The sequence below is a fragment of the Burkholderia sp. 9779_493 genome (assembly GCF_015712215.1).
In the GTDB taxonomy this organism is placed as follows: domain Bacteria; phylum Pseudomonadota; class Gammaproteobacteria; order Burkholderiales; family Burkholderiaceae; genus Burkholderia; species Burkholderia cenocepacia.
The window spans coordinates 114,940-171,674 of sequence record NZ_JACCQA010000011.1 but is presented as its reverse complement, the minus strand read 5'-3'; the positions used below and the strand labels follow the sequence as shown (position 1 = coordinate 171,674).

Annotated in this window: 50 protein-coding genes (1 of these 50 running past the window's edge); 23 read left to right on the top strand and 27 right to left on the bottom strand. The window is 69.0% G+C overall.

What is annotated here, in order from left to right; all coding sequences use genetic code 11:
* On the bottom strand, window positions 1-749 hold the 5' portion of the coding sequence (locus H0X95_RS13865; protein ID WP_006494947.1) for a porin. 451 nt of this gene lie to the left of the window's left edge; only the first 749 of its 1,200 coding nucleotides appear in the window; the start codon lies at window positions 747-749; its stop codon lies off the left edge, out of view.
* A gap of 479 nt (window positions 750-1,228) precedes the next feature.
* Window positions 1,229-2,296 (bottom strand): phytoene/squalene synthase family protein, encoded by a 1,068-nt coding sequence (locus H0X95_RS13860; protein WP_059723358.1) that lies wholly within the window; start codon window positions 2,294-2,296, stop codon window positions 1,229-1,231.
* Between the two features lie 370 nt (window positions 2,297-2,666).
* Here H0X95_RS13860 and H0X95_RS13855 point away from each other — a divergent pair, with 370 nt between their 5' ends.
* Window positions 2,667-3,812, top strand: a complete 1,146-nt coding sequence (locus H0X95_RS13855) for a glycerophosphodiester phosphodiesterase (RefSeq protein ID WP_080322725.1) — start codon at window positions 2,667-2,669, stop codon at window positions 3,810-3,812.
* 70 nt (window positions 3,813-3,882) lie between these two features.
* Here the strand turns inward: H0X95_RS13855 and H0X95_RS13850 are convergent, their stop codons facing one another.
* Entirely contained in the window at window positions 3,883-5,508 is a 1,626-nt protein-coding gene (locus tag H0X95_RS13850) for a rhodanese-related sulfurtransferase (protein ID WP_080322724.1), read from the bottom strand.
* 105 nt (window positions 5,509-5,613) lie between these two features.
* Window positions 5,614-6,180 carry a cysteine dioxygenase gene (locus H0X95_RS13845; protein WP_125331928.1) on the bottom strand — a complete coding sequence of 189 codons (567 nt, stop codon included), beginning with the start codon at window positions 6,178-6,180 and terminating at the stop codon, window positions 5,614-5,616.
* Between the two features lie 17 nt (window positions 6,181-6,197).
* Here H0X95_RS13845 and H0X95_RS13840 point away from each other — a divergent pair, with 17 nt between their 5' ends.
* Window positions 6,198-7,172: a LysR family transcriptional regulator gene (locus H0X95_RS13840; protein WP_179148648.1), complete on the top strand. Its 975-nt coding sequence runs from the start codon at window positions 6,198-6,200 to the stop codon at window positions 7,170-7,172.
* A 61-nt stretch (window positions 7,173-7,233) separates the two neighbouring features.
* On the opposite strand, the gene H0X95_RS13835 is transcribed toward H0X95_RS13840, so the two are convergent.
* Window positions 7,234-8,598: an acyl-CoA dehydrogenase family protein gene (locus H0X95_RS13835; protein WP_196446083.1), complete on the bottom strand. Its 1,365-nt coding sequence runs from the start codon at window positions 8,596-8,598 to the stop codon at window positions 7,234-7,236.
* Window positions 8,599-8,824: 226 nt separating this feature from the next.
* Between H0X95_RS13835 and H0X95_RS13830 the strand changes: the two genes are divergently transcribed.
* The 8 genes from H0X95_RS13830 (at window position 8,825) to H0X95_RS13795 (ending at window position 16,937) form a co-directional block, all read left to right on the top strand.
* Window positions 8,825-9,910, top strand: a complete 1,086-nt coding sequence (locus H0X95_RS13830; protein WP_034202405.1) for an LLM class flavin-dependent oxidoreductase — start codon at window positions 8,825-8,827, stop codon at window positions 9,908-9,910.
* Between the two features lie 23 nt (window positions 9,911-9,933).
* On the top strand, window positions 9,934-10,773 hold the full coding sequence (locus H0X95_RS13825; RefSeq protein ID WP_006482666.1) for a class II aldolase/adducin family protein: 840 nt from the start codon (window positions 9,934-9,936) through the stop codon (window positions 10,771-10,773).
* A 31-nt stretch (window positions 10,774-10,804) separates the two neighbouring features.
* Complete coding sequence (locus H0X95_RS13820; RefSeq protein WP_006494956.1) at window positions 10,805-11,839, top strand: ABC transporter substrate-binding protein; 1,035 nt, start codon at window positions 10,805-10,807, stop codon at window positions 11,837-11,839.
* A 4-nt stretch (window positions 11,840-11,843) separates the two neighbouring features.
* Window positions 11,844-12,941: an ABC transporter permease gene (locus H0X95_RS13815; protein WP_080322722.1), complete on the top strand. Its 1,098-nt coding sequence runs from the start codon at window positions 11,844-11,846 to the stop codon at window positions 12,939-12,941.
* The gene (locus H0X95_RS13810) at window positions 12,935-13,756 is read left to right on the top strand and encodes an ABC transporter ATP-binding protein (RefSeq protein WP_006488658.1); all 822 of its coding nucleotides are present in this window, start codon (window positions 12,935-12,937) and stop codon (window positions 13,754-13,756) included. The genes H0X95_RS13815 and H0X95_RS13810 overlap by 7 nt, the downstream gene beginning before the upstream one ends.
* A gap of 50 nt (window positions 13,757-13,806) precedes the next feature.
* The gene (locus tag H0X95_RS13805; RefSeq protein WP_196446082.1) at window positions 13,807-14,988 is read left to right on the top strand and encodes a c-type cytochrome; all 1,182 of its coding nucleotides are present in this window, start codon (window positions 13,807-13,809) and stop codon (window positions 14,986-14,988) included.
* 33 nt (window positions 14,989-15,021) lie between these two features.
* A complete protein-coding gene (locus H0X95_RS13800) occupies window positions 15,022-15,975 on the top strand; it encodes an ABC transporter substrate-binding protein (protein WP_196446081.1) in 954 nt (317 codons plus the stop codon).
* A 95-nt stretch (window positions 15,976-16,070) separates the two neighbouring features.
* Window positions 16,071-16,937, top strand: a complete 867-nt coding sequence (locus tag H0X95_RS13795; RefSeq protein ID WP_060265929.1) for an MOSC domain-containing protein — start codon at window positions 16,071-16,073, stop codon at window positions 16,935-16,937.
* A 24-nt stretch (window positions 16,938-16,961) separates the two neighbouring features.
* Here the strand turns inward: H0X95_RS13795 and H0X95_RS13790 are convergent, their stop codons facing one another.
* The 3 genes from H0X95_RS13790 to H0X95_RS13780 form a co-directional block, all read right to left on the bottom strand.
* Complete coding sequence (locus H0X95_RS13790; RefSeq protein ID WP_034203352.1) at window positions 16,962-18,383, bottom strand: sensor histidine kinase; 1,422 nt, start codon at window positions 18,381-18,383, stop codon at window positions 16,962-16,964.
* 79 nt (window positions 18,384-18,462) lie between these two features.
* Window positions 18,463-19,143: a response regulator gene (locus tag H0X95_RS13785; RefSeq protein WP_006484260.1), complete on the bottom strand. Its 681-nt coding sequence runs from the start codon at window positions 19,141-19,143 to the stop codon at window positions 18,463-18,465.
* A gap of 126 nt (window positions 19,144-19,269) precedes the next feature.
* Complete coding sequence (locus tag H0X95_RS13780; protein ID WP_058903059.1) at window positions 19,270-20,505, bottom strand: multidrug effflux MFS transporter; 1,236 nt, start codon at window positions 20,503-20,505, stop codon at window positions 19,270-19,272.
* Window positions 20,506-20,606: 101 nt separating this feature from the next.
* On the opposite strand from H0X95_RS13780, the gene pdxR reads away from it, so the two are divergent.
* From pdxR to H0X95_RS13755, 5 genes are all read left to right on the top strand, one after another.
* Complete coding sequence (gene pdxR, locus H0X95_RS13775; RefSeq protein ID WP_059723335.1) at window positions 20,607-22,085, top strand: MocR-like pyridoxine biosynthesis transcription factor PdxR; 1,479 nt, start codon at window positions 20,607-20,609, stop codon at window positions 22,083-22,085.
* 196 nt (window positions 22,086-22,281) lie between these two features.
* On the top strand, window positions 22,282-23,382 hold the full coding sequence (locus tag H0X95_RS13770; protein WP_006490712.1) for an ABC transporter substrate-binding protein: 1,101 nt from the start codon (window positions 22,282-22,284) through the stop codon (window positions 23,380-23,382).
* Between the two features lie 107 nt (window positions 23,383-23,489).
* Window positions 23,490-25,262 (top strand): ABC transporter permease, encoded by a 1,773-nt coding sequence (locus tag H0X95_RS13765; RefSeq protein ID WP_059723332.1) that lies wholly within the window; start codon window positions 23,490-23,492, stop codon window positions 25,260-25,262.
* The gene (locus H0X95_RS13760) at window positions 25,255-26,322 is read left to right on the top strand and encodes an ABC transporter ATP-binding protein (protein WP_060212360.1); all 1,068 of its coding nucleotides are present in this window, start codon (window positions 25,255-25,257) and stop codon (window positions 26,320-26,322) included. The genes H0X95_RS13765 and H0X95_RS13760 overlap by 8 nt, the downstream gene beginning before the upstream one ends.
* A 154-nt stretch (window positions 26,323-26,476) precedes the next feature.
* A complete protein-coding gene (locus H0X95_RS13755) occupies window positions 26,477-27,568 on the top strand; it encodes a porin (protein WP_080330957.1) in 1,092 nt (363 codons plus the stop codon).
* Window positions 27,569-27,712: 144 nt separating this feature from the next.
* Here H0X95_RS13755 and H0X95_RS13750 read toward each other — a convergent pair whose 3' ends face one another.
* Window positions 27,713-28,675 carry a quinone oxidoreductase family protein gene (locus tag H0X95_RS13750; RefSeq protein ID WP_060265921.1) on the bottom strand — a complete coding sequence of 321 codons (963 nt, stop codon included), beginning with the start codon at window positions 28,673-28,675 and terminating at the stop codon, window positions 27,713-27,715.
* Window positions 28,676-28,705: 30 nt separating this feature from the next.
* Window positions 28,706-28,957, bottom strand: coding sequence for a hypothetical protein (locus tag H0X95_RS13745; protein WP_006479165.1), 252 nt, complete (start codon window positions 28,955-28,957; stop codon window positions 28,706-28,708).
* Window positions 28,958-29,052: 95 nt separating this feature from the next.
* Between H0X95_RS13745 and H0X95_RS13740 the strand changes: the two genes are divergently transcribed.
* Window positions 29,053-29,844: an AraC family transcriptional regulator gene (locus H0X95_RS13740; RefSeq protein ID WP_060265917.1), complete on the top strand. Its 792-nt coding sequence runs from the start codon at window positions 29,053-29,055 to the stop codon at window positions 29,842-29,844.
* Between the two features lie 78 nt (window positions 29,845-29,922).
* On the opposite strand, the gene hpaI is transcribed toward H0X95_RS13740, so the two are convergent.
* The 7 genes from hpaI to H0X95_RS13705 are packed head-to-tail and all read right to left on the bottom strand — an operon-like array spanning window position 29,923 to window position 35,838.
* Window positions 29,923-30,729 (bottom strand): 4-hydroxy-2-oxoheptanedioate aldolase, encoded by an 807-nt coding sequence (hpaI, locus tag H0X95_RS13735; protein ID WP_048985563.1) that lies wholly within the window; start codon window positions 30,727-30,729, stop codon window positions 29,923-29,925.
* Window positions 30,730-30,741: 12 nt separating this feature from the next.
* Window positions 30,742-31,545 (bottom strand): 2-oxo-hept-4-ene-1,7-dioate hydratase, encoded by an 804-nt coding sequence (hpaH, locus tag H0X95_RS13730; RefSeq protein ID WP_006490710.1) that lies wholly within the window; start codon window positions 31,543-31,545, stop codon window positions 30,742-30,744.
* Between the two features lie 20 nt (window positions 31,546-31,565).
* Window positions 31,566-31,958: a 5-carboxymethyl-2-hydroxymuconate Delta-isomerase gene (locus tag H0X95_RS13725; protein ID WP_006494969.1), complete on the bottom strand. Its 393-nt coding sequence runs from the start codon at window positions 31,956-31,958 to the stop codon at window positions 31,566-31,568.
* 44 nt (window positions 31,959-32,002) lie between these two features.
* Window positions 32,003-32,851: a 3,4-dihydroxyphenylacetate 2,3-dioxygenase gene (gene hpaD / locus H0X95_RS13720; RefSeq protein ID WP_006494970.1), complete on the bottom strand. Its 849-nt coding sequence runs from the start codon at window positions 32,849-32,851 to the stop codon at window positions 32,003-32,005.
* A gap of 46 nt (window positions 32,852-32,897) precedes the next feature.
* Window positions 32,898-34,361, bottom strand: a complete 1,464-nt coding sequence (gene hpaE, locus H0X95_RS13715; protein WP_124674731.1) for a 5-carboxymethyl-2-hydroxymuconate semialdehyde dehydrogenase — start codon at window positions 34,359-34,361, stop codon at window positions 32,898-32,900.
* 26 nt (window positions 34,362-34,387) lie between these two features.
* Complete coding sequence (locus H0X95_RS13710) at window positions 34,388-35,152, bottom strand: fumarylacetoacetate hydrolase family protein (protein ID WP_034202418.1); 765 nt, start codon at window positions 35,150-35,152, stop codon at window positions 34,388-34,390.
* Window positions 35,149-35,838, bottom strand: a complete 690-nt coding sequence (locus tag H0X95_RS13705; RefSeq protein ID WP_048985568.1) for a fumarylacetoacetate hydrolase family protein — start codon at window positions 35,836-35,838, stop codon at window positions 35,149-35,151. Before H0X95_RS13705 ends, H0X95_RS13710 begins: the two co-directional genes overlap by 4 nt.
* Before the next feature lie 153 nt (window positions 35,839-35,991).
* On the opposite strand from H0X95_RS13705, the gene hpaR reads away from it, so the two are divergent.
* Complete coding sequence (gene hpaR / locus H0X95_RS13700) at window positions 35,992-36,432, top strand: homoprotocatechuate degradation operon regulator HpaR (RefSeq protein WP_006490704.1); 441 nt, start codon at window positions 35,992-35,994, stop codon at window positions 36,430-36,432.
* A 129-nt stretch (window positions 36,433-36,561) separates the two neighbouring features.
* Here the strand turns inward: hpaR and H0X95_RS13695 are convergent, their stop codons facing one another.
* The gene (locus H0X95_RS13695) at window positions 36,562-37,773 is read right to left on the bottom strand and encodes an SDR family oxidoreductase (protein ID WP_059723320.1); all 1,212 of its coding nucleotides are present in this window, start codon (window positions 37,771-37,773) and stop codon (window positions 36,562-36,564) included.
* A 649-nt stretch (window positions 37,774-38,422) separates the two neighbouring features.
* On the opposite strand from H0X95_RS13695, the gene H0X95_RS13690 reads away from it, so the two are divergent.
* The 4 genes from H0X95_RS13690 (at window position 38,423) to H0X95_RS13675 (ending at window position 43,019) form a co-directional block, all read left to right on the top strand.
* Entirely contained in the window at window positions 38,423-38,770 is a 348-nt protein-coding gene (locus H0X95_RS13690; protein ID WP_006483554.1) for a DUF3564 family protein, read from the top strand.
* Between the two features lie 414 nt (window positions 38,771-39,184).
* Complete coding sequence (locus H0X95_RS13685) at window positions 39,185-41,080, top strand: peptidoglycan D,D-transpeptidase FtsI family protein (RefSeq protein ID WP_048985571.1); 1,896 nt, start codon at window positions 39,185-39,187, stop codon at window positions 41,078-41,080.
* A gap of 159 nt (window positions 41,081-41,239) precedes the next feature.
* Window positions 41,240-42,235 carry an arabinose ABC transporter substrate-binding protein gene (locus tag H0X95_RS13680; RefSeq protein ID WP_080322713.1) on the top strand — a complete coding sequence of 332 codons (996 nt, stop codon included), beginning with the start codon at window positions 41,240-41,242 and terminating at the stop codon, window positions 42,233-42,235.
* Window positions 42,236-42,254: 19 nt separating this feature from the next.
* On the top strand, window positions 42,255-43,019 hold the full coding sequence (locus H0X95_RS13675) for an SDR family oxidoreductase (protein ID WP_080322712.1): 765 nt from the start codon (window positions 42,255-42,257) through the stop codon (window positions 43,017-43,019).
* Window positions 43,020-43,085: 66 nt separating this feature from the next.
* Here the strand turns inward: H0X95_RS13675 and H0X95_RS13670 are convergent, their stop codons facing one another.
* From H0X95_RS13670 to H0X95_RS13655, 4 genes are all read right to left on the bottom strand, one after another.
* Window positions 43,086-44,801, bottom strand: a complete 1,716-nt coding sequence (locus H0X95_RS13670; RefSeq protein WP_006493088.1) for a cation:proton antiporter domain-containing protein — start codon at window positions 44,799-44,801, stop codon at window positions 43,086-43,088.
* Between the two features lie 209 nt (window positions 44,802-45,010).
* Window positions 45,011-46,438: a cytochrome c gene (locus H0X95_RS13665; protein ID WP_059723313.1), complete on the bottom strand. Its 1,428-nt coding sequence runs from the start codon at window positions 46,436-46,438 to the stop codon at window positions 45,011-45,013.
* Window positions 46,435-48,213: a GMC family oxidoreductase gene (locus tag H0X95_RS13660; protein WP_080322710.1), complete on the bottom strand. Its 1,779-nt coding sequence runs from the start codon at window positions 48,211-48,213 to the stop codon at window positions 46,435-46,437. Before H0X95_RS13660 ends, H0X95_RS13665 begins: the two co-directional genes overlap by 4 nt.
* Window positions 48,213-48,953, bottom strand: a complete 741-nt coding sequence (locus H0X95_RS13655; RefSeq protein WP_006494978.1) for a gluconate 2-dehydrogenase subunit 3 family protein — start codon at window positions 48,951-48,953, stop codon at window positions 48,213-48,215. The genes H0X95_RS13660 and H0X95_RS13655 overlap by 1 nt, the downstream gene beginning before the upstream one ends.
* Before the next feature lie 522 nt (window positions 48,954-49,475).
* On the opposite strand from H0X95_RS13655, the gene H0X95_RS13650 reads away from it, so the two are divergent.
* The gene (locus tag H0X95_RS13650) at window positions 49,476-49,667 is read left to right on the top strand and encodes a 2'-phosphotransferase (protein WP_230204639.1); all 192 of its coding nucleotides are present in this window, start codon (window positions 49,476-49,478) and stop codon (window positions 49,665-49,667) included.
* 19 nt (window positions 49,668-49,686) lie between these two features.
* Here the strand turns inward: H0X95_RS13650 and H0X95_RS13645 are convergent, their stop codons facing one another.
* Complete coding sequence (locus tag H0X95_RS13645; RefSeq protein ID WP_012493298.1) at window positions 49,687-50,103, bottom strand: DUF3995 domain-containing protein; 417 nt, start codon at window positions 50,101-50,103, stop codon at window positions 49,687-49,689.
* Window positions 50,104-50,399: 296 nt separating this feature from the next.
* Here H0X95_RS13645 and ald point away from each other — a divergent pair, with 296 nt between their 5' ends.
* Complete coding sequence (gene ald, locus H0X95_RS13640; RefSeq protein ID WP_006493090.1) at window positions 50,400-51,515, top strand: alanine dehydrogenase; 1,116 nt, start codon at window positions 50,400-50,402, stop codon at window positions 51,513-51,515.
* 40 nt (window positions 51,516-51,555) lie between these two features.
* Here the strand turns inward: ald and polX are convergent, their stop codons facing one another.
* The 4 genes from polX to H0X95_RS13620 all read right to left on the bottom strand — a co-directional run bounded on the left by polX (window position 51,556) and on the right by H0X95_RS13620 (window position 56,442).
* Window positions 51,556-53,313, bottom strand: coding sequence for a DNA polymerase/3'-5' exonuclease PolX (gene polX, locus H0X95_RS13635; protein WP_059723310.1), 1,758 nt, complete (start codon window positions 53,311-53,313; stop codon window positions 51,556-51,558).
* A 149-nt stretch (window positions 53,314-53,462) separates the two neighbouring features.
* On the bottom strand, window positions 53,463-53,855 hold the full coding sequence (locus tag H0X95_RS13630; protein ID WP_012493297.1) for a TraR/DksA family transcriptional regulator: 393 nt from the start codon (window positions 53,853-53,855) through the stop codon (window positions 53,463-53,465).
* Between the two features lie 386 nt (window positions 53,856-54,241).
* Window positions 54,242-55,648: an undecaprenyl-phosphate glucose phosphotransferase gene (locus H0X95_RS13625; RefSeq protein WP_048985618.1), complete on the bottom strand. Its 1,407-nt coding sequence runs from the start codon at window positions 55,646-55,648 to the stop codon at window positions 54,242-54,244.
* A gap of 11 nt (window positions 55,649-55,659) precedes the next feature.
* Window positions 55,660-56,442 carry a Crp/Fnr family transcriptional regulator gene (locus H0X95_RS13620; RefSeq protein WP_006494985.1) on the bottom strand — a complete coding sequence of 261 codons (783 nt, stop codon included), beginning with the start codon at window positions 56,440-56,442 and terminating at the stop codon, window positions 55,660-55,662.
* Window positions 56,443-56,735: the final 293 nt, after the last annotated feature.

Genomic DNA, 56,735 nt, shown 5'->3' with positions numbered 1-56,735 from the left:
GTCTGGTAACCGTTGTTGATCGCGGACACCGCCGGCTGGCCGCCGCTCGTGACCGTCGAGTTGTCGCCCCACGCGCCGCCGCCGAGCGTCGAGTTGTTGACCTTCTGGTAGCCGACCGCGATGCCTGCCGGGCCATTCAGGTACTGGACCGCCGCGCTCCACGTCGAGCCGCGATTCACGCTGCCCGGCACGCCGCCGAACGAGTACGAACCGCCGACCGTGAAGCCGTAGAACTTCGGCGACATGTAGACGAGCGAGTTGTTCGCGCGGTAGCTGGTATCCAGCGAATCGATATCGCCCGGGTGCGCGCCGTATGCGCCCGTCAGCCACGTCGTCGGGCTATACGGCGACAGCAGCGTGTAGTACGCCGTGTACTGACGGCCGGCCGTCAGCGTACCGTACGCCTGGTTCGTCATACCGACCCATGCCTGGCGGGTGAAGATACCGCCCGTCCATTGCGATGCACCGGTCGCGGAGTTCACACCCGCTTCCAACTGGAAGATCGCCTTCGTGCCGCCACCGAGATCTTCGCTGCCCTTCAGGCCGAAGCGGCTGCCCGCCCATACGCCGCTGGACATCGACACCTTCGAGTGACCGCCGGTCGTCGCGCCCGTCGACGGGGCTGCGTTGTTCTGGTATGCCAGACCGTTGTCGACGATACCGTACAGGGTCACGCTGCTCTGGGCGTGGGCGGCGGTAGCGGCTGCAAGGCCCACTGCCGTCATGGCGAAAGCGACGCGCTTTTTCATTGATTCTCCGTCCTCAAAGAATGATTTCTTTTCTGGTGTGGTTTTATGACTGACACATGTGCGAGTACATGCCGACGCGATTCTGACGGATTACCAATTGTTTCCCAATACGAGCAGTCGGTCATCGTATGATCGACGCAACGCGCGGGTTCACCAAACGGTTACATAACACCTCGAAATGCTTGTGCGGCGGGCCTTTCCGGCATTTCCCGGTGAAAACCCTAGCTTTACATTTTTACGGGTGCAACACGACCGTCCGATGTCGTCAGACGCCTTCGGCAAAAAATCATCTTACAAATGCGCGATCGAAGCTGACGCCGCGATTCACGCCGCCGCGCAGGATCGCTGACGTTCGTGACACCCACATTTCGAGACACGAAATCATGAAAACGTTTTAGTCGGCGTGCCGGAGACTGGACGGGAACGGCCCGGCGAACGCGGGCCGGAAGCGATGCCGGCGCCTGTCGCGCCGGCGCGCTTCAGTGCTGCGCTGCGGGGCGCGCGAGCCGCGCGGACACCGCATCGGCGAGCGCGGTCAGACGCGCGCGGATCGCCGTGTTCGAACCGACCAGCGCAAGCGACGCCGCCATGATCCGGTAGATGCGCTTTCTCGGCACCTTGGCCGGCTTCGCCGGGTCGAGCCACGCATCGTGGCCGGCCAGCAGTTCGAGCGTTTCGAGGCCGATCATGATCGGCCACAGGCACGCGAGCCGCAGCCGCACGAAGCGGCGCGGGATCGCGAGCGTATACAGGCAGGCGTCACGATACTGGTCGAGTGCGACGCGCAGCAGGTCGACCAGCACGCCGCGCGCACGTTCCGATGCTTCTGGCTGCATCAGGTCGGCCACGACGAGCCCGTGTGCGCGCAGCACGTCGTCGGGCAGGTAGCAGCGACCGATGCGCAAGTCCTTCGCGCAGTCGCGCAGGATGTTGGTCATCTGCAGCGCCTTGCCGAAACGAATGCCCTTCTCGCGCATGTCCGGCAGATCCCAGCCGCGCGCGGCGCGCGTGTGCGCACCCGTCATGTCGGTCCAGAACTCGCCGACGCAGCCCGCGACGAGATACGTGTAGCGGTCGAGCACGTCGCGGGTCGGCAGCGACGCGACCTGCCCCGACTGCTCGTCCGGAAACGTGCGCAGGTCGAATTCCATCCCCGCGGTGAGCGTCGCGACGACCTTGCGGATCGACGCGCGATCGGCCTCCGGTTGCGCGCGCAGCAGCGCGAGCATCGGCTCCATCGAGCCGAGCAGCACGTGCTCGTGCGAATCGGTCTGCATCCGCGTCACGTCCTCGAGCGAACGCGACAGCGCCACGCCGTCGCCGAGCCGCTCGATGTCGTCGCGCAGGTCGGTCAGCAGCGCCGCGCGGCGGTCGGGCGCGACGAGCGCCGTGTCGGCGATCGTGTCGGCCGCGCGCGCGAGCAGATACGCGAGGCCGACGGGGTCGCGCATGCCGTCGGGCAGCACGCGCAGCGTCAGGTAGAAGGAGCGGGAAACGTTCTTCAGCAGCTCGCCGAGCAGATAGGCGGGATCGGTATGGGTCGTCATGGGTCGGAAAAAATCGGCCGGCGCGGGCCCGGACGCACACGGGCGCCGGGCGCCCGCGCCGGCCCGCGAGTCGCCGCATCGTCGCGCCAGGCGGGCGTCGGCCCCGCGGCGGCGATGCAAAATTCCCGCAAGTTTAGTGCATCCGGCGCGCGGGCAGCCCGAGGCGGCCGGAATGCGGGGCGGGCAAGCCCCGGATCAACCGCCTGGCGCGTGCCTCGCCGCCGAAAAACGAACGGAAAGGTCGAAGTAATACATATGTAATCATTCGGTGCGACGATCGCGCACCGTTCGATTCCGCGTAGCCCGGCGCCCTGCCCGGCCACCGGCGCGAGCGCCCTCTTTTCCGACTCCGTTTCGAAGGTTCATCGACATGCTCCTCAAGCGCCCGACCTCCCTGCGCTACCTCCCGTTCGCCTGCGCCGCCACGTTCCTGCTCGCCGCGTGCGGCGGCGACGACGATCTGACGCGCGATCCCACGCAGCCGATTTCCGCGAAGGTCCAGGTGGTCGGCCATCGCGGCGCGAGCGCGCTGCGCCCCGAACACACGCTGGCGTCGTACCGCAAGGCGATCGAGGACGGCGCGGACGTGATCGAGCCCGACCTCGTGTCGACCCGCGACGGCGTGCTGGTCGCGCGCCACGAGAACGAGATCTCGGGCACGACGAACGTGTCGACGCTGCCGCAGTTCGCGAGCCGCAAGGCGACCAAGACGATCGACGGCGCGCAGTTGACCGGCTGGTTCACCGAGGATTTCACGCTCGCCGAGCTGAAGACGCTGCGGGCGCGCGAGCGGATTCCGCAGGTGCGCCCCGCCAACACCGCGTACAACGACCAGTTCGAGATTCCGACGTTCGACGAGATCGTCGCGCTCGCGAAGCAGATGTCCGCGCAGACCGGCCGCACGATCCACCTGTATCCGGAGACCAAGCATCCGACCTACTTCCAGTCGATCGGCCTGCCGCTCGAGGACCGCCTCGTCGACGCGCTGCTGAAGGATGCGTACACGTCGCGCACGGCGACCGTCTACATCCAGTCGTTCGAAGTCGCGAACCTGAAGGCGATCCGCAACCGGATCAAGTCGAGCCAGCCGAACTGGAAGCTCGTGCAGCTGATGGACGAAGCGCAGCAGCGCCCGTACGACTTCGTGAAGGCGAACGACACGCGCACCTACGGCGACCTGTCGACGCGCGACGGCATGCGCGAGATCGCGACCTACGCGAACGGCGTCGGGCCGTACAAGACGTCGATCATCGCGGTCGCCGCGGACGGCACGCTGCAGCAGCCGACGCCGTACGTGCGCTATGCGCACGAGGCCGGCCTCGTCGTGCATCCGTACACGTTCCGTCCGGAGAACAACTTCCTGCCCGCGTCGCTGAAGGACGGCGGCACGCCGGCCACGCGCAACACGGCCGGCTCGGTGCGCGAGATCCAGGCGTACCTGCGCGCCGGCATCGACGGCTTCTTCACCGACGATCCGGCCGTCGGCCGCACGGCCGTCGATACGTTCACGCGCTGATACGAAGCGCCGATCCGCATCGTGACCGGGCGCGGCGCACGACGCGCCGCAGCCGGTCGCCCCGCGTCGGTCAGATCACGTTGAAGTGGTGCGTGCCGTCCCGCTTCAACTGGTCGACGAGCCCGTATTCCCAGTCGAGATACGCCTGCATCGCGGCGGCCGCGTTGTCGGTGCCTTCGTACGGGCGCCGGTAGCGGTCGACGCGCGGCGACGCGAGACGGGTCTCGCCGCTCTCCAGCGGCAGCCCGGCGTCGATCCACGCGGCCGTGCCGCCGGTCAGCACCCGGATGTCGGCCGACTCCGGCAGCAGCGCGCGCGCATCGTCCGCCGCGAACCGTGCCAGCAGGCTCGATCCGCACGTGAACACGTAGCGCTTCGCGGGCGGAATCGCGGCCAGCGCGTCGCGCAGTTGGGCGCGCACCGCGAACCACGCGCCCGGAATATGACGCTTCACGTAGTTCGCGCTGGCCGTCACGTCGACGATCGCGAGCTCGCCCGGCGCGGCCTCCTTCAGCCAGCCGGCGAGCGTCGCGGGCGACACGTCGGTCGCGGGCGGCGTTGCCGGCACGTCGCGCGGCGGCTGGCCGCGCTCGGCGAATGCCGCGGTGCCGGCCGGCTCGACGACGCGCACGTCCCAGCCCATCTGCGCGAGCCACGACGCGGTCATGTCCGCGCGCACGCCGTCGTCGTCGGCCAGCACGATCCGCGCGCCGCGCACGGCCGCATGATGGTCGGTCTCCTGCACGAGCTGCCCGCCCGGCGTGCTCAGGAAGCCCGGCAGATGGCCGGCTTCGTATTCCTCCGGCGTACGCACGTCGAAGCGATACAGCGTGCGGCCCGGTTCGTCGAGCGCCGCGACGTCGGCCAGCGCGATACGCGGCACGCCGGCGCGCTCGGCCACTGCGCGGGCGGCCCGACGCGCATCGGCGCGCTGCGCCGCGTCGATCTCGTCCGGAAAGCGGCGCGCCGCGCCGCGCTCGAGCGTCTGGCCGGCCAGCGTCCAGCCGATCGTGCCGTTGCGCAGCGCGGCGACCGGATTCGGCAGCCCCGCGTTGACGAGCGACTGCGTGCCGATGATGCTGCGCGTGCGGCCCGCGCAGTTGACGATCACCTGCGTGTGCGGATTCGGCGCGAGCGCCCGCACGCGCAGCACGAGTTCCGCGCCCGGCACGCTGGTCGACGTCGGGATGTTCATCGTCTGGTATTCGTCGAAGCGGCGCGCATCGACGATCACCACATCGGCTTTCGCGTCGAGCAGCGCCTGCACCTCCTGCGCGGACAGCGACGGCGTATGGCGCTCGGCCTCGACCCATTCGCCGAACGACTTGCTCGGCACGTTCACGTCGATGAACAGTTCGCCGCCCGCCGCGACCCAGCCCGCGAGGCCGCCGTCGAGCAGCCGCACGTCGGTGTAGCCCAGCCGCACGAGCGTGGCGGCCGCGCGCGGTGCGAGATCCTCGCCGCCCGCTTCGCCGAACACGACGATCGGCGTGTCGCGGCGCGGAATCCGGGTCCACGCGTCGAGTTCGAGCTTCGACAACGGAAAGTTGGCGGCCCACAACGGATGGCCCTGCGCGTACGGATCTTCCTCGCGTACGTCGATCAGCGCGATCTCGTCACGGGCCAGCAGGCGCGCGCGTACGTCCTGGTACGACGCGACGGGAAAGCGGGAAATGGAATCGGCGGATTGCGTCACGATGTCTCTATGTTGAATACGTTGAAGTCGGTGAATGAAGCGGAACGGCTCGATCTTCGCCCTGCCGGCGCGCACCCGCAACGGGCCACGCCGGCGGGCTGTACGTCAGGCATTCGAATAGCCCGACACGAACGGCTTCACGGTCCCGTCGTCCAGGTACACCGCGCGCTCGACCTTGCCGATGTTCGCGCCGTACACGTGGATGCTGATCGATACCTGGTCGGCGAACGCGTTGGTCACGCGATGCACGTCGCCGATGCGCGGCGACACGGCCTCGACCTCGCCCGGCTGCAGCCGCACGGCGTCGCCCGCGGGCACCGGCTTGCCGGCCGCGTCGAACCGGTACGGCTGCGAGAACTCGCCGCCACGCAGCATCCCGATCAGCCCCCACACCGTGTGGTCGTGGATCGGCGTCGCCTGGCCGGGCCCCCACACGAAGCTGACGATCGAGAAGCGCTCGTCCGGGTCGAGATGCAGCAGGTACTGCCGGTAGCGCTCGGGATCGGGCTGCGCGAACGCGTCGGGCAACCAGTCGTCGTGTTCGACGAGCGCGGCGAGCAGCGCGCCGCCCTCGTCGAGAATGCGCGCCTCGTTCGCGCCGGACGCGAGCAGCGCATCCAGACCCTCGACGAACGGACGCAGCGGCATCTGTTGCAACGAAAGCGTACTCATCGGCTGTCTCCTCGAATATGATGCCGAATATGATGGATCGTCATGATGCACCCGAAAGACCATGCAGAACAAACATGAAAATTAGCGATATCGACGCTTTTGCAGCGGTCGTCCGCTGCCAGACCCTGAGCCAGGCCGCAGCCGAGCTCGGGATGACGCAGCCCGCGATCACGCGGCGCGTCCAGAATCTCGAGGAAGCGCTCGGCGTGACGCTGCTCGACCGCAACACGAAACCGCCACGCCCGACCGACATCGGCCGGCAGGTATTCGACCAGTGTCGCGCGATCCTGCGCGAGGTCGATGCGCTGCGCGAACTGACGGCCGGCGGGCAACCGCCCGCCGGCGAATTCCGCATCGGGCTCACGCAAGGGCTCGGCGAGCTGATGCTGCCGGCGCTCATCGCGGATCTCGGCGCGCAGTGGCCCGCGCTCGCGACGCAGGTCACGACCGCATGGGGCGGCCAGCTCGTCGAACGCATCGCCCGCCGCGAACTCGAGGCGGCGCTGGTCTTCCTCGCGCGCGAGATGGTGCTGCCGGCGCAGGTCGAAGGCGTTCGGTTGCTGGCCACACGGCTCGTCGCGGTCGGCCGCAAGGGCGACTGGCCGCGCCGCAGCTACCGGCTCGCCGATTGCCACGCGCGCGGCTGGGTGCTCAATCCGGACGGCTGCGGCTTTCGTGCGGGCCTGCGGCGCGCGCTCGACGCGCAGGGCCTGCCGATGCCGGTCACGCTCGATGCGTACGGCCGCGACCTGCAACTGCAGAGCGTCGCGAACGGCTTCGGCCTCGGGCTGATGCCGTTGCCGCTCGTCGAAGGCAGCCCGCTGCGCGACGCGCTCGACATCGTGCCGCTCGCCGATTTCAAGCCGCAGATCGACCTGTGGCTGCTGCGCCGGCACGATGCGGCCCGCTTCGACGCGCCGCTCGCGGCCGTCGCCGCGCATGCGCGGACCGCGTTCGCGGTCGCCGAGCAGACGCACGACCAGGCTGCGTGACCACACCGGGCGGCGTCGGCAACGCGCCGCCCGAATGACCTGCGGGGCCACGCGACCCCGTTCACGCATCGCGTCGGCCGCGTTCGATCCCGTCGCGTGACGTTCCGCCCGCCGCCGCGTTCGTTGCGCCGGGCGTCGCCGCGTCGAGCGCCGCGCGCCCCGCCGCCACCGCGATCGCATCGTCCTGCGGCGTATGCACGCGGCTGCACAGCACGTCGCGATAGTGGCGTTCGAGCGGATTGCCGCGGCTCAGCCCGTGATTGCCCGACAGCTTCAGCGCCTGTTCGACCGTGCGGATCGCCTGCTCGGTCACGGTCCGCTTGACGAGACCGCTGGTCGTCGCCGATGGCGCGTTGCCCGCATCGGTGCGCGCGATGTGATCGTCGAGCAGCACGCGATTCGCGTGCAGCCAGCCTTCGATTTCGCCGACCGCTTCCTGCACGCGCGGCAGCGTCGCGAGCGGTGCGCCGAGCCCGCTCGGCGCACGTGTCGTCGCGAACTCGACCAGCCAGTCGCGCGACGCACGCGCCACCGCGTCGTACAGGCTGCCGAGCAGCGCGACCATCCACGCCTGCTGATCGGCCTGCGCGTCGGCATCCGCGTGCGTGGCAGCCGACACGACCCATGCGTCCGGCGCACGCACGTCGACCGCATGATCGGCCGGCAGCGGCACGTCGTCGAACACGACTTCATGGCTGCCCGACGCGCGCAGGCCGAGGTGATTCCAGCTTTCGATCACGCGAATGCGATCGCCGTCGGTGTCAGGGTCGCGCGGCACGAGAAACACGCCGACGCGCGGCGTCGGCTCGTCGGTGCGCGCCCACACGGCCAGCCAGCGCAGCGCCGGAATGCCGGTGCTGTACAGCTTGTGGCCCGAGAGCCGCCAGCCGTCGCCGTCGCGGCGCGCGATGGTCGCCGGCAGCCCGCCGCGCGACGGCGAACCGAGCGCCGGCTCCACGCGCAGCGCATTGATCAGCGCACCGTGCGCGACCGCGCTGTCGAACACCGCGCGCCGCACCTGCGCCGGCCAGCGGTTGTCGGCGCGGCCGAGCGCGCGATGCTGCAGGTACGTCATCGTCAGCACCAGCGCGGTGGCGGGATCGGCCCGCGCGACGGCGGCGACGATCCGGCTCGCCTGCGCCAGCGTCGCCCCGGCGCCGCCGTGCTCGCGCGGCACGACCTGCGCGATCAGCCCGGCACGATGCAGCCGCGCGAAGTTCTCGTGCGGAAAACGGCCGTCGACGTCGTTGCGGGCCGCATCGGCGGCGAGTTCGGGGGCGAGGTGTTCGAGCCGCGCGGCGAGGCGCGCGTCGTTCGTCCCGTCGGCGTCTGCGTCCGCAACGTCGGCGGTGCCGGCGGCATCGGCAGGCAGAAGGCGCAGCGCAGGTTGCGGTGGCGGCGAGGAAGCGGCAAGGCTGGCGGACATCGAAACGGATTCCCTGGGTAGTTCGGACACGGCGACGAGAACGGCGCCAACGCGCGCCCGATCATTCGCGAGCCCATAGCGTATGCGCAACGCATGCGGCCCCAAACCATGCAAATCTGATATTCAAATCGGGATTGATTATTTCCATTCCGCATGATCCCGGCGTTAACCTGCGCTCCATTCCTGCCCGGCCGTGCGCCGGGACGTCCCTGCACCGGAGACCCAGATGAGCGTCGAATTCATCGGCATGATCCAGAGCCAGAAGCAGTCGGAAATCCACCCGGCGTCCGGCCCCGTGGTCGATCCCGACTATGTGCGCGACTTTGCCCGCGCCCACGAAACGGCCGGCTTCGACCGGATCCTCGTGCCGCATCACTCGACCGGCCCGTCGGCGACGCTGACGATCGCGTTTGCGGCGGCCGCGACCGAGCGCATCCACTTCATGCTCGCGCATCGCCCGGGCTTCACCGCGCCGACGCTCGCCGCGCGGCAGATCGCGACGCTCGACCAGTTCAGCCGCGGCCGGCTCGCCGTGCACTTCATCTCCGGCGGCTCGGACAGCGAACAGCAGCGCGACGGCGATTTCCTCGATCACGACGCACGCTATGCGCGCACCGACGAATACCTGGGCATCCTGCGGCGGATCTGGACGGACACGCAGCCGTTCGATCACGACGGCGCGCACTACCGGTTCAAGCAGGGCTTTTCGGAAGTGAAGCCGTTCCAGCAGCCGCATGTGCCGATCTACTTCGGCGGCGCGTCGGAAGCCGCGCTCGCGGTGGCCGGCAAGCACGCGGACGTCTATGCGCTGTGGGGCGAATCGCTCGACCAGGTGCGCGACCTGACGACCCGCGTACGCGCCGAAGCCGCGAAGCACGGCCGCCAGGTGCGCTTCTCCGTGTCGTTCCGCCCGATCCTCGCGGCGACCGAGGACGAAGCGTGGGCGCGCGCGCACCGCATCCTCGACGAAACGCGCCGGCTGCGCGAAGCGGCGGGACTCGGCGCCGGCGGCCCGCAGCAGAGCGAAGGCGCGCGCCGCCTGCTCGCCGCGGCCGAGCGCGGCTCGCGCGTCGACAAGCGGCTGTGGACCGAGATCGCGAAGCTCACCGGCGCGCGCTCGAATTCGACGGCGCTCGTCGGCACGCCCGAACAGGTCGCCGACGCGCTGCTCGACTACTACGACCTCGGCGTGACGACCTTCCTGATCCGCGGTTTCGACCCGCTGGAAGACGCGATCGACTACGGCCGCGAACTGATTCCGCGCGTGCGCAACGCCGTCGCCGAACGCGACGCGGCACGCCGCGCCGCCTGAGCCCAACGGAGCCCTACGCGATCATGTCCGCCGTCCTTTCGCCCCCCAACCGTACCGCATCGGGCCTCGTGCTCGCCGACACCCCGCGCCAGCACTTCTGGTTCGATCCGCCCGCGCCGCGCATCGACGTGGCCGCCGAGCGCCGCCACCGGCAGGAGCGGCTCGCAGCCGCGTTCCGGCTGTTCGCGCGCTTCGGCTTCGCGTCGGGCCTCGCCGGCCACATCACCGCGCGCGATCCGGAGCTGCCCGACCATTTCTGGGTGAACCCGCTCGGCGTGCATTTCTCGCAGATCAAGGTGTCCGACCTGCTGCTCGTCAACGCACGCGGCGAAACCGCGATCGGCCAGCGGCCGCTGAACAAGGCCGCGTTCGCGATCCATGCGGCGATCCACGAAGCCCATCCGCACGTGGTCGCCGCCGCGCACACGCATTCGACCTACGGCAAGGCCTGGTCGACGCTCGGTCGCCCGCTCGATCCGCTCACGCAGGACGCGTGCGTGTTCTACGAGGATCACGCGCTGTTCGACGATTTCACGGGGATGGTCGTCGACACCAGCGAAGGCGCGCGGATCGCCGAGGCGCTCGCGAAGCCGGACGGCACCACGCACAAGGGCGTGATCCTGAAGAACCACGGCATCCTGACGGCCGGCCCGACGGTCGAGGCCGCCGCGTGGTGGTACATCGCGCTCGACAACGCCGCGCACACGCAGTTGCTGGCCGAAGCGGCCGGCACGCCGCAGCCGATCGATCACGCGACCGCGCGCCATACGCACGGCCAGATCGGCGGCCCCGACGGCGCGCTGCATGCGTTCGACAGCCTGTTCGCGCGCGTCGTCGCCGACGAACCCGACCTGCTCGACTGAGCCGCCCTTGCGCTACCCCGGAGACCACACAATGACCCACACCACCGCACCCGCGCCCGCCGACGCGCACGACGACCAACGCCGCCGGCTGCTGCGCGCGGCCGGCGCCGCCGCGCTCGCCGTACCGGCGATCACGCTCGGCCGCAAGGCCTGGTCCGCGCCGCCGCTGAAGAAGCTGACGTTCGCGTGGAACCAGAACGCGTTCTGCCTGACGCCGATCGTCGTCGCGCAGGAGCGCGGCTTCTTCGAGAAGAACGGGCTGAAGGTCGAGCTGATCAACTACAGCGGCTCGACCGACCAGTTGCTCGAATCGATCGCGACCGGCAAGGCCGACGCGGCGGTCGGGATGATCCACCGCTGGCTCAAGCCGCTCGAAGCCGGCTTCGACGTGAAGATCATCGGCAGCTCGCACGGCGGCTGCGTGCGCCTGCTTGGCGCGAAGGCAGCCGGCGTCACGACGCTGCAGGCGCTGAAGGGCAAGACGGTCGGCGTCAGCGATCTGGCCGCGCCCGGCAAGCACTTCTTCTCGATCCTGCTCGCGAAGAACGGCATCGATCCGGAGCGCGACATCACGTGGCGACAGTATCCGGCCGATCTGCTCGGCGTCGCGGTCGACAAGGGCGAAATCCACGCGATCGCCGACGGCGACCCGAACCTCTATCTGCTCGAAAAACGCAGCAACGGCGCGTATACCGAACTCGCGACCAACCTGTCCGGCGAATACGCGCGCAAGGTGTGCTGCGTGATCGGCGCGCGCGGCGACCTCGTGCGCAACGACCGGCCGTCGGCCGCCGCGCTCGCGCGCTCGATCGTGCAGGCCACCGAGTACACGCACGACAACCCGAACGAAGCCGCGAAGGTGTTCGCGAAGTATTCGCCGAAGATCAGCCCCGAGGATCTGCGCAAGCTGTACGCAACGCTCACCTACACGCATCACCCGACCAACGTCGACCTGCAGCAGGAAATCGCGTTCTATGCGGACGATTTCCGCCGCATCAGCGTACTGAAGAAGAGCACGGACCCGCAGCGCTTCGCGCAGCAGGTCTATGCGAACGTACTGGGGTAACGCGATGTCGACGATCGAACACGCTTCCGCCGCACGCACCGCATCGGCTCCGGCCGGCGCCGCCGCCAACGCTACAGCTTCCGCGCGTCCGGCCTGCACGACGTGCGACGCCACGCTGGCCGCGCAAGCGCGGCGCGAGCGTATCTGGCCGATCGGGGTCGCCGCCGCAGTCGCGTGGGCCGCGCTCGGCGCGCTCACGCAACTGTGGCCGAACCGGATCGTCGGCTTCAGCGACTGGGCGTACACCGACACGTTCGGCACGGCCGCGTGGACGATCGCCGCGCTGCTGCTCGTCGCCGCGACGCTCGGCCATCTCGTTGCGGCGACCCGCACGCGGCTCGCACGCGTGCGTCCGGCCGGCCCGTGGCTCGTCGCGCTGCCGCTCGTGCTCGCCGCGTGGGAAATCGTCACCGCGAAAACCGGCTGGCTGCCGACGCCGTTCTTCGCGCCGCCGCAGGCGCTGATCGAAGTCTACGTCGACGACTGGCCGCGCCTCGCCGGCAGCGCCGCCAACACGCTGAAGCTGCTCGCGCTCGGCTTCGCGTACGGCGTCACGGTCGGCTTCGCAGTGGGCGTGTCGATCGGCTGGTCGCGCCGGATCGGCTACTGGGTGCATCCGGTGCTGCGCGTGCTCGGGCCGGTGCCGGCCACCGCGCTGCTGCCGCTCACGTTCTACTTCTTCCCGTCGAGCTATTCGGCCGCCGCGTTCCTGATCGCGCTGGCGACGGGCTTCCCGGTTGCCGTCCTGACGTGGTCGGGCGTCGCGAGCGTGAACAAGCAGTACTACGACGTCGCGCGCACGCTCGGCGCGAACGCGCGCTTCCTCGTGCTGCGCGTCGCGATTCCGGCCGCGCTCCCACACGTGTTCGTCGGCATTTTCATGGGGCTCAGCGCATCGTTCACGGTGCTGGTCGTCGCCGAGATGATGGGCGTCAAGTCGGGGCTCGGCTGGTATTTGAGCTGGGCGCAGGGCTGGGCGTCGTACGTGAACATGTATGCGGCGCTGATCGTGATGGCGCTGCTGTTTTCCGGGCTGATCGCGCTGCTGTTCGCGCTGCGCGACCGTGTGCTCGCGTGGCAGAAAGGAACCGTCAAATGGTAAGCGCCGCCGTACTCGAACCGTCCGCGGCCATTGCCGCGGCGCCCGCCGTCACGCCGCCGCGCGGCGCGCGCATCGACATCCGCCGCGTCAGCCACGCGTTCGACGGCCCCGGCGGCGCGCTGCCGGTGCTCGACGACGTGTCGCTGTCGGTCGCGGCCGGCGAATTCGTCGCACTGCTCGGCCCGAGCGGCTGCGGGAAATCGACGCTGCTGCGCCTCGTCGCGGGGCTCGACGCCGCGCGGCAAGGCACCATCGCGCAGGACGGCGTGCCGATCGAGCGCCCCGATCCGTCGCGCATCGTCGTGTTCCAGGACCCGACGCTGTACCCGTGGCGGCGCGTGCGCGCGAACGTCGCGCTCGGCCTCGAAGCGCGCGGGGTGGCGCGCACCGCGCAGCATCGCGTCGACGATGCGCTCGCGCGCGTCGGGCTGCAGGAGTTCGCGAACGTGTTTCCGCATCAGTTGTCCGGCGGGATGGCGCAGCGCGTCGCACTCGCCCGCGCGCTCGTCAACGATCCGCGCCTGCTGATCCTCGACGAGCCGCTCGGCAAGCTCGATTCGCTGACGCGGCTCACGATGCAGGCCGAGCTGACCGCGCTGTGGCAGCGCGACGGGTTCTCCGCGCTGCTCGTCACGCACGACGTGGAAGAAGCGCTGTTCCTCGCGCAGCGCGTGATCGTGTTCGGGCCGCGGCCGGCCCGGATCGTCGCCGAACTGCGCGTCGACCTGCCCTACCCGCGCCATCGCGGCGACCCGCGCCTCGCCGCCTTGCGCCACGACGCGCTGCGGCATCTCGGGCTCGATGCGAGCTGGTAGATGCCGGATGCCGTTCGACGTTTGATTGCCGTCCGGCGGAGACGCGCGCGATGAATGCGCCGCTGTTCGCCGACTGGGCCATCGCGTTCCTGCAACTGCTGTATCGCGCGCAAATCGCGCTGGCGCATGGGCTCCACGCGATCGGCCTGACCGGCGACGCCGATGGCCAGGCCGCGTGGCCGTGGGCGCATCGCATCGCGCTCGAAACGCTGCGCATCGACGCGGGGCTCACGCGGCAGCTCGCGCTCGCCTGCGGCGTGACGGCGCTGGCCGTCGTGCTCGCGTGCACCGCGCTCGCTTCGCGCAAGTGGCGTATCGCATCGGCCATCGCCGCACTGGCCGTCGCGTGGTTCGCGCCGTGGCCGCCCGCTTCGCTGTGGCTCGCGCCGGCCGTGCCGACGAGCTTCCAGCGCGATCCCGCGCCGTTTTCCGTAGCGAACGTGATGCGCGGCGCGCACCTGTATACGCAACATTGCGCGGCCTGCCACGGCGCGGACGGACGCGGTGAAGGGCCGCTCGCCGCCACGCTCGCGCACTGGCCGCCGACCTTCGCCGGCGCGCTGCTCGCGCGTCGCCTCGACGGCGAACTGTTCTGGCGCGTGCGCCACGGCACGCAGGACGAGCACGGCGCGTCGACGATGCCCGGCTTCGCGGCGACACTCGGCCCGCAGGACACCTGGGCCGTGCTCGACTACCTGAAAGCGCTGGCCGCCGGCAGCGGCGCGCAGGCGGAAGGCGCGTGGCTGGTGCCGGTCCCGCTGCCGGCCCTCGACGTGCGGTGCGGCGGCGCCGCGCCTCAAGCGCTCGAGCGCTGGCGCGAAGGCCAGCGCGTGCGCGTCGTCGCGCTCGAGCCGGGCGCCACGCCACCGCCGGAAGACGCGCGCTGGCAGACCTTGCTCGTCACCGAAAACGGGGGGTTGGTGCCGCCGTCGACCGGCTCGCGCGCGAACTGCGTCGCGACGACCGCCGATGCGTGGCGCGCGTTCGCGACGATTGCCGGCGTCGCACCCGAGGCACTCGCCGGCACGCAACTGCTCGCCGATCGACGCGGGTGGCTGCGGGCGCGGGCGTTGCCGGGCAGCGCCGGCTGGTCGGACGCCGACCTGCTGTGCCGCTCGGATGCGGTAGCCCGGCCGGCCGCGCGCGCCACCAGCGGCGACGCCCTGACCGCGCTGCTGCTGCGTGTCGACAACGAACCCGTGCGCGACGTACAGGCCGGGCTCCCGCATTGAACCCACGAATCCTTCCTTCAACCGAACTTCACGATGAATCCGACCCGACGCCACTTCCTCGCGCAGGCGAGCGCCCTTGCCACGATCGCCGCCGCCCCGACTGCGCTGCGCGCGCAATCCGGTACACGGCCGCTGCTGCGCGCCGGCGACCAGAAAGGCGGGCTGCGCGCGCTGCTCGAAGCGGCCGGCGAACTGAACGGCCTCGCGTACGACATCGCGTGGACCGAATTTCCGGCCGCCGCGCCGCTCGCGGAAGCGCTGAACGCGGCCGCGGTCGACTGCGGGCCGATCGGCGACGCGCCGGTGATCTTCGCGCTCGCATCGGGCGCCCGCATCAAGGTGATCGGCGCGAACCGTTCCGATCCGTACGGCACGGCCGTGCTCGTGCAACGCGACGCCGCGCTGAAAGGCGCGGCCGACCTGAAGGGCAAGCGCATCGGCACCACGCGCGGCTCGATCGGCCATTTCGTCACGCTGAAGGCGCTCGATGCGGCCGGCCTGCCGCCCGATGCCGTGTCGTTCCGCTTCCTGCCGCCGGCCGACACGATGCTGGCGCTCGCCACCGGTTCGATCGACGCGTGGGCGACCTGGGAGCCCTACACCGCGCTCGCCGAAACGAGCGGCCGTGCGCGCGTGCTGGTCAACGGCCGCGGACTGTGGTCGGGCCTCAGCTATCTCGCGGCGACCGACGCGGCGATCGCCGCGAAGCGCGACGTGCTGCACGATTTCCTGCGACGCGTCGTGCGCGCGCAGGCCTGGTCGTACCGGCACGCCGACGCGTATTCGGCGGCGCTCGCGCGCATCATCGGCATTCCGCCGGCCGCCGCGAAGCTGCAATTCGAGCGCCGCGGCACGCGCTGGCTGCCGATCGACGCGACGGTGATCGCCGAACAGCAGCGCACGGCCGACTTCTACCTGAAGGCCGGGCTGCTGCGCCAGCCGCTCGACGTGCGCACGACCTTCGACACCGGCTTCCCGCTCGGCTGACGGCTGCGTGGCGGTAGGCCGTACGCAGCCGCCCAAACGGCTTCGGCCCGATCTGGCACAATCGCGATTCGATCATCCCGCCGTCAGCCAGCGTCATGCCAGCCATCACCGAACTCTTCGTCTACCCGATCAAATCCTGCGCCGGCATCGCGCTCACGCGCGCGCAACTGCTTGAAACGGGCCTCGCCTACGACCGCCACTGGCTGATCACCGATCCGCACGGGCAGATGCTCACGCAGCGCACGCATCCGCGTCTCGCGCTGATCCGTCCGACACTCGACAACGATGCGCTCGTACTGAACGCACCGGGCATGCCGGCACTGCGCACGCCGCTCGACGGCGACGCGACGCCCGCCACGCCGAAGATGGCGGCGACCGTGTGGCGCGACACCGTCGACGCGATCGACACGGGCGCCGAAACGGCCGCGTGGCTCACCGAATTCCTCGGCGTGCCGACGAAGCTCGCGCGCTTCGGCCCCGATGCACGCCGCGGCTGCAATCGCAAATGGACCGGCGAGATCGATACGCATACGCAGTTCGCGGACGGCTATCCGCTTTTGGTGATCGGCCAGTCGTCGCTCGACGACCTGAACGCGCGGCTTGCCGCGAAAGGCGCGCCGGCGATCCCGATGAACCGCTTCCGGCCGAACATCGTCGTGTCGGATCTCGACGCGTACGAAGAGGATTTCGTCGAGCATCTCGACACGCAAGGCGACACGCCGGTGCGGCTGCGACTCGTGAAGCTGTGCACGCGCTGCCCGATGCCGACGATCGACCAGGCGACCGGCGCGCCCGATCCCGCATGGCCGCACGAGCCGACCGACACGATGCAGACCTATCGCGCGAACCCGAACTACGACGGTGCGCTGACGTTCGGCATCAATGCGATCGTCGTCGAAGGTGCGGGTGCGTGGCTCGAAGTCGGGCAGCCGGTCGAAGCGGAGATCGGCTTCGGCGATTGAGCCGGATAGCACTATCCGTTCCCTTCACGCGGCGCGCGGCATCGCATCACTCACCGCCGCCGGCAGCCGGATCGTCACGATCAGCCCGCCGCCGGCCGCATCGGCCAGCGTCACGCTGCCCTGATGCACACGCGCGATTTCCCGCACGATCGACAACCCGAGCCCCGTTCCTTCGACCGTCTGCGTCTTGCTGCCGCGATGGAAGCGCTCGAACACCGCGTCGCGTTCGTCGGCCGGAATGCCCGGCCCGTTGTCGATCACGTCGAGCCGCGCGTCCGCGCCGTCGCGCGAGACGCGCACCGTGATCACCGCACGGTCGCCCGCATAACGGATCGCGTTGTCGATCAGGTTGCCGACCATTTCACCGAGCAAGTCGGACTGCCCGAGCACGTCGACGTCGGCCTCGTGCTCGAAGCCGAGATCGATGTCGCGTGCGCGCGCGACGGGCGACCAGTCGAGCGTCACGCTGCGCGCGAGCCGGTGCAGCGCGACCGGCTTGTGCGCGACCGCATGGCCGCTGTCCGAATCGAGCCGCGACAGCGACAGCAATTGCTGGACGATCTTCGCGGCCTGCCGCACCGCGCCGTTCGCGCGCCGCAGGTGCACGTTCGCGCGCGGCTGCTCGTCGGGCCGCAACGCGAGCTCGACGCCCGCCTGCACGGCCGCGAGCGGCGTCTTCAACTGATGGGCCGCATCGGCGAAGAAACGCCGCCGCGCCACCTGCATCCGCTGCGTGCGGCCGATGTACTGGTTGATCGAATCGACGAGCGGCGCGAGCTCGCTCGGCATCGCGCCGGTGTCGAGCGGCGTCGTGTCGTCCTCGCTGCGCGCGGCGACGGTGGCCGACAGCCGGTTCAGCGGCCGCAGCCCGCGGCCGACGCCGAGCCACACGATCCCGAGCGCCAGCACGACGAGCAGCCCTTCCTGCAGCAGCGACCCGATCAGGATCTCGCGCGCGAGCGCCTGGCGCGCCTCGATCGTCTCGCCGACCATCACCCAGACGATGCGCGACTGCGCGGTCGGCACGTCGTGCACCGGAATGCGCAGCGCGGCCATCCGCAATTGCTCGCCGCGATACACGACGTCGTAGTAGCGCGTGACGAACGGCGCGCCGTCGCCCGCGTCGCGCCCCTGCGGCAGCGGCAGGTCCGGATAGCCGGTGATCGTGTGGCCGTTGTCCTCGCGGATCAAGTAGTAGATCTTGCCGCCGTCGCTCGATTCGAGCATTTCGAGCGCGAGATACGGCAGGTCGACCTCGACCTCGCCGTCGTTGAGCCGCACGCCTTCGCGGATCGACTTCAGCGACGACGACAGCGTGCGGTCGAACGCGACGTGCGCGGCGCTCATCGCACGCTGGTACGTGAGCCACGAGTCGAGCGCGAGCAGGCCGAGCAGCGGCAACAGCAGCCACAGCGCGACCTGCGCGCGCAGGTTCGGGCGGGTCATCATGCCTGCCGCCGCGCCGCCCCGAGGAACGCATGCGCTCCCTCGGGAGGCAGCGAATGACCGTGAGCGCGGGCGCCGCTCATTCAGCCGTCTCCGCCTTCGCTTCGAGCAGATAGCCCAGGCCGCGCAGCGTGACGATCGCGACGCCCGTGTTCTCCAGTTTCTTGCGCAACCGGTACACGTAGATCTCGATCGCGTCCGCGTTGACCGATTCGTCGAGCCCGAAGATCTTCTCCGACAGCGTGTCCTTGTTGATCGCTCGACCGTTGCGCAGGATCAGCACCTCGAGCACCGAGCGCTCGCGCGGCGTGAGCGACAGCGGCTCGCCCGCGAGATGGAAGCTGCGGTCGATACTGTCGTACGAAAGCGGCCCGCATTCGACGCGCGAATGCTCGTGACCGAGGCTGCGCCGGATCAGCGCGCGGGCGCGCGCCTCCAGTTCGGTCAGCTCGAACGGCTTCGCGAGGTAGTCGTCGGCGCCGAGATCGAGCCCCTTCACGCGGTCCTCGACCGACCCGTGCGCGGTAAGGATCAGCACCGGCACCGGATTGCGGCGCGCACGCAATCGCCGCAGCACCTCCAGCCCGTCGAGCTTCGGCAACCCGAGATCGAGGATCACCAGCGCGTAGTCCTGCGTGCGCAGCACGTGGTCCGCCGCCTCGCCGTCGGCCATGTGATCGACCGCGAAGCGCGCGGCGCTCAGCGCGTCGTTCAGCGACTGGGCCAGGTTCGGGTTGTCTTCGACGAGCAGCACACGCATGGGGATTCCGGTAAGGTCAGCGAACAGCCCGCTACATTACATGATCCTTTCCGTCTCCACGCCTCGCGGAAACACGGGTTGCGCGGGTGTCGCGAACCCGCCGCGCGCGATGCCGGCCACCGCGCCTCAGCGTTCGGCCGCCGCACGGTTGCGCGCCGCGATGCGCGCCTCGCCGGCCACGCCGCGCTCGCGAAAACCGGCCACCACCGCGACGAACGCGATGCTCGCGCCGGCCGTGACGACGATCATCGGGTGCGCGGTACCGTCCGACAGCCACGCCAGCACGCCGCCGCACGCGGCCGTGATCGCCATCTGGATAAAGAAGAACAGCCCCGACGCGGTGCCGGCGATCTGCGTGTACGGCTGCATCACCGCGAACTGGCAGGCCGGAATCGCGATCCCGACCGCGATCATCACGACGAACATCGGCACGACGAGCGCCGTCACCGACGTCGGGGCGATCGCGCCGCCGACCCACAGCGCGGCGGCGCCGGCCAGATTGACGACCGCCGCCGCCGCGATGACCGAATCGGCGGACCAGCGCACGCTGGTCCGCGCGAACGCATTCGAGCCGATCAGGTAGCCGAGCACGGTCACGCCGAAGATCGCTGCATAGACCGGCCCGGACACCCCGATGTGCCGCTGGAACAGCGTCGACGATTCCGCGATGAACGGATAGTAGGTGCAGTAGGCAAAGCTGATCGCGAATGAATAGCGCAGGAAACGCCGGTCGCGCAGCAGGCCGGCGTAGGTCCGCAGCAGCCCGGCGCCGGCGGGCGGCCGCGCGTCGCGTTCACGGGTTTCAGGCAGGTAGCGCAGCACCATCGCGGTCGCGACCAGCCCGCCCGCCGCCAGCCAGCCGAACACGCCGCGCCAGCCGAGCCACTCGGCAATCGCGCTGCCGGCCAGCGGCGCGACCACCGGCGACAGCGCCATGCCGGCCGAAATATGCCCGAGCATCGTGGCCTGCGTCGCGGCCGGAAAGCGCTCGCGCACGATCACGCGGCCGATCACCGTGCCGCTGCAGCCGCCCAGCGCCTGGCACACGCGCGCGGCGATCAGCGCCGGGATGCTGGTCGACCATGCGCACGCGACGCTCGCGACGACGTACAGGCACAGGCCGCCGAGCAGCACCGGGCGTCGGCCGTAGCGGTCGGACAGCGGCCCCGACACCAGCATCGACAGCGCATAGCCGACCATGTAGAGGGTCAGCGTGAGTTGCAACTGCGCGTCGGTGCCGTGCAGCGCATCCGCCATCGCGGGCAGCGACGGCAGGTACGCATCGATCGTGACGCGCGGCAGGCACACGACGAGCATCAACAGGAACAGCCAGCCCCGGCGGGGTAGTGAGCGCGTCTTCATGCGGTAGGTCCGTGTGGGTCGGATGAGTGGGGTCGACAGCAATCTAAGGCGAAAGTGATATAAGCTGAAGGACCATTAAATCGCCCATTGACTGGACCACTATGCCGCGAGGCAAAGCCGCGATTCCGCTGGACCTGCCGCGCCCTGCCGGGCTGTCGGGCGGCAGCCCGCAGTCGAAGCAGGAATGCATCGCCGACACGATTCGCGACGCGATCCTGAAACGCCTGCTGCCGGGCGACAGCCCGCTGCCGTCGAGCCGGACGCTGGCCGCGCGCTGGGATGTCGCGCGCGGCACCGTCGAAGCGGCGTACGACATCCTGTGCGCCGAGGGTTACATCGCCCGTACGCAAGGGTCCGGCACGCGCGTGTGCGCGGTCGTGCCGGACAGCTATCTGCGCGCGACGGCTCAGTCGCGCGGCGGCGCCCCGCGCCCCATCCCGGCTTCGCCGGCGCCGGCCGCCCCGGCCGAGCCCGAGCACGGCGTGCGCCCCGGCGTCCCGTTCGTCGCGCGGCTCGCCGATCCCGGCCTGCTGCCGATGCAGCAATGGAAGAAGGCGCTCGGCGCCAGCCTGCTCGCCGCGACGGCGGACGATCTCGGCGCGACGCCGGCGCAAGGCGTCGAGGGCCTGCGCGCGGGAATCGCCGCGTACCTGCGGGAATACCGCGGCATCCCGTGCGGGGCCGCCGACATCGTCATCACGACCGGGATCCGCCACGCGATCGACCTCGTCGCACGCACGCTGCTCGCGCCCGGCTCGACGGTGCTGATGGAGGACCCCGGCTATGCGTCGGCGTGGCAGATCTTCACGTTCGCGGGCGCGACCGTGATCGACGTGCCGGTCGACCGGGAAGGAATCGACACCGCGTCGCTGGAGCGCCATCCCGATGCGCGCGCCGCGTACGTGACACCCGCCCATCAGGCGCCGCTCGGCGTCACGATGTCGGTCTCGCGCCGGCTCGAACTGCTCGACTGGGCGCAGCGCCACCGCACGTGGATCATCGAGGACGACTACGACGGCGAATTCAGCTACCAGACCGCCCCGCTGCCCGCGCTGAAATCGCTCGACGCGTGCGACCGCGTGATCTATTGCGGGTCGTTCAACAAGACGCTGTTTTCCGGGCTGCGCATCGGCTTCATGGTGGTGCCGGCGGCACTGCGGCCGGCGCTGTCCGCCGTCTGGCACGCGACCGCGCGCTCGGTCGGCGTCGCGCCCCAGCTGGCGCTGGCCCGCTTCATCGGCCACGGCGATTTCGCGAAGCACCTGCGCGCCGCCCGCCACGCGTACCGCCAGCGGCGCGACATCGTGCTCGACCAGTTGGCCAAACATGCCGGCGGCCGGTACACGGTGACCGGCGAACACGCGGGCTTTCATTTCGTGCTGTGGCTGCCGCCCGGCCTCGACGACGCGGGCTGGGTCGCGCAAGCCCGCGCGGCCGGCATCGAGCTGCAGCCGATCCGCGGCTTCTGTCGAAGCGCCCGGTGCGAAGCGGGCGTCGTCGTCGGCTATGCCGCGCTGACGGCCGCGCACGCGCGGCATGGCGGCCGCGTCCTCGGCCAGTTGCTGGCCGCCTCCGCATAGCGCGCGACCACGCGCCGCGTCCTCCCCCTTCACGCCCCGCCGCACGCCGCGCAACCCGCGGCGGCGGCCGCGTCGACCTCGGGAAATCCATGACACGGACGGCGCGATTGCGCACCGGAATGAAAGCAGGCTGAAAGTGCCCCGCAATTAACATCCGCGTCACTCGAACAAAACCCACGCATCACTGGAGGAAGACATGCCGTTTGCACCGAAGCAACTCGCCGCCGCGCTCGCGGTCGTTCTGGGCACTGCCGCCGGCAGCGCCGTCGCGCAGGTTCCGGCCGGCTACCCGGGGAACTACCAGGGCGTGATCGACGCCGCGAAGAAGGAAGGCAAGCTGATCGTCTACTCGACCACCGACACGGGCCTCGTGCGTCCGCTGATCAAGGACTTCGAAAGCCTGTACGGCGTGAAAGTCGAGTACAACGACATGAACAGCACCGAGCTGTACAACCGCTACATCAGCGAGAACGCGGCGAGCAGCACCAGCGCCGACGTGCTGTGGAGCTCGGCGATGGACCTGCAGGTCAAGCTCGTCAACGACGGCCTGATGGCGTCCTACGATTCGCCCGAAAGCCCGAACGTGCCGCAGTGGGCGCAGTACCAGAAGCAGGCGTACGGCACGACGTTCGAACCGCTGGCGATCGTCTACAACAAGCGCCTGATCCCCGAGAACGAGGTGCCGAAGACCCGCGCCGACCTGATCAAGCTGCTCACCACGCAGGCCGACAAGTTCAAGGGCAAGGTCACGACCTACGACATCGAGAAATCGGGCGTCGGCTTCAACTACCTGACGCAGGACGCGCACGTGAACGAGAAGGTCACGTGGGAACTCGTGAAGGCGATCGGCGCGACCGGCCCGAAGCTGCAGTCGAGCACGGGCGCGATGATGGAGCGCATCTCGTCGGGCGAGAACCTGATCGGCTACAACATCATCGGGTCGTATGCGTACGCGAAGGCGAAGAAGGACAAGTCGATCGGCTACGTGTTTCCGAAGGACTACACGCAGGTCGTGAGCCGCCTCGCCACGGTATCGAAGAAGGCGAAGAACCCGAACGCCGCGAAGCTGTGGGTCGACTACCTGCTGTCGAAACGCGGCCAGACGCTGATCGCGAACCAGGCGAACCTGTACGCGATCCGCACGGACGTGAGCGGCGAAACGTCGGCCGCGAGCCTCACGAAGGAGCTCGGCGATTCGCTGAAGCCGATCCAGATCGGCACCGGTCTGCTCGTCTATCTCGACCAGTCGAAGCGCCTCGCGTTCCTGAAACAATGGCAGCAGGCGATCAAGCGCTGATGCGCTGAGCCGCTGACCTCGGCCGCCCGCCGCACGTCGCGCGGGCGGCCCCTTCCCCTTACCGACTTCCTTGAGGCGGCCATCCGGATGGCCGCAGGGGCGAACTCATGCTTTCAACCAGCACCCGCGGCACGGCACCGGCCGTTCCGCCCGCCACCGGCCCGCGCGACGCGATTCCCGCGCTGCCGGTCAGCAACCTGCAGCCGCTCGCCGGCATGCTGCGCTGGATCGTCGTCGCGGTCCTGACCGTCGCGGTCGCGCTGCCGCTCGGCTTCATCCTGTTCCAGAGCCTGCTGTCCGCGCCGTTCTTCGATGCGAACAAGACGCTCGGCATCGAAGGCTTCCGCTTCATCTTCAGCGATCCCGACTTCTGGTCGGCCGTGAAAAACTCGTTCATCATCGCCGGCGGGATGCTGTTCATCTCGATCCCGCTCGGCGGCATCCTCGCGTTCCTGATGGTGCGCACCGACCTGCCCGGCCGCCGCTGGCTCGAACCGTTGCTGCTCACGCCGGTGTTCGTGTCGCCGATGGTGCTCGCGTTCGGCTACGTGGTCGCGGCCGGCCCGGTCGGCTTCTACTCGGTGTGGTTCAAGGAACTGTTCGGGGTGCAGAACGTGCCCTGGAACGTGTATTCGATCTTCGCGATCACGGTGATCGTCGGCCTCACGCACGTGCCGCACGTGTACCTGTATTCGTCGGCCGCGCTGCGCAACCTCGGCTCGGACGTCGAGGAAGCCGCCCGCGTGACGGGCGCCCGCCCGTTCCGCGTCGCGCTCGACGTGAGCCTGCCGATGACGATGCCCGCGCTGCTGTTCGCCGGCGTGCTGGTGTTCTTCCTCGGCTTCGAGGTGTTCGGGCTGCCGCTCGTGCTCGGCGATCCGGAAGGCCACCTCGTGCTCGCGACCTACCTGTACAAGCTGACCAACAAGCTCGGCGTGCCGTCGTATCACCTGATGGCTGCGGTCGCGGTGTGCATCGTCGCGATCACGTTCCCGCTCGTGCTGCTGCAGCGCCGCCTGCTGAAGACCGCGAACCGCTTCGTCACCGTGAAGGGCAAGGCCGGCCGCGCGACGGTGCTGCCGCTCGGCGTGTGGCGCTGGGTCGCGCTCGCGATCGTCGCGCTGTGGCTGATGCTGACCGTGATCGTGCCGATCTCGGGCATCGTGCTGCGCGCGTTCGTGACCAACTGGGGCGAAGGCGTGCCGCTCGCCGACGTGCTGACGCTGTCGAACTTCATCGAACTGTTCGAGCAGGACAACCTGGTGCGCGCGATCGTCAACACGCTCGGCATCGGCGTGATCGGCGGCGCGCTCGCGATCGGCTTCTACTCGCTCGTCGCGTTCGCCGGCCACCGCCGCCCCGACTGGGCGACCAAGCTGCTCGACTACCTCGTGCTGCTGCCGCGCGCGGTGCCCGGCCTGCTCGCCGGTCTCGCGTTCCTGTGGATCTTCCTGTTCGTGCCCGGCCTGCGCGAGCTGAAGAACTCGATGTGGAGCATCTGGATCGCGTACACGGTCGTGTGGCTCGCGTACGGGATGCGGCTCATCCAGAGCGCGCTGCTGCAGGTCGGCCCCGAGCTCGAGGAAGCCGGCCGCAGCGTCGGCGCGACCCGCAGCCGCGTATCGCTCGACGTGACGCTGCCGCTCGTGCGCTTCGGCCTGCTCGCCGCGTGGCTCCTGATCTTCATGATCTTCGAGCGCGAATACTCGACGGCCGTCTACCTGCTGTCGCCCGGCACCGAAGTGATCGGCGCGCTGCTCGTGTCGCTGTGGGCGACCGGCGCCGTCGACCAGGTCGCCGCGCTCTCTGTCATCAACATCGCGATGGTCGGCGCCGGTCTCGGCGTGGCCCTGCGCTTCGGAGTGAAACTTCATGGATAAGCTCATCGTCGACGACCTGCATCTCAGCTACGGCGCCAACCCGATCCTCAAGGGCGTGTCGTTCGAACTGAAAGCCGGCGAAGTCGTGTGCCTGCTCGGCGCGTCGGGCAGCGGCAAGACTACGCTGCTGCGCGCGGTAGCCGGCCTGGAACAGCCGTCCGACGGCCGCATCCAGCTCGACGACCGCGTGTTCTTCGACGGCGCACAGCGCATCGACCTGCCGGTCGAACAGCGCTCGCTCGGCCTCGTGTTCCAGTCGTACGCGCTGTGGCCGCACCGCACCGTCGCCGACAACGTCGGCTACGGGCTCAAGCTGCGCCGCGTCGCACCGGCCGAACAGAAGCGCCGCGTGCAGACCGCGCTCGACCAGCTCGGCCTCGGCCATCTCGCGGAACGCTTTCCGCATCAACTGTCGGGCGGCCAGCAGCAGCGTGTCGCAATCGCCCGCGCGCTCGTCTACAACCCGCCCGTGATCCTGCTCGACGAGCCGCTGTCGAACCTCGACGCGAAGCTGCGCGAGGAGGCACGTGCGTGGCTGCGCGAGCTGATCGTGTCGCTCGGGCTGTCGGCCCTTTGCGTGACGCACGACCAGACCGAAGCGATGGCGATGTCCGACCGCATCCTGCTGTTGCGCAACGGCCGCATCGAGCAGGAAGGCACGCCGGCCGAGCTGTACGGCGCGCCGCGCTCGCTGTACACCGCCGAATTCATGGGCAGCAACAACCGGATCGACGCGCGCGTCGCCGCGATCGACGGCGAATGCGTGACGCTCGCCGGCGACGGCTGGGAGCTGCAGGCGCTTGCCCGCGACGCGCTCGCGCCGGGCCAGGACGCCCAGGCCGTGATCCGCCTCGAACGCGTGCAGGTCGCCGACGGCCCGGGCGCGAACCGGCTGCAGGCCGACCTCGTCACGTCGATGTATCTCGGCGACCGCTGGGAATACCTGTTCCATTGCGGCGAGATGCGCCTGCGTGCGTTCGGCCATGTGCCGCGCGCGGCCGGCAAGCACTGGATCGAATTCCCGACCAACGACTGCTGGGCGTTCGCGAAAGCGGGCTGACCCGGGCGCGGCGGCTCGCCTGCCGCCGCGCATGTCGCGCGCCTCGCGCCACGCAACGGCCTTCCGTCCGGCGGACGCTTCGCGGCGTCCGCCGCGGGCGGTCGCGCGCCGTATCCGTTTCACCCAACCCACAAGAACCAAGGAGACACCGCCAATGAAGTCATGCGCACACCGTTCCCTTCACGCCGCCGTCCTGACCGGGTCGGCCGCCGTGGCCGGCCTCGCGGCAGGCGCCGCGCACGCGCAGTCGTCGGTCACGATGTACGGGATCATGGACGCCGGCATCGAATTCACGAACCATGCGGCGCCGCAAGGCGGCAATTCGGTCAAGCTCAAGTCGGGCAACAAGAACACGTCGCGCTGGGGCCTGCGCGGCGTCGAGGATCTCGGCGGCGGGCTGAAGGCCGTGTTCCGCCTCGAAAGCGGGATCGACCTCGCGAACGGCGCGTCCGACGACGGCCCGGACTCGATCTTCGCGCGCCGCGCGACGGTCGGCCTGAAAGGCAAATGGGGCGAACTGTCGCTCGGCCGCAACTTCACCGTCACTTACGACTACATGCTGCCGTTCGACCCGATGGGTTACGCGCAGAACTACTCGTGGGCGACCTCGTCGATGGCGACCGGCGGCCGCAAGGACGGCCTGTTCACGCGCTCGTCGAACGCGGTGCGCTACGACGGCGAATTCAGCGGCTTCAAGTTCGGCGCGCTGTACGGTTTCGGCAACGTGCCGGGCAGCATGAAGACCAGCTCGAAATACGATTTCGCGGTCGGCTACGAGACGGGGCCGTTCGCCGCCGTCGTCACGTTCGACCGGCAAAACGGCGCGGCCGACAGTGTCACGCCGGCCGATACCGTCAACTACATCCAGAGCATCCACGCGGGCCTGAGCTACGACTTCGGCAACCTGAAAACGATGGCCGGCTATCGCAACTATCGGCGCACGTTCCACACCACGGCCGCGAACCAGTTGAGCGACATGTACTGGCTCGGCGGGTCGTACCAGTTCACGCCGACGTTCTCGCTGATCGCGGCCGTCTATCACCAGAACATCAAGGGCGGCACGGACGCCGACCCGACGCTGGTGTCGGTGCGCGCGAACTACGCGCTGTCGAAGCGGACGGTGCTGTATGCGGCCGGCGCGTTCGCGATCGCGAAACACGACCAGAAGGTCGGCGTGTCGCGCGATTTCGCCGGGTATGGCACCACGCAGGTCGGGGTCACGGCGGGGATTCAGCAGCGGTTTTGAAGCTGACGCGACGAGCGGCAGCGGGTGATCGGCCGCCCCGCCTGCTTTCACGTTACGCGCGGCGGCATGACGGCGAATGGCCCGATGCCGCCGCACAATCCAACGCTCATGCTACATCCGGCCCGCCACGTGGCGATCCGCCGCTCACTCGCCACGCATCGTGAACACCGGGCGCACGACGCTGCTCGAATCGCCCCAGTGTTCGCCAACGGCCGACAGCGGCACCGTGCGCGTGTCGATCGCGAGTCCTGCCTCCCCGGCCGCTTCGAATACGCCGCGCACCGACGCCAGCAGGCGCGGCAACGGCACGCTGCCCAAGCCGCTGCCCATCAGCTCGATCGCGGTCGCGCGCAGCACGGCGCCCGGTAACAGCACGTCCGCGCCGCTGATCGAGCCGATCTCCACGAAACGCAGCCGCCGGCCGCCGGGCGTCGCCTTCGCGGCGACAACCAGCAGCGTCTGCGCGCTGGCGCCCCACAGATAATCGAGCACGACGTCCACGCCTGCGCGGAAATGCGGTTCGAGCGCCCGCGCCAGATGCACGTCGTCCTGCTGCAGCGACACCACCGCGTCCGCACCGGCACTCAGCAACGCCTGCAACGCGGCCGCGTTGCGGCCCGTCGCGATCACCTTCGCCGCGCCGAGATGCTTCGCGATCCGCACCGCGAGCCGCCCCGACGTGCCCGTTGCGCCATTGACGAGCACCGTCTCGCCCGCGACGAACCGCGCGCGTTCGGTCAGCGCCGCCCACGACGACATCCCGGGAATCGCGATCGCCGCGGCCGTGACATCGTCGAGCGCGTCCGGCAGCGGCACGCACTGCGTATCGGGCGCGATCGTGCGTTCGGCCATCGCACCGAACGGCGCGGGCGCACCGAAGAAGTAGACGCGCCGGCCATCATCGAGACGCCCCACGCCGTCGACACCCACAACGAACGGATAAGCGTCAACGGAGGAATAATGCGTACCCGCCGCACGCCCCTGCGCGATGCGGCTCAGCGCGGACGCCGTCACGTCGATCACGCTGTGGCCCGGCATCGCGCCCGGCGGTTCGAACTCCGTATAAACCGGACGCTGTCCGGCGCCTTCGACGACTGCTGCTTTCATGGTGATTCCTTCGATTCTGGAGAGTGGGCCTTACCGGGCATCGAGCCATGCGCGCAGCGCGGGATCGCGTACTTCCAGCACGTCGAACAGGCCGAGCGCACGCAGCGCGGGCAACGCATCGATCGCGTCGGCCTCCGCACGCGCCCGCTCGGCCGGGGCAGCGTTCGGATCGGTCAATACGCGCGCGTTGACCAGAAACGCGCCGACGGTCCCCTTGCGGATCGTCGTTCCGCCGGCATCGACTTGGTTGGCATGGTCGGGAAGCATCTGTTCGGCTCGCATCGCGTCGTACTCCGGTTGTCATCGATGGACGCAGTGTAGGCGTGCGAATCCGGCCGATCTCCGGTATAACAGCCATTCGATACCGATATCCGGCCATGTCCGATCCACTCCTGCCCGCCCGCTTCGTCACGTCCGACGACGGCCCGTTCGTGGTCGCCGCCGTCCTGTCGCAACGCGACCCGCGCATCACCGCGCCGCATTCGCATGCGCGCGGCCAGCTCGTCGGCGCGCTGAGCGGGCTCGTGACGATCGGCCTCGACGACCAGGAGTGGGTCGTGCCGGCGATTCATGCAATCTGGATTCCGCCGCATTGCCGGCATTCGTTGCGTTCGTTCGGGCCGATTGCCGGCTGGTCGGCGTTCGTCGCCGAAGCCCGCTGCGCGGCGCTGCCGGCGACGCCGCGCGCGATCCGCACGACGCCGCTGCTGCGCGAAGCCGTGCAGCGCGCGGCGAGCTGGGGCGATTCCGATCTGAATGCCACGCAGACGCGGATCGCCGACGTGATCCTCGATGAAATCGCGGCGTCGGAAGCCGAGGCGCTGGGGCTGGTCCGGCCGCGGGACCCGCGGCTCGTGAAGATCACCGATGCGCTGGCCGCGGATCTCGCGAACGACCGGCGGCTGGAGGAATGGGCCGAATGGGCCGGCATCGGCGCGCGGACGATGAGCCGCCGCTTCGTCGCCGAGACGGGGCTGACGTTCGCGCAGTGGCGTCAGCAGGCCAGGCTGCTGCGGGCGCTGGAGCGCATTGCCGACGGCGTGCCGGTGACGACGATCGCGCTCGATCTCGGGTACGACAACGTGAGCGCGTTCATCGACATGTTCCGGCGCGCGCTGGGGACGACGCCGGGAAGGTACCTGGAGGCGGGACGGCAAGCACCGGGATAAGTACGGCCGCCATGCGCGGGCATGACGCCGCGCGACGAACGGCCGGCGCCCGGCACGGGAAAACCGCCCGCCGCTGCATCAATACGTGCCGTCGCCCTGCTTCGCGGCGCCGCCGCCGCTCCCCTTGAACTGCGCGGCGAGCCGCTCCGCGCTCCGTGCCAGCAGCGTCGTATCGACGCCGACCGCGACGAACGACGCGCCCGCTTCCAGATAGCGCCGCGCGGCTGCTTCATCCGCGCTCAGGATGCCCGGCGCCTTGCCGGCCGCCTTGATCGCGCGGATCGCGCCGTCGATCGCGGTCTGCACGTCCGGGTGCCCCGGATGGCCGAGATGGCCGAGATCGGCCGCAAGATCAGCCGGCCCGATGAACACGCCATCGACGCCGTCGACCCGCGCGATCGCATCGATCGCCTCCAGCCCCGCGCGCGTCTCGACCTGCACGAGCACGGCCATCTCGTCGTTCGCGCGATGCAGGTACTCGCCGACGCGATTCCACCGCGATGCGCGCGCCAGCGCACTGCCGACACCGCGAATCCCGTGCGGCGGGTAACGGGTTGCCGCCACCGCCGCACGCGCTTCGTCCGCGCTCTGCACCATCGGCACGAGCAGCGTCTGCGCGCCGAGATCGAGCACCTGCTTGACGATCACCGGATCGTTCCACGGCACGCGCACGACCGGATGCGACGGATACGGCGCGATCGCCTGCAGTTGCGCGAGGATCGTCGGCACCGTGTTCGGCGCATGTTCGCCGTCGATCAGCAGCCAGTCGAAACCGGCGCCCGCGACCACTTCGGCGCTGTACGGATTCGCGAGACCGAGCCACAAACCGATCTGCGCGTCGCCGCGCGCGAGCGCGGCCTTGAAGACATTCGACGGAATCTGCATCGTTCGCTCACCTCACTCGAAATAGCACTGGATCGTCCCGAGCGGGCCGTAGTCGACGCTGAACGTATCGCCCGAGCGCGCCGCGCACGGCCGCGTAAAAGACCCGCCGAGCACGATCTGCCCCGGCTCCAGCGCGACGTCGAAGCGCGACAGCCGGTTCGCGAGCCACGCGACGCCGTTCGCCGGATGGTTCAGCACGCCGGCTGCCACGCCGGTTTCCTCGACCACGCCGTTGCGCGACATGATCGCCGCGACCCAGCGCAAATCGACGTCCTGCGGGCGCACCGGCCGGCCGCCGATCACGACACCCGCGTTCGCCGCGTTGTCGGCGATCGTGTCGAACACCTTGCGCGGCCGCTGGGTGTCGGGGTCGATCGACTGGCTGCGCGCGTCGATGATCTCGAGCGCGGGCACCACGTAGTCGACCGCGTCGTACACGTCGAAGATCGTGCAGTTCGGGCCGGTGAGCCGCTTGCCGAGCACGAACGCGAGCTCGACCTCGACGCGCGGCACGATGAAGCGGCCGGTCGGGATCGTGCCGCCGTCCGCGAAGAACATGTCGTCGAGCAGCGCACCGTAGTCGGGCTCGTCGATCTGCGACGAACTCTGCATCGCCTTCGACGTGAGGCCGATCTTGTGTCCCTTCAGCGTGCGGCCTTCCGCGAGCTTGAGGGTCACCCACGCGCGCTGGATCGCATAGGCGTCGTCGATCGTGATGTCGGGATGGTCGAGCGAAATCTGGCGGATCTGCGTGCGTGCGCGCTCGGCGTCGTGCAGACGGTGCGCGAGCTGGTCGATGAGGGCGGGTTCGAGCATGGTCGGATCGGGAATGGGGTTCAGCCGGCCCGCTTGTAGCGGGCGTGAATGTTGTTGTGCTTGTACGAGCCGCTTTCGCTGAACTCGGTCAGTTCCATCGACAGCGCGAGATAGCGTTTCGCGTACAGCTCGGCGAAATGGGCCTTGATCGCGTCGAACAGCGCGTCGCACGCGGCTTTTTTCTGCGCATCGGTGCGGCCCGAGCCGATCTTCAGCGTCACGTGGACGAACGCGTCGTCCTCCGTGCCGTCGGCGACGCAGTAGTCGTGCAGCTCGATCGCGCGCGACCGGATGCCGCCGGTCGGGAACACGCCGCCCTGCGCGATCAGCGTCGCGTTGATCGTGCGCAGCAGCGCGGGAATGCGAGCGTCGTCGCGGATGTTCGCGGTGTATTCGACGACGATGTGCGGCATGGCAACTCTCCGGTCGGATTCGAGGGCGTGGCGGGCGGCAACGCTCAGGGCAGCGGGAAGATCGCGTTGATCTGCCCGGTGCCCGAGCTCGCGAAATAGTCGGTGACGATCTCGACGGGCCGGTCGTAACGATCCCAGCCGAGCAGCCCGAGCAGCATCGCGGTGTCGTGCATGCCGCCTTCGCCGTGGCAATGCGTGTTGTACTCGGGCAGCATCGCGCAGAAGGTCTTGAAATCGCCCTGCTTCCACAGCTCGACCACGCGCAGGTCGACCTGCCGGAAGAATTCGCGACTGATCTGATGGATCGATTCCTCGGGGCTGCCGTTGTCGTTGAAGCGGTGCGACAGCGAGCCGCTCGCGAGGAACGCGACGTTCGAATCGCTCTTCTCGATCGCTTCGAGCAGCGCCTCGCCGAAGCGCCGGCTTTCGTCGAGCGTGTGCCACATGCACCAGCCGGCGATCGACACGACCTTGAAATGCTGGTCGCCGTTCATGTAGCGCATCGGCACGAGCGTGCCGTATTCGAGTTCGAGGCTGTCGATCTCGTGTGCGCGCGTCGCGACGCCGCGCTCGGTGGCCGTTTCCGCGATCAGCCGGCCAAGCGCCGGGTTGCCCGGATACGCGTACTGCATGTCGCGGATGAAATGCGGCAGCTCGTTGCTCGTATAGGTGCCCGCGAACCGCGCATTGCAGTTCACGTGATAGCCCGCGTTGACGAGCCAGTGCACGTCCGACACGACGATCGTGTCGACGCCGAGCGCGCGGCAACGCTCGCCGATCAACTGGTGGCCGCGGATCGCCGCTTCACGGCAGCCGTGATGCTTGCCGGGCAATTCCGACAGGTACATCGACGGCACGTGCGTGATTTTCGCGGCGAGGGACAGTTTGCCCATCGTTCAAGTCTCCCTATCGTTCTTGCGACAACACGGCCTGCGCCCGTCACACGCCCCAGCGCGGGACGTGATGCGAACCCATCGAAATGCACACGTTCTTGATCTCCGCGAACACCTCGAAACTGTACTCGCCGCCCTCGCGCCCGGTACCCGATTCCTTCACGCCGCCGAACGGCTGGCGCAGGTCGCGCACGTTCTGGCTGTTGACGAACACCATCCCGGCCTCGATGCCGCGCGCGAGGCGATGCACCTTGCCGACGTCCTGCGTCCAGATGTACGACGCGAGGCCGTACGCCGTGTCGTTCGCAAGCCGCAGCCCGTCGTCTTCGTCGTCGAACGGGATGATGCACGCGACCGGCCCGAAGATCTCCTCCTGCGCGATGCGCATCCGGTTGTCGACGTCGGCGAACACGGTCGGCCGCACGAAGTTGCCGTTGCGCAGATGGTCGGGCAGCCCGGCCGGCTTGTCCGCGCCGCCGGCGACCACGCGCGCACCTTCCTGCTCGCCGATGCGGATGTAGCCCGTCACCTTTTCCCAGTGCTGGCGCGTGATCATCGCGCCGAGATTCGTGCCCGGATCGGCCGGATCGCCGACCACCAGGTTGTTCGCGCGGCGCGCGAATTCCTGCACGAAGCGGTCGTAGATCGTGCGTTGCACGAAGATCCGCGAGCCGGCGGTGCAGCGTTCGCCGTTGATCGAGAAGATCGTGAACAGCGACGCGTCGAGCGCGCGATCGAAATCGGCGTCGTCGAAAATGAGCACCGGCGACTTGCCGCCGAGCTCCATCGAATACTTCTTGAGGCCCGCGCGTTCCATGATCCGCTTGCCGGTGACCGTGCCGCCGGTAAACGACACCGCGCGCACGTCCGGATGCCGCACGAGCGCATCGCCGGCCGTCGCGCCGTAACCCTGCACGACGTTCAGCACGCCGGGCGGGATGCCGGCTTCGAGTGCGAGCCGGCCGAGCTGGTCGGCCGTCAGCGGCGACAGCTCCGACATCTTCAGCACGGCCGTGTTGCCGAGCGCGAGGCACGGCGCCGTCTTCCACGTGGCCGTCATGAACGGCACGTTCCACGGCGACACCAGCGCACATACGCCGACCGGCTGGTACAGCGTGTAGTTGAGCATCTGGTCGTCGACCGGATAGGTGCGGCCGTTCATCTGCACGCACACTTCCGCGAAGAAGTTGAAGTTCTCGGACGCGCGCGGAATCAGCTGCTTGCTCGTCTGCGCGATCGGCAGGCCGGTGTCCTGCGTCTCCAGCGCGGCGAGCATCGGCACGTTCTTCTCGATCAGTTCGCCGAGCTTGCGCATCAGCTTTGCGCGCTCCTTGGCCGGCGTGTTCGCCCATTTCGGGAACGCTTCCTTCGCGGCGCGCACGGCCGCGTCGACCTCGGGCTCGCCGCCCGACGCGACGTCGGTGATGACTTCACCCGTCGCCGGGTTCAGCGTCGTGAAGGTTTCGCGGCTCTCCACTTCGCGGCCGCCGATCCAGTGCTTGATGGTCATGTGCTCTCCTTCCTTGGGCGACGGCCTCAGCCGGCGCGATAGTAGTCCGCTTCGCCGACGATCGTGTTCACGAGCCGGCCGATCCCTTCGATTTCGGTCACGACTTCGTCGCCCGGCTGCGTGTCCGCCAGCCCCTCGGGCGTGCCGGTCAGGATCAGGTCGCCCGGCGAAAGCGTCATGAAGCTGCTGATGTGCTCGATCAGCGCCGGCACGTCGAACACCATGTCGCGCGTGCTGCCGCGCTGCGTCTCCCGGCCGTTCACCGTCGTGCGCAGCATCAGGTCGCCCGCGTCGCCGATCTCGTCGCGGCTGACGAACCACGGCCCGAGCGGCGTGCAGGTGTCGCGGTTCTTCACGCGCAGGTTCGGGCGGTAGTAGTTTTCGAGATAGTCGCGGATCGCGTAGTCGTTCGCGACCGTATAGCCGGCCACGTAGTCGATCGCCTGCGCGCGGCTCACGCGGCGCGCCGGGCGGCCGATCACGACGGCCAGCTCGCACTCGTAGTGCATGTGCGTGGCGTCCGCCGGGCGCACGGTGAGCGACCGGTGGCCGACGAACGTGTTCGGCCCCTTCAGGAAAATCAGCGGCTCGGTCGGTGCGTTGAACGCGAGTTCCTTCGCGTGGTCGGCGTAGTTCAGGCCGAGCGCGAAGGTCGTGCGCGGCGCGACGGGCGGCAACCACGCCACCGCGTCCTCGGCCACCACCCGCCCCGTATCCAGGCGGATCGCGCCGTCGCCTGCCGGTTCGGCCGCATGCAGTGCGCCGTTGTAGATCACGCGCGCCGTCTTCATCGTGCTCCCTCCGCCATCAGCGTATGCCGCAACGTGCCGATGCCGGCCGCGGCGATCTCGATCGTGCTGCCCGCGCGGGCATGCGGTGCGCCGCCCGCGACGCCGAGCAACAGCACGTCGCCCGCGTCGAACGACATGAACGCCGTCACGTCGGCGATCAGCGTGCGCACCGGGCGAATCAGCGTCGCGGTCGACGCGGACGCGGCCACCTCGCCGTCGATCCGCACCGTCAGGCCGATCGCGTCGACGTCGGCGAGCGCGGCGGCCGGCACGATCGCCGGGCCGAGCGGGCAGAAACCGTCACGGCACTTGAAGCGCACGGCCGGCCGGTAGTAGTCGGGATGCGGCACCGACACGTCGCTCGCGAGCGTGAAGCCGTGCACGTAGTCGAGCGCCTGCGCGGCCGCCACGCGCGTCGCGCGCCGGGCGAACACGACGGCCACCGACGCGCCGATCTCCAGCGCGTCGACGCCGGCCGGCACGACGACGGCGGCGCCGTCGGCCGCATGCGTGTTGGCGGATTTGATGTACAGGATCGGCGCCTGCGGCGGGCGGCCGTAAGGCGGCGCATTCACGGCGTCGCCGAGCGCGTCGAGCGCCGCGCGCTCGTTGAGCAGCGCCCCGTAGACGGTACCGATGGCGACCGGCAACGGCGGCGCCGCGGCGGTCGTGCAAGACAGCTCCATGCGTCATTCCCCTGCCGCGCGTCGCGGCGCATCGTCAATAGTTAATATCTTAAGTAAACAATCGTGCGCTGGCAACCTCGATTACCCTGATAGGCGAAATTCATCAGCTTCGGCTGTTAAGATTGATGCGTCCCCGTCCTCTGCTCTCCCCCGATGAACCGTACGCTCGACCATCGCAACCTGGCCATGCTGCTGCTCGAGGCTCGCGAAACGCTGATGGGTTTGTTTCGCCCCATTCTCAAGGAATTCTCGCTGACCGAACAGCAATGGCGGATCATCCGCGTGCTCGACGGCGAACCGGCGCAGGCGCTCGAAGCCGGTCAGATCGCGAAACGCTGCTGCATCCTGAGCCCGAGCCTGACCGGCGTGCTGGAACGGATGGAGCGCGACGGCCTGATCACGCGCACACGTGCGCAGGAGGATCAGCGCCGGCTGCTGGTCAGCCTGACGCCGCAAAGCAGGAAACTGGTGACGGAAATCGGTCCGCGCATCGACGAGCAATATCGTCAGCTCGAGTCGCGGTTCGGCCAGGACGGCCTCGAAGACATCTATCGCGCGCTCGACCGGCTCATCGAGCTCGGCAGCCACGCGTAAAAACGGCGCCCGCGCCGCGATCGGCAGGAACGGGCGCCGGTGTGGCGCGGGCGGTCGAACGGGCTTGCGCTGGCCCCACGAATGCACTTTTCCAGACAGGGAAACGTGCGTCGTTCGCGTGAACGGGCCCTAATGGATCGCGCCGCGCATCAGCTCGGTCACGGCCACGCCGCGCGACGTGCGCATGCACTCCTCGACGTAATCGATGAACGGCAACGGCTCGAAATCGATTTCGTCGCGCACGCGGCGATTGTCGAACACGCGATCGACCGTCGCGAATTCCCCGCAGCGCTGCAGCGCCCGGCCGATCACGCGCTCGAGCGCCGGATCGGGGCGCCCCAGCACGTCGCGCACCACGAGCGGCAGCTCGGCCGGCGCGCACGCCGCGTAGCGCGGCGCCCCGGTCATCCCCGCCGCCTCGTCCATCGCGCGCACGATCTGCGCGACCTGCGGCGCCTCGTCGCCGGCCGACACGTGATAGACGTCGTGCGCGAGCGTCGGCTTGACGGCCAGCAGCATCGTCGCGCGCGCCACGTCGTCCACCGACACGATGTCGATGCGCGTCATCGGCCGCGCGGTGAAGCGGCGCGCCGCGTGCGCGAGCCGGAACATCCAGAACGAATTCGGCGCGGGACGCGTCCCGAGCACCGTGTGGCCGACCACATGCGACGGCCGCACGACGACGAGCGGCAGTCCGAGCGCGCGCAGGCGCTGCTCCGTTTCCGCCTTCGCGTGCAGGTAGTCGGCCGCGAGCACCGCGCCCGGCAGCCCGTCGTCGCCCGGCGCGGCGTCGTTCCCCGCGTCGCGCTCCGCCTCCTCCTGCACCATTCCGCCGCGGCCCGCATGCGCGTAGGCCGTGCCGACGTACACGAAGCGCTGCAGGCGCGGCGCGCGCGCAAAGCGTTCGGCAAAGTGCACCGCATCGGCGATGTCGGCCCGCAGATGCGCGCCGTCGGCCGGCGACGCGTGGCCCGCGCAGTAAATCACGTGCGTCGCGCCGGCCAGACGCGGTGCATCGGCGCCGTGCCACACGTCGCCGAGCGCGCCGACGATCACGTTCGCATCGGTCAGGCGCGACGCCCAGTACGGCGCAAGCCCCGCGCGCAACGCCGCTTCACGCAGCCGCGCGACCGCATGGCCGCGGTCCTGCGCACGCACGACGCAGACGATGCGTTCGAGCAGCCCTGCATTGACGAGCGCCGTCAGCACGGTACTGCCGATGAAGCCGGTGGCGCCGGTCAGCACCAGCCGTCCGACGTTCGCCGCCGCGACCGGTGCGCTGGCCGGCGACACGAGGCTCGTCCGCCAGTTGAGCGACAACGCGGTTTTCCAGATCAGCACGATAGTCTCCTTCGAAGAGTCGGCCGGGCGGCGCGGTGCCCGCGGTTGCGGGCGGCGCACGGCTCACCGGCCGGGCCGGGGCTGACGCGCGCCCCGGCGGCTCCCGATCGGGCGTGCGGCCTGCGATCGCGTCGATCGCGCTCTGGCACGAGGTGGCGGCAGCCGGCGCGGACGGGCATCCGCGGCACAGGATCGGGAAGGTCCCAGTGTGGGGCCCGAACGCATGCAAGTCTGTCCCGAAAGTTTCGTGAAAGTGTGCCGATTTGTACGCGATTGTCGGAGTGTGTCGTGCCGGCCGCCGCGTCAACACGCTGAAACGTTCGCTCGGGCCGCGTCCGGGCGGTGCCGGATCGCGCTGCCGCGGCGGTTTCGGCGGCGGCCGGCGCGCGACCGATCGACGCGGCCGGCGGCACTGTCATCCCATGTCTGGACCGCCGCGCGTCTTCGCATGGACACCGCGATCGCCGGTGTCCCCCGCGTGTGCTGACGCCTCGGGAATGACCATGAATCGTCAGACGTCGTTTCATCTGAAACCGAAATAGACCCAATACGGATTTATTGCGGATTATCACTTGCGTTTCACACCAGTCTATCTAGACTGTTCAAGTCCCAACGGTCGAATGTGTCATTTTTTTCAGGAGACGATGCAATGCGCCTCACCATTCGGATTAATGGCAGCGAATCGGCAACCCGGCATTCCTTCGCGGTACTGTGGGTCGATACCGACGAGGGGCTGTGGTCGCGCGAGGCACATCAGGGCATCGACCTTCCGACCTGGGGCAAGGTCCGCGACGTCGAGGGCGCGATGGCGCTCTGCGCGGCCGACAGCGGCAATGCCGTCTGTCAGTTGAAGGGGTTGTCGTTCGATGCGACGCGGCGTGAACAAGGCCCCGCGGTGCTCGCCGGCGAACATCCCGACGGCGCGTGGCGGCTGCAGGCGGTCGATACCTGCACCACCCAGCCGGAATATCGGGAATTTATTTCCGTTGCCCGATAGGTATTATTGACATGAATCGTCTGCGGTTTTCGGGTTTATTCCGGTATCGGTGATATTCATTTCGATATTCAGCATGAATGGCGCCTCGGTTCGAGGCGCTTTTCATTTTCTGGATTAAAGAAATAACCGGGGTGCGGGCAATTGATCGCGCGCCGGGACGCTCGCGATCGAGCGGCGGCGAAGACCGCACGCTCGGATCGGCATGCGACGCTCGTGCGTGTTTCGTCCTGTGCAGCCGCCGCGAATGCCTGCCCGGCCCCGCCTTCCTCCCTTTTCCGCCGTGTTCCCGATCGCCTGCCATTCGCCTTTTTGCGGGGCCGGAACATACTTTCCCCACACGGTGTTTACTCATTTATTACAATCGCATTATTCAGACTGACCCGCCGCCGCCCGGCGGCCCGACCCGGCCATTGCATGAGCGTAAAAAAGAAGACCCACCCTGCCGATCCGTACGCAGCGGCGACCAAGAATCCGATGCTCGCGTCGCGCCTGCCGATGTGGCGCTCGCGGCTGATCGTGGTCGTCGTGTTCCTCGCGTTCGCCGCGCTGATCGCGCGCGCTTTCTGGGTGCAGGTCGCGAACCAGGATTTCTACGTCGGCCAGGGCCAGAAGCGTTATCAGCGCACGATCGAGCTCGACGCGATGCGCGGGCGCATCGTCGACCGCAACGGCGCGATGCTCGCGGTCAGCCTGTCGACCTATGAAATCTGGGCGAACCCGAAACAGGTCGCCGACACCGATTACCCGCAGATCGCGAAGCTGCTCGACATGCCGCTCGTCGAGGTGAAGCGGCGTCTCGGCAACGACAAGACGTTCGTGCTGCTCAAGCGGCAGGTCGACGCGGACACCGCGAGCCGGCTCGACAAGCTCGCGATCGACGGCATCACGCAGATCGCCGATTCGAAGCGCTTCTATCCGGAAGGCGAATCGGCCGCGCACGTGGTCGGCTTCACGAACGTCGAGGACAAGGGCCAGGAAGGCGTCGAGCTCGCGGCCAACGCACGCCTGCAAGGCACGTCCGGCCAGCGCGAGGTGATCCGCGACCGGCTCGGCCGCATCGTGTCGGACACGCGCCCGCTCGTCCCCGCGCAGCACGGCGCGACGATCGAGCTGACGATCGACCGCCGCATCCAGCAGCTCGCCTTCAGCCAGCTCAAGGCAGCCGTGATCGAGAACAACGCGGTGGCCGGCAGCGTCGTCGTGCTCGACGCGCAGAACGGCGAGATCCTCGCGCTCGCGAACTACCCGACCTTCGATCCGAACGACCGCGCCCGCCTCACCGGCCAGCAACTGCGCAACCGCGCGGTGATCGACACGTTCGAACCGGGCTCGACGATCAAGCCGCTCGTCGTCGCGCTGTCGATCGACGAGCGCAAGGTCACGCCGAACACGATCATCAACACGTCGCCGGGCACCTACAAGATCGGCCCGGCGGTGATCCACGACACGTCGAACCACGGGTCGCTGACGGTATCGCAGGCGCTGCAGAAGTCGAGCAACGTCGCGCTCGCGAAACTGGCGCTGAACCTGCCCGCCGAAACGATCTGGAACAAATACCAGGAGTACGGGATCGGCCGCGCGCCGGAGCTGACGTTCCCGGGCGTCGCGTCGGGCCGGCTGCGCGGCTACAAGCGCTGGCGGCCGATCGAGCAGGCGACGATGGCGTACGGCTACGGGCTGTCGATGTCGCTGCTGCAGATCGCGCAGACCTACACCGCCTATGCGGGCGACGGCACGCTGCACCCGGTGTCGCTGCTGAAGAACGGCACCGATCAGCAGACGATCGACGCGCACCGCGGCCACCGCGTAACGTCGCCGCAAACCGCCGCCGCGATCCGCTCGATGCTCGAAATGGCGGTCGGCGAAGGCGGCACGGGGCGCCGCGCGCGCGTCGACGGCTACCGGATCGGCGGCAAGACCGGGACCGCGCGCAAGCAGGTCGGCGCGAGCTACGCGAAGGGCAAGTACCGCGCGCTGTTCGCGGGGATGGCGCCGATGAGCAACCCGCGCCTGATCGTCGCGGTGATGATCGACGAGCCGCGCGGCAAGGGTTACTACGGCGGCACGGTGGCCGGCCCGGTGTTCGCGTCGGTCACGAGCGGCTCGTTGCAGCTGCTCGGCGTGCCGCCCGACGCGCCGGTCGAAGCGGAGAAGAACGCGCCGGTGAAGGCCGCCGCGCCGCAGAAGACGGTCTCCGCGCCGAAAGCGGCGGCAGCGACGACGGCCGTCACGCAGAAACCGTCGGCGTCGCCCAGGACCACCGCGCAAGCCGGCCCCCCCGCACCCGCGAAGCCGGCCGCCGCCGGCTGACGAAGCCACGGGCGGTGCCGGGTCCGCATCGCCCCGCCCCATCCCACTCTCTAGGAACGCACCGCATCATTTGAGCGTTCCCGCCGCGTCCTCCTACAATTTTTGCGCGCCGCAGGCGGCCTTGCCTGCGCGCCCGACTACAACAACGGAGAGAGACGCATGCGATTCCACTGGAAAACGCTCGTGCTGGCCACCGTGAGCGTCACGCTGCTGGGCGGCGCCCCGGCCCGGGCGGCCGATGCCGCCGACGTGAAGATCGGCTTCCTCGTCAAACAGCCGGACGATCCGTGGTTCCAGGACGAATGGCGCTTCGCCGAACAGGCCGCGAAGGAACAGCACTTCACGTTGATCAGGATCGCGGCGCCGAGTGGCGAGAAGGTGTCGACTGCGCTCGACAGCCTCGCCGCGCAAAAGGCGCAAGGCGTGATCATCTGCGCGCCCGACGTGAAGCTCGGCCCCGGCATCGCGGCGAAAGCCAGGCGCGCGGGGATCAAGCTGATGTCGGTCGACGACCAGCTCGTCGACGGCCACGGCGCGCCGCTCCCGGGCGTGCCGCACATGGGCATCTCCGCTTACAAGATCGGCCAGCAGGTCGGCCAGGCGATCGCGGACGAGACGAAGCGGCGCGGCTGGAATCCGGCCGAAGTCGGCATCATCCGGCTCGCGTACGACCAGTTGCCGACCGCGCGCGAGCGCACGACCGGCGCGGTCGACGCGCTGAAGGCCGCCGGCTTTCCGGCCGCGAACGTGATCGACGCGCCCGAGATGACGGCCGACACCGAAGGCGCGTTCAACGCGGCGAACATCGCGCTCACCAAGCATGCGAACTTCAAGCGCTGGGTCGCGTTCGGCTCGAACGACGACACGACGGTCGGCGCGGTGCGCGCCGCCGAGGGGCGCGGCATCGGCGCGGATGCGATGGTCGCGGTCGGCATCAACGGCAGCCAGATCGCGCTCAACGAGTTCGCGAAGCCGAAGCCGACGGGCTTCTACGGTTCGATCCTGCTGAATCCGCGCCAGCACGGCTACCAGACGAGCGTCAACATGTACGACTGGATCACGAAGAACCAGGCGCCGCCGCCGCTCGTGCTGACGTCCGGCACGCTGATCACGCGCGACAACGAGAAGCAGGCGCGCGCCGCGCTCGGCCTGTGAACCCGCACCAGGAGCCGACATGACACGCACCACCCTCGTGACGGGCGCCGCCGGCGGCATCGGCCAGGCGCTGTGCCGCACGTTCCTCGCAGCCGGCGACCGCGTGCTCGCGCTCGATCGCGACCGCGCGGCGCTCGACCGCTTCATCGGGACGCTCGCCGATGGGCGCGCGACGCCGGTCGTCGACGATCTCACCGACGCCGAGCGCCTGTGCTCGATGCTCGAATCGCATCCGGAAGTCGACGTGCTGGTCGCGAACGCGGGCACGGCCGCCTCGACCACGCTGCGCGACACGACGCCCGCGAGCTGGCGCACCGATCTCGATGCGAACCTGACCGCCACCTACGTGAGCGTGGAAGCCGTGCTGCCCGGCATGCGCGCCCGCGGGCGCGGCGCGATCGCGATCATCGGTTCGGTCAACGGCGTGCATGCGCTCGGGCATCCGGCCTACAGCGCGGCGAAGGCCGGGCTGATCAGCTACACGAAGTCGCTCGCGATCGAATACGGCCGCGACGGCGTGCGCGCGAACGTCGTATTGCCGGGCACGGTCAAGACACCCGCGTGGGAAGCGCGCGTGCAGCGCAACCCGCAGGTATTCGAACAATTGAGGAAATGGTATCCGCTCGACGATTTCGCGACGCCCGACGACGTCGCGCAGGCGGCGCTGTTCCTGTGCTCGCCGGCCGCGCGGATCATCACTGGTGTCGCGCTGCCGGTCGACGGCGGCCTGCTGGCCGGCAATCGCGTGATGGCGCAGGAACTGACGCTCGAGACGTTCTACTGAGACTGAAGCCGGCAGCGCCGCCGTGCGCTGCCCGGTGCGCGATGCCCGGCGCGATGCCGCGCGCCGTCAATGCGCGGCCGCGACCGGCTTCGCCATCCGGCCGAGCACGTGCTCGGTCATCCCGCGCGCGAGTTCGGTCTCGCCCATGAACACGGTGCCGATCCCCTCGTTCGACAGCAGCGCGGCCTCGTCGCTACTGTTCGTGCACAGCACGACTTCGAGCGTCGGGTTGAGCGTGCGCGAAATCTCGACGATCTGCCGCACGTCGAACACGTCGGGCAGCGTGACCACCAGCATCCCGGCGCGGGCGATATGCGCCTGCACCAGCACGATCGGCTCGATCGCGTCGCCCGACACGGCCGCGATGCCGTCCGCGCGCAGCTTCTCGACGAGCTCGCGATTCTGCTCGACGACGACATACGCGATCCCCCGCTCGTCCAGCGCATGCGCGATCCGCGTGCCGACCTTGCCGTAGCCGACGATCACGACCTGGCCGGTCAGATGCGTCTGCGGCGTCGACATCGGCAGCGCGGCGAGCGGATCGTCGCGCGCCTCGAGCTTGCGTGCGAACGCCGAATGCTTGCGGATCCAGGCGAGCGCCGGATCGATCATCGCGAACAGCAGCGTGTTCATCGCGATCGAGATCAGCGCGACCGCGAGAATCAGGCTCTGCCCTTCGGCCGACAGCAGCCCGAGCGCACGGCCGAGCCCCGCGAGGATGAACGAGAATTCGCCGATCTGCGCGAGGCCCGCGCCGACGGTCAGCGCGGTGTTCAGCGGATAGCGGAATGCGATCACGAGCGCGACGGCCGCGACCGTCTTGCCGATCAGCACGATCGCCGCGACCTCGATCACGTGCAGCGGCTCGTCGAGCAATACTTTCGGGTCGAACAGCATGCCGACCGAGATGAAGAACAGCACCGAGAACGCGTCGCGCAGCGGCAGCGTCTCGTCGGCCGCGCGCCGGCTGAATTCCGACTCGCGCATCATCATCCCGGCGAAGAACGCGCCGAGCGCGAACGACACGTCGAACAGCTTCGCCGCGCCGAACGCGATGCCGACCGCCGCCGCAATCATGCAAAGCGTGAACAGCTCGCGCGAGCCCGTGCGCGCGACGAGCCACAGAATGCGCGGGAACACGCGCTTGCCGACCACCAGCATCAGCGCGATGAACGCGGCGACCTTCAGCATCGTGACGCCGAGCGTGCTCCACACGCTGCCGCCGGCCGCGTGCGCGTCACCGGGCGGCGTGCCGCCGAGCAGTCCCGCCACCGGCGGCAGCAGCACCAGCACGAGCACCATCACGAGATCCTCGACGACCAGCCAGCCCACCGCGATACGCCCGTTGACCGTTTCGACGAGCCCGCGTCCCTCGAGCGCGCGCAGCAGCACGACGGTGCTCGCGACCGACAGCGCCAGCCCGAACACCAGCGCCGCACCGAGGCTCCAGCCCCAGGTGAGCGCGAGCCCGCCGCCGAGCAGCGTCGCGACGGTGATCTGCACGATGGCGCCCGGCAGCGCGATCTTGCGCACCGCGAGGAGATCGCCGAGCGAAAAATGCAGGCCGACGCCGAACATCAGCAGCATCACGCCGACTTCCGCGAGCTGCTGCGCGAGCGACAGATCGCCGACGAAACCGGGCGTGCCGGGGCCGATCACGATCCCGGCAAGCAGATAGCCGACGAGCGGCGGCATTTTCAGCAGCGACGCGAGGTAACCGAAGATCATCGCGAGACCGAAACCGGCCGCGAGCAACGCAATCAGGCTGACGTCATGAGGCATCCCCCCTCCCAAGCTCTTGTAACTATTTAGTAAGGTTCAAGAGTGAAAGGATAAGGGATGAGGCGGAAGAATGGCGCGCAGCCGCGAAAATTTCACGCGGCGGCGCCGGTTGGCGGGGCGCGACCCCGGCGAAGTGAAAGGCATGGCGGGCCCGGTCGCACGTCGACGTGGACCGCGCGACAGGCGGGGCGAGCGCCCCGCCGCTCCCGTCAGCGCGACGCTTGCGGGAACCGCGCGCCCGGCGGCGGCTCGGGCCGCGTCGACGGCACGCGCTTGCGCACCTTCGCGACCTGCGCGGCCGTCACCGGCGCGCCCGTGTTGCCCCAGCTCGTGCGCACGAAGTTCGACACGTCCGCGACTTCCTGGTCCGACAGGCGCCAGCCGAACGGCGGCATCGTGAAGGTCGACGGCGCGGTGCGCGTGCCCTGCAGCGCGCTGCCTTCCAGCACGACGTGGATCAGCGAGGTCGGATCGTCGCCCTGCACGACCGGGTTGCCGGCGAGCGCCGGGAACACGCGCGTGTAGCCGTGGCCGTCGCTGCGGTGGCAGGCCATGCAGTTGTCGCGATAGACGGCCGCGCCCGGCTTGCTCGCGTCGCCGGTCTGCAGCGCCTTCGCGGCGGCCGCGTCGTACACGTGCGGCTGCTCGCCCTGCACGCGCGGCGGCAACGTCTTCAGGTAGCGTGCGATCGCGTTCAGGTCGTCGTCGGTCATGTGCTGCATGCTGTGGCCGACCACGTCCGTCATCCCGCCGAACGCGGCCGTGCGCAGCGTACGGCCGGTCTTCAGGAACTGCACGATCTCGGTTTCGTTCCACGTGCCGAGGCCCGTGCGCGGCTCGCCGCGCAGGCTGGTCGGCACCCAGCCGTCGATCGCCGCGCCGCCGGCCAGGAAGTCGAGGCCGTCCGCGTCGGTCAGCCCGCGCTCCTGCATCGTCGGCGCGCGCGGCGTGTGGCATGCGCCGCAATGGCCGAGCCCCTGCACCAGATACGCGCCGCGGGCGACCACCGGGTCGGTGTACGGCGCCGCGTCGAACGGCTTCGGCGCCGGCGCGAACAGCTTGCGCCAGATGCCGAGCGGCCAGCGCATCGACAGCGGCCACACGATGTCCACCTTGCGGTTCTCGTGCTCGACCGGCGCGACGCCGTGCATGAAGTACGCGTACAGCGCCTTCATGTCGTCGTCGGTCAGGCGCGAATACGACGGGAACGGCATCGCCGGATACATCGTGTCGCCGTTCTTGCGCACGCCTTCGCGCACCGCGCGGGTGAAGTCCTCATAGGTCCAGCCGCCGAGGCCCGTCTTCGGGTCCGGCGTGATGTTCGTCGAGTAGATGCCGCCGATCGGCGTGTCGAACTTCAGGCCGCCGGCGAACGGCTTGCCGCCGTTCGCGGTGTGGCAGGCGATGCAGTCGCCCGCGCGGGCGAGGTATTCGCCGCGCTTCACGAGCGCCGCGTCGGCGGACTGCGCGACAGGCGCAGCCGCCGCGCCCGAAGCCGCGGCCGGCGTAGACGCCGGCTGCGCGAACGCGGCGCCGCCCGCCAGACCGAATGCCGCCCAGGCCGTGCCGATCGCCAGCGCGCGCCGCAGCGGGGACACCTGACGCGCGGCGTTGTGGTGGTTCATCGTCCTCTTCATACGGTCACCAGCGGGGCGGGATTTTTCAGGTATTGCTCGCGGATCGCACGTGCCGACCAGTAGGCCAGCGCCGCGATGATCCCGGTCGGGTTGTAGCCGATGCCCTGCGGCAGCGCGGACGCGCCCATCACGAACACGTTGTGCACGTCCCAGCACTGCAGGTAGCGGTTCAGCACGCTCGTCTTCGGGTCGGTGCCCATGATCGCGCCGCCGACGAGGTGGGTCGTCTGGTACTGGCGCGAGTCGAAGTGCTTGCCGAACTCGCGCGTCGACACGCCGATGGCCTTCGGCCCCATCGCTTCCGCGATCTTCTTCATCTGGCCGGTCACGTACTGCGCCATCCTGATGTCGTTGTCCTTCCAGTCGAACGTCATCCGCAACAGCGGCTGGCCGTACGAATCGCGATAGGTCGGATCGAGGTCGAGATACACGTCGCGGTACGACATGTTGGTGCCGTGCGCGTCCATCGAGATCGTGTGCGCGTAGTTGTCCTTGACCGCCTTCTTCCACGCCGAGCCCCACTGCGGCGTGCCGGGCGGCGTGGCGATGCCGCTGATCGGCTTCACGCCGGCCTGGTTCACCCACAACGGCGAGCCGCCGACGAAGCCGAGCGGGCCGTGGTCGAAATTGTCCGCGTTGAAGTCGTCCACCGCGACGCCGTTGCCGCCCGCGCCGATGAACGGGTTCGTGTAGGTGTCCTTGTCGAAGAACGCCTTGATCGTCGACAGGTTCTGGTACGCGAAATTGCGGCCGACCACGCCTTCGCCCGAGATCGGATCGTACGGCTTGCCGATGCCCGACAGCAGCAGCAGGTGCACGTTGTGATACTGGAACGCGGCCACGATCACGAGATCGGCCGGCTGGTGCACTTCACGCCCGGCCGGATCGACGTAGGTCACGCCGGTCGCGCGCTTCTTCGTGTCGTCGAGGTCGACGCGCAGCACGTGGCACTTCGAGCGCAGCTCGAAGTTCGGCGCCTGCTTCAGCGCCGGCAGGATGTTCAGGTTCGGCGACGCCTTCGAATACATGTAGCACGCGTAGCCGCTGCAGTAGCCGCAGAAGTTGCACGGGCCCATCTGCACGCCGTACGGGTTCGTGTACGGGCCCGACGTGTTCGCCGACGGCAGCCGGTACGGATGCAGGCCGAGCGAGTGTGCGGCATCGAAGAAGCGCTGCGCCGAATACGTATTGAGCTGCGCCGGCAGCGGGAAGTTGTCGCTGCGGTTCGCCTCGAACACGTTGCCGTCGCCGACCACCTTGCCGCCGACCTTGTACGCCTGCCCCGACGTGCCGAACACCTTCTCGGCGAAATCGAAATGCGGCTCGAGCTCGTCGTACGTGACGCCCGTATCCTGGATCGTCATCCCTTCGGGGATGAATTTCTTGCCGTAGCGCTCTTCATAGTGGCTGCGCAGGCGCAGCTCTTCCGGCGTGATCCGGAAGTGCACGCCCGACCAGTGCAGCCCCGCGCCGCCGACGCCTTCGCCCGGCAGGAACGCGGCGAGCTGCCGGTACGGCAGCGCGGTGTCCTGCAGGCCGTGGCGGATCGACACGGTCGTCTTCGACAGGTCGAGAAACAGCTTCTTGCGGATGTTGTAGGTCAGCTCGTCGATCGTGTTCGGGTACGCGCCGTCCGGATAGGTGTCGCGATATTCGCCGCGCTCCAGCGCGACGACGTTCAGGCCCGCTTCGGTCAGTTCCTTCGCGAGAATCGCGCCGGTCCAGCCGAAGCCGACGATCACCGCATCGACGTGCGGCTTCTTTTCTGCGGCCATCAGCTGCGCTCCCCGTTGATCGAGACGGGGCCGTACGGATAAGGCTTGCCGCTCTGGTTGACGAAATCCATGAAGTCCGCGCGTGCGCCCGGGAAACCGATCATCTTCCACGCGGCCATGTCGCGATTGCCGCCATGCACCGGATCGCAGAAGTAGCCTTCGCGCGTGTTCTGCAGCAACTGGCCGAGGAACACGCCGGGCGGGACGTCGTCGATCTGCGCGCCGCCCTTCTCCAGCGCGCCGAGCACCGTGTCGCGCGTCGGCGCGTCGAGATCCGCGAACGCCTTGCCGTGCGCCTTTTCGCAATAGCGGTTGACGGCCGCGATGCCGAGCCGGTAGATGTCGCGCGGCACCAGCTTCAACTGGTAGCCGAGCTCGGGCACGCCCTGCTGGAACGGCCCCTGCATGTACCACGTCGCGCCGTGCGCATACGGCGTCTCCATCTGGCGATCGATGAATTCCGGCACGCCCGCTTCGAGCGCGCCGGGGCCTTCGGCGTCGGCCGGAATCAGCCGGTCGACGGCGGCCTGGACGAACGCCCATTCCTTCGCATCGAAAAAGGTCGGCTTGTACGGCGCGCGTTCGGCGCTGGCCGACGCAGTGGACGCGTTGCCGGCGGTCGTCGCGGACGGCGACGACGAATGCAGGTCGCAGCCGGCGACCGACGCGATCGGCACGAGCGCGACCGACGTGCGCAGGAAACGGCGACGCGAATTGGGTTTGTCAGGTGGCGTGGACATGGTCGGATGTTGATCGTTGGGGATCGGGGTTCGGACGCGCGCATTCCGCATGCCGCGTGCCCGGCACGGCAGCCGTGCCGCAGGCGGCCGGTCGCCCTGTTCTTTCGTGTGTTGCGCACAACCTCGACGCTGGCGCCCGGCCGCGATTCGCGGTGGCGCCGTCATTGCAGCCGCACTCGCCCCGGGGCCGGCGGCGTTGCGCGGATCGACCTCTTTGCGGGCCCTATCGTCGGACAAATACCGGCATCGGCCGGCATCTTTCCGTCATCGCCCATGACCCTTATTCAACTTAGACGTCGCGCCTGCCGACGGCAAGCGCAACGTGCACGACCCTCTTTCCGGGCCTGGCGACGAGTGCCGCGAATTATATATGGAACCGGTTCCATTACTAGAGGGTTCAATGCAATTCAGTGCATCGAAATCAGCAATAATGGAAAAACCGGATGCCGGAATGTGCAAGGATGAGGAGATGGCGGACAGCGACGATCAGGCGGCGACGCGGAACCCGGCGCCCCTCATCACGTGTATCTGCCGGCGGACATCCGGACGGCGCTGGCCGTCGGCGCGCGTTACGGCGTGCCCGCAATCCTCGAAGTGGCGGCGCAGCTGATGCACCGGCAGGGCCACACGTTCTTCGCCGCCGAAAACGATGTGTGGCTGATCGATGCCGTGCCGGCCGAATATCTCGAGCTAATCGATACGCGCGCGGATTGAATCACGCACCGTTCCTCTCTCACCACGGCCAGAACATCGACGCGATCGACAGCGCCAGTGCCGCGCACAGCGGCGAGTAATACAGCGTATCCATCCGCGCGAAACGCGACCCGCGAATGCGTTTGAAGAAGCCGACGTAGCGGAAATCGCCGACGGCCCGCACCGCGAAGATCAATGCGAGCGCAACGACCGCGAACGCGATCGCGCAGGGATACGTGTTGCGCCCCAGCCAGCCGGCACGCGCGGCGACCGCGCCTGCACCGCCCAGCAGCGCGAGCGCGACGGCAAGCGTGCCGACCGCAGTCGGCCGCAACAGCGGTACGCCATCCTGCTCCGGAATGGCCGCGCGCTTGCCCAATCGCCCGCCGAACGCCCAGTACACGTGCACGAGCGCGATGGCGCAAAGCGTCGGTACGCTGAAATACGCAGCGGTCATGTCGATCAAGGTCCTCGTCTCGTCGTCTCGTCGTTTTGCCGAAAGGTGTTCGGCTCGCGGCCCCGGCCCGCGCCACGCATGACGATACCGAAACCCGGTCACATGCGCATTGCGACCTCGAGTCGCAACCGATCGCCACGCATGCTGCGTTGCAGTGCGCATGCGTCGTCGCACAGCCCGGTCGCTTGACTTCCCTCCGCGCACTACTACCCTGTTATTCCAGTACTGCGGTCGGCCTGCCGCTGCGCGACCGGCTGCTCGCACGACGACGATAACGAAGGCCATGGAGGCGACTCATGCTGATCGGTGTGCCGAAAGAGATCAAGAACCACGAATACCGCGTCGGCCTCACGCCGGCCGGCGCGCGCGAACTCACGCGGCACGGCCATCGCGTGCTGGTGCAGCGCGGCGCGGGTACGGCGATCGGCCTGCTCGACGACGACTACACGGCCGCGGGCGCGTCGCTCAGCGACGGTGCCGAGGACATCTTCGCGCGCGCCGACATGATCATCAAGGTCAAGGAACCGCAGCCGGCCGAATGCGCGATGCTGCGGCGCGGCCAGATCCTCTACACATACCTGCATCTCGCGCCCGATCCCGATCAGGCCGCCGCGCTCGTGAAATCCGGCGCGGTCTGCGTCGCGTACGAAACCGTGACGGGCCCCGGCGGCGGCCTGCCGTTGCTCGCGCCGATGAGCGAAGTCGCGGGCCGCATGTCGATCCAGGTCGCGGCGACCCACCTCGAAAGCCCGCGCGGCGGCCGCGGCCTGCTGATGGCCGGCGTGCCGGGCGTGCCGGCCGCACACGTCGTCGTGCTCGGCGCCGGCGTGGTGGGCACCGGCGCGCTGCAGATGGCGGTAGGCCTCGGCGCGCGCGTCACCGTGCTCGACAACAACGTGAACCGGCTGCGCCAGCTCGATCTCGTGTTCGCCAACCGGATCGCGACCGTCTGTTCGAATGCGCAGACGGTCGACGAAGCCGTGCGCGATGCCGACGTCGTGATCGGCGCCGTGCTCGTGCCCGGCGCATCGGCGCCGCGGCTCGTCACGCGCGACATGATCGCGACGATGCGCAAGGGCGCGGTCGTCGTCGACGTCGCGATCGACCAGGGCGGATGCTTCGAGACCTCGCATGCGACCACGCATGCGGCGCCGACCTTCGTCGTCGACGGGGTCGTCCACTACTGCGTCGCGAACATGCCCGGCGCGGTCGCGCGCACGTCCACCTTCGCGCTGAACAATGCAACGCTCGGCCATGCGCTCGCGCTCGCCGACAAGGGCTGGAAGCAGGCGATGCTCGACGATCCGCATCTGCGCGCGGGCCTGAACGTGTGCGACGGTCACATCACGTACGAAGCGGTCGCGCTGGCGCTCGGGCTGCCTTACGTCCCCGCGACCGGCGTGCTCGGATGACCCTGCCGGCATGAGCTGAACGCATCGCGACCGGCCACGCTCACGCGCCCTTCGACCGACTCCGCTTCGCACCGCCCATCGTGCGCGCCAGCAGCGGCCGCAGTTGCGCGAGCGTGCGCGTGTTCAGCACGTCCTGCCGCGTCAGCCAGCCGCGCCGCGCCTGATCGACGCCGAACGCGAGGTTGTCGAGCTCGTCCGCGCTGCATGCATCCGAACCGATCGCGACCGGCACGCCGGCCTTCGCGGCCTCGCGGCACCACACGTCCGGCAGGTCGAAGCGCCGCGGCTGTGCATCGAGTTCGACGAAACAGCCGCGCGCGGCAGCCTGCGCGAGCACGCGCGGCACATCGAGTTCGCAGGCGTCGCGCTCGCCGAGCAGGCGGCCGGTCGGGTGCGCGAGAATCGAGAAATGCGGATGATCCATCGCGCGCAGCATGCGATCGGTCTGCGCGCCGCGCGGCAGGTCGAAGCCGTCGCGTATCGCACCGACCACGAGATCGAGCCGGCCGAGCAGCGCGTCGGGCACGTCCAGGCTGCCATCCTCGCGAATGCCGGCCTCCACGCCCTTGAGCAACACGAAATCGTCGAACGTCGCGTTGAGGCGATCGATGTCGTCGAGTTGCCGCGCGAGCCAGTCGAAACCGTTGCGAGCGCCGCCGTCGGGTGGGGCGCGGTCGGTGACGGCCAGATAGGCGAGCCCGCGTGCACGCGCGGCAGCGGCCATCGCGCGCAGGCCGTCGCGGCCGGCCGACGCATCGGTGTGCGCGTGCAGGTCGCCATGGAGATGCTTGCGCTCGACCAGCGCCGGCAGCGTGCCGGCACGCGACGCATCGATCTCGCCGCGATCCTCGCGCAACTCGGGCGGCACCTCGTGCAACCCGATAGCCGCGTAGACCGATGCCTCCGTCGCTCCGGCAATCCGTTCGTCGCCACGAAACACGCCGTATTCGTTGATTTTCAGGCCGCCGGCCTGCGCGAGCCTGCGCAGCGCGATGTTGTGCGCCTTCGATCCGGTGAAGTAGACGAGCGCCGCGCCGAACGCATCGGCATCGACGACCCGCAGGTCGACCTGCAATCCGTTGACGAGCATCACGCTCGAGCGCGTCTTGCCGTGCGCGAGCACGCGCGCCACGTCGTCGTAGCCGACGAACGCTGCGGTGACCGCGCCCGCGTCGCGCGCGGTGACGAGGATGTCGAGATCGCCGACCGTCTCGCGGCGGCGGCGGAAGCTGCCGGCCGGCACGGCCTGGCCGACGCCGGTCACCGCCCGCAGGCGTTCGAGCAACGGCATCAGCGCATGTGCGGCGTCGGGCAGCAGGAAGCGTTGCGGCTCGCGCTGCAGGCGATCGTCGATCGCTTCGAGCAGATGCGCTTCGGTTTTCGCGCCGAAGCCCGGCAGCTCGCGCACATGCCCGCTCTTCGCTTCGGCGCGCAACTGTTCGAGCGAATCGACGTTCAGCGCGTCATGCAGCGCCTTCACGCGTTTCGCGCCGAGCCCGGGCACGTCGAGCAGCTCGACGATCGCGCCCGGCAGCGCATGACGCAAGGTTTGCTGCAGTTCGCAGGTGCCGGTCGCGGCGATCTCGCGCAGCTTCGCCGCAAGATCGGCCCCGATCGACGGAATCTTCCCGAGATCGTCGCCTTTCGCGATCATCGTCGGAATATCCCGGCCGTAGTCGGCGATCGTACGCGCGGCGTTGCGGTACGCACGCACGCGAAACGGGTTGGCGCCCTGGATCTCGAGCATGTCGGCGATCTCGGCGAACACGGCCGCGCACTCGGCATTGTGGATCGGCATGATCGGCGTGGCTCCCTTCCACGTGGATGGCGCCGCGCCCCTGCGCGACGGCGTCTGCCCGCCCGGCGCCGCATGTCGACGCCGCCGGGCGCCCGTTGGTCATCCTGCGCCGGCCGCGCGGCGCGTACCGCGCGGCTGGAGCCGCGGCGTCAGAGCGACGCGCGCGGTGTCGTCGCGTAGCGTCGTTCGTAGATCGATTGGCAATGCGTGCAACGTTCGGCGGTCGGCCGCGCCAGCAGCCGCTCGTAGCCGACCGCGCCGTCGCAGTCGATGCATTCGCCGTAACTGCCGTCACGCATCCGCTGCTGGGCGCGCCCGATCGCGCGCAGTTCGGTCAGCTTCATCCCGATCAACGCATGGTCGACGTCGACGAACAGGTCGGCATTCGCCTCGTCGCCCTCGTCCGGCGCCGCGCCGGCCAGATCCGCATAGGATTCCGACGCGCGCTGGTCTTCGCTCGTGCGGATCTCCGCACGCAGCGCCTGCTCGCTCTCGTTCAGCCGCTGTTTCAGCGTCTGCCGTTGTTGTTGGTCGAGCGACATGGCCGTCTCTCCTGTTCCGGTTCCGCGCGAAGAAAGGCGGCGCGCGGTATCGCGCCGGTGCGCGACGCGCAGGCATGACCTGCGCCGCCGCATCCGGATGATGCGACCGGACGCGCAAAACGCCGGACGCATTCGACGCAGGATAAACCCATTGAACACGCGTGTGTTGACCGGAATCAGCGTGCCGGTCATGCGACGGCGGAGGGACGAAACTGGGGACGGACGCGGAATCGCGACCGAAGGGGCGCGTGGCGAAGCCCCGTCGGCGCAAACGCAGCGCAGCAATTTCCCATGCGGCCACATCGCTTCGTTCCGTGCGCACGAACCGGCCTCATTCCGTCGATACGGTCGCTCGCGCGGCGCCCCGCTTCGATGATTCGTCATCCTCAGAACGCATTGCGCCCGATGAAGCCGCGCACCACCGTCATCAGGATGATCTTGATGTCGAACCAGAAACTCCAGTTCTGCATGTAGAACAGATCGAACTTCACACGCGCCTCCATCGCCTCGACCTTGCGCGTTTCGCCGCGATAGCCGTTCACCTGCGCCCATCCGGTGATGCCGGGCCGCACGCGGTAGCGGTACATGTAGCAGTCGATCAGTTGCCGATAGAGGTCGTCGTGTTCGATCGCGTGCGGACGCGGGCCGACCACCGACATCTGCCCGAACAGCACGTTGAAGAACTGCGGCAGCTCGTCGAGCGACGTGCGCCGCAGGAATGCGCCGACACGCGTGATGCGCGAATCGTTGCGCGACGCCTGCCGCACGACGCCCGGCTGCGCGCGATGCACGCGCATCGTCCGGAACTTCAGGATATGGAACTCGCGGCCGTCGACGCCCTTGCGGCGCTGCTTGAACAGCACCGGCCCCGGCGACGACAGCTTGACCGCGATCGCCACCATCGTCAGCAGCGGCAGCAACGGAATCAGCACCCCGAACGCGAACAGCCGGTCGAACGCGAACTTGGCCCACAGCTCCGGCGCGGCGCGCGGCGTGGTCGCGAGATTGATCGCCGGCATGCCGAGCAGGTCGGTCGCGGAGCGATCGACGACCGCCATCTGCCGCACGTCGGGCAACAGCCGCAACTCGACGAACTCGTCGCGCAATTCGCGCACGATGCGCTGGATCCGCCACTCGTGCGACATCGGCAGCGTGAGCCAGACCTCGTCGATGTCGCCGCCCCGAATCAGGTCGCGCAACGTGGGCCAGTCGTCGATCACCGGCACGCCGCCGATGCCGCCCGCGGCGGCCTGCGCATCATCGTCGAATACGCACGCGGCCACGAACGGGCCATTCGGCGCGCGCTGCATCCGCTCGATCGCCACCCGCCCGTAGCCGGTTGCGCCGACGACGGCGACGCGACGTTGCCGCCCCCGCGGATCACCGCGCGTCAGCGCGAACGCCAGCAACGCCGCGCGGCCGAGCAGCAGCGCCGCGTCGCCGGCGAGCACCGTGCGCACGATCCAGCGGGTCGTGACGGTGCCGCCGCGATTCATGATCCACATCGTGCCGGCCACCGTCAGCACGCTCGCGCACACCACCGCCACCAGCGTGTGCGTCAGCGCGTGCGCGCCGCCCTGCACCGCGACGCCGCCGCGCACGGTGCGCAGGTAGCGCGGCAGCAGCGCCACCGTCAGCACGCACAGCAGCGCGATCGCGCCGCGCTGCGCGTCGGACAGCGCATGCCAGCCGAGACCCGACGCAGCCTGCGCGACGAGCGCGCCGGCCAGCACGAGCACGACGTCGGCCGCCGCGATCGCGGCGCGCCGCATCGCATTCGTTCCACCGGACATCGACTGCATCGTCACGCACCGTGCGCCGGGAAACCGCAACGCCCTTCCGGCATGCGCGGGCGAACCGTCGCCGGCCTCGTATTCCCGCGCGTGCCGAGCAGCCGGCGATAGTCCGCGCGAATCAGGTCGTAGCATTCGCACGCGTGATGTTCGAGGCCATCGCGGTCGAGCACCGTGATGCGGCCGCGGCGCTGCCGGATCAGGCCGGCTTCCTGCAGGTTCCCGGCCGCTTCCGTCACGCCTTCGCGCCGCACGCCGAGCATGTTCGCGATCGTCTGCTGGGTGACGGTCAGCTCGTCGCCGTCGATCCGGTCGTGTGCGAGCAGCAGCCAGCGGCTGAGTTGCTCGCTGACCGAATGGTGCCGATTGCACAGTGCGCTGCGCGAGATCTGCGCCATCGTCGCCTGGCAGGTGTTGAGCAGCAGCCGATAGGTCTGCGGCGACCGCTCGAACTCGGCGCGCATCACGCAACTCGGCACGCGATACGCCATCCCGCCGATCCGCACCTCGACCCGGCTCGACGCGGCGACGCCGCCGACCAGCGTCCCCAGCCCGACCACGCCCTCGCGGCCGACCACCGCCACCTCGACCATCGCGCCGTCTTCCATCAGGTGCTGGACCGACATCATCGCCGTCGTCGGAAAGTGCAGATGACGCATCGGCTCGCCGACCCGGTCGAGCATCCCGGCCTTGATCCTGACCAGTTCGAGATGCGGTGCGATGGTGCGGATGCTGTCCTCCGGGAGGGCAGCAAGGATGGCATTCGCCGAGTAGCTCGAGTGAAGATGAAGCATGTCTGTATCCCTTTTATTGTCCGCGCCGCCTGCAGCCGCGTGCACGGAACTCGTTATCGCGATGCGCGCCCGGACATTGACAGCGGTTGCGGCCCACAACCCTGAATCCGACTGACCATCGGCTTGTCATCGCCGGATTGAGTCGACTGTCCCGTTTCGACACGCCAGCCCGAATAAGCGATTTACGTGCCAATAGCCGTCCATCCTTAATATATGAATCACGTCCGATTTAGCGCACCCGAATAACCGTCCCCAAAATCGAAAAAACGTCTCATTTCCGGACACTCCTCCAC

Bases quoted from the DNA above. Each gene is read 5' to 3' on its own strand.
- H0X95_RS13860 (WP_059723358.1), bottom strand. From the start codon at position 2,296: ATGACGACCCATACCGATCCCGCCTATCTGCTCGGCGAGCTGCTGAAG.
- H0X95_RS13855 (WP_080322725.1), top strand. From the start codon at position 2,667: ATGCTCCTCAAGCGCCCGACCTCCCTGCGCTACCTCCCGTTCGCCTGC.
- H0X95_RS13845 (WP_125331928.1), bottom strand. From the start codon at position 6,180: ATGAGTACGCTTTCGTTGCAACAGATGCCGCTGCGTCCGTTCGTCGAG.
- H0X95_RS13840 (WP_179148648.1), top strand. From the start codon at position 6,198: ATGATGCCGAATATGATGGATCGTCATGATGCACCCGAAAGACCATGC.
- H0X95_RS13835 (WP_196446083.1), bottom strand. From the start codon at position 8,598: ATGTCCGCCAGCCTTGCCGCTTCCTCGCCGCCACCGCAACCTGCGCTG.
- H0X95_RS13830 (WP_034202405.1), top strand. From the start codon at position 8,825: ATGAGCGTCGAATTCATCGGCATGATCCAGAGCCAGAAGCAGTCGGAA.
- H0X95_RS13825 (WP_006482666.1), top strand. From the start codon at position 9,934: ATGTCCGCCGTCCTTTCGCCCCCCAACCGTACCGCATCGGGCCTCGTG.
- H0X95_RS13820 (WP_006494956.1), top strand. From the start codon at position 10,805: ATGACCCACACCACCGCACCCGCGCCCGCCGACGCGCACGACGACCAA.
- H0X95_RS13815 (WP_080322722.1), top strand. From the start codon at position 11,844: ATGTCGACGATCGAACACGCTTCCGCCGCACGCACCGCATCGGCTCCG.
- H0X95_RS13810 (WP_006488658.1), top strand. From the start codon at position 12,935: ATGGTAAGCGCCGCCGTACTCGAACCGTCCGCGGCCATTGCCGCGGCG.
- H0X95_RS13805 (WP_196446082.1), top strand. From the start codon at position 13,807: ATGAATGCGCCGCTGTTCGCCGACTGGGCCATCGCGTTCCTGCAACTG.
- H0X95_RS13800 (WP_196446081.1), top strand. From the start codon at position 15,022: ATGAATCCGACCCGACGCCACTTCCTCGCGCAGGCGAGCGCCCTTGCC.
- H0X95_RS13795 (WP_060265929.1), top strand. From the start codon at position 16,071: ATGCCAGCCATCACCGAACTCTTCGTCTACCCGATCAAATCCTGCGCC.
- H0X95_RS13790 (WP_034203352.1), bottom strand. From the start codon at position 18,383: ATGACCCGCCCGAACCTGCGCGCGCAGGTCGCGCTGTGGCTGCTGTTG.
- H0X95_RS13785 (WP_006484260.1), bottom strand. From the start codon at position 19,143: ATGCGTGTGCTGCTCGTCGAAGACAACCCGAACCTGGCCCAGTCGCTG.
- H0X95_RS13780 (WP_058903059.1), bottom strand. From the start codon at position 20,505: ATGAAGACGCGCTCACTACCCCGCCGGGGCTGGCTGTTCCTGTTGATG.
- pdxR (WP_059723335.1), top strand. From the start codon at position 20,607: ATGCCGCGAGGCAAAGCCGCGATTCCGCTGGACCTGCCGCGCCCTGCC.
- H0X95_RS13770 (WP_006490712.1), top strand. From the start codon at position 22,282: ATGCCGTTTGCACCGAAGCAACTCGCCGCCGCGCTCGCGGTCGTTCTG.
- H0X95_RS13765 (WP_059723332.1), top strand. From the start codon at position 23,490: ATGCTTTCAACCAGCACCCGCGGCACGGCACCGGCCGTTCCGCCCGCC.
- H0X95_RS13760 (WP_060212360.1), top strand. From the start codon at position 25,255: ATGGATAAGCTCATCGTCGACGACCTGCATCTCAGCTACGGCGCCAAC.
- H0X95_RS13755 (WP_080330957.1), top strand. From the start codon at position 26,477: ATGAAGTCATGCGCACACCGTTCCCTTCACGCCGCCGTCCTGACCGGG.
- H0X95_RS13750 (WP_060265921.1), bottom strand. From the start codon at position 28,675: ATGAAAGCAGCAGTCGTCGAAGGCGCCGGACAGCGTCCGGTTTATACG.
- H0X95_RS13745 (WP_006479165.1), bottom strand. From the start codon at position 28,957: ATGCGAGCCGAACAGATGCTTCCCGACCATGCCAACCAAGTCGATGCC.
- H0X95_RS13740 (WP_060265917.1), top strand. From the start codon at position 29,053: ATGTCCGATCCACTCCTGCCCGCCCGCTTCGTCACGTCCGACGACGGC.
- hpaI (WP_048985563.1), bottom strand. From the start codon at position 30,729: ATGCAGATTCCGTCGAATGTCTTCAAGGCCGCGCTCGCGCGCGGCGAC.
- hpaH (WP_006490710.1), bottom strand. From the start codon at position 31,545: ATGCTCGAACCCGCCCTCATCGACCAGCTCGCGCACCGTCTGCACGAC.
- H0X95_RS13725 (WP_006494969.1), bottom strand. From the start codon at position 31,958: ATGCCGCACATCGTCGTCGAATACACCGCGAACATCCGCGACGACGCT.
- hpaD (WP_006494970.1), bottom strand. From the start codon at position 32,851: ATGGGCAAACTGTCCCTCGCCGCGAAAATCACGCACGTGCCGTCGATG.
- hpaE (WP_124674731.1), bottom strand. From the start codon at position 34,361: ATGACCATCAAGCACTGGATCGGCGGCCGCGAAGTGGAGAGCCGCGAA.
- H0X95_RS13710 (WP_034202418.1), bottom strand. From the start codon at position 35,152: ATGAAGACGGCGCGCGTGATCTACAACGGCGCACTGCATGCGGCCGAA.
- H0X95_RS13705 (WP_048985568.1), bottom strand. From the start codon at position 35,838: ATGGAGCTGTCTTGCACGACCGCCGCGGCGCCGCCGTTGCCGGTCGCC.
- hpaR (WP_006490704.1), top strand. From the start codon at position 35,992: ATGAACCGTACGCTCGACCATCGCAACCTGGCCATGCTGCTGCTCGAG.
- H0X95_RS13690 (WP_006483554.1), top strand. From the start codon at position 38,423: ATGCGCCTCACCATTCGGATTAATGGCAGCGAATCGGCAACCCGGCAT.
- H0X95_RS13685 (WP_048985571.1), top strand. From the start codon at position 39,185: ATGAGCGTAAAAAAGAAGACCCACCCTGCCGATCCGTACGCAGCGGCG.
- H0X95_RS13680 (WP_080322713.1), top strand. From the start codon at position 41,240: ATGCGATTCCACTGGAAAACGCTCGTGCTGGCCACCGTGAGCGTCACG.
- H0X95_RS13675 (WP_080322712.1), top strand. From the start codon at position 42,255: ATGACACGCACCACCCTCGTGACGGGCGCCGCCGGCGGCATCGGCCAG.
- H0X95_RS13670 (WP_006493088.1), bottom strand. From the start codon at position 44,801: ATGCCTCATGACGTCAGCCTGATTGCGTTGCTCGCGGCCGGTTTCGGT.
- H0X95_RS13665 (WP_059723313.1), bottom strand. From the start codon at position 46,438: ATGAAGAGGACGATGAACCACCACAACGCCGCGCGTCAGGTGTCCCCG.
- H0X95_RS13660 (WP_080322710.1), bottom strand. From the start codon at position 48,213: ATGGCCGCAGAAAAGAAGCCGCACGTCGATGCGGTGATCGTCGGCTTC.
- H0X95_RS13655 (WP_006494978.1), bottom strand. From the start codon at position 48,953: ATGTCCACGCCACCTGACAAACCCAATTCGCGTCGCCGTTTCCTGCGC.
- H0X95_RS13645 (WP_012493298.1), bottom strand. From the start codon at position 50,103: ATGACCGCTGCGTATTTCAGCGTACCGACGCTTTGCGCCATCGCGCTC.
- ald (WP_006493090.1), top strand. From the start codon at position 50,400: ATGCTGATCGGTGTGCCGAAAGAGATCAAGAACCACGAATACCGCGTC.
- polX (WP_059723310.1), bottom strand. From the start codon at position 53,313: ATGCCGATCCACAATGCCGAGTGCGCGGCCGTGTTCGCCGAGATCGCC.
- H0X95_RS13630 (WP_012493297.1), bottom strand. From the start codon at position 53,855: ATGTCGCTCGACCAACAACAACGGCAGACGCTGAAACAGCGGCTGAAC.
- H0X95_RS13625 (WP_048985618.1), bottom strand. From the start codon at position 55,648: ATGTCCGGTGGAACGAATGCGATGCGGCGCGCCGCGATCGCGGCGGCC.
- H0X95_RS13620 (WP_006494985.1), bottom strand. From the start codon at position 56,442: ATGCTTCATCTTCACTCGAGCTACTCGGCGAATGCCATCCTTGCTGCC.